The sequence below is a fragment of the Ralstonia pickettii genome, from assembly GCF_001699815.1.
GTDB lineage: Bacteria > Pseudomonadota > Gammaproteobacteria > Burkholderiales > Burkholderiaceae > Ralstonia > Ralstonia thomasii.
This window is the reverse complement of record NZ_MCGB01000070.1, coordinates 1-57,671: the sequence shown is the minus strand read 5'-3', so window position 1 is coordinate 57,671 and position 57,671 is coordinate 1. Positions and strand designations below refer to the sequence as shown.

The following is a 57,671-nucleotide window of genomic DNA, read 5'->3' as shown; positions in this document are numbered from 1 at the left end:
GCTCTTCTTCGGCTGCGGCGCTTCCGCGCCGGGCTTGGGCCATAGGTAATCGACAAAGCCGCCGCCGCTCTTGCCCACGCGAGAGATTTCCTCGAACAGATGATTCCCTGCCGGGTCGGTAAAACCCGACATGTCCTTGCCGTTCATTTCGGCTTTGATCGGATGCATCACCATCACCGAGTTGGTCTGGTTGATGCTGAAGTAGCCATCCTTGCCGTAGCGGATCATCTTGATGCGCGCGAGGGCCTGGGCGCGGGCCTCGTCGGCGGCGAGCTTACCGTCTTGCGCCATCTGTCCGTAGTCTTTGATGATGCTGAATACGGATTCACTGATGTTCTGCAAGTCGCGCTGGCGTTCTTCCAGGCGCAGGGTGCGGGTCTCCCAAGTGCTCCACAATGTGATCAACAACAGACAAAGCCAACTCAGGACAAGTGGCAGCCACAGCTTCTGACGAAGCGTGAGTCGATTCATCTTCCTTCCTCCAAGCGTTTTCTCTTTGTCCGCTAGGCACAGGTACCGATCGCGGCGCTCCCCTGGCGCGATTACACGCGCTCTGCTTGAGCTATCGAACACATATGCGAAAAACTTGAGTAGGACATCTACCCAAGTGCCAAGTCACCGCGGAGGAAAGGGGACACAGAGAAAGACGCCTCAACGCAAGGCGTCGGGATTGATGCTGGGAAGCGCGCCGCCTGTGGACGTCGTAGTGGGCCCAGGCAGTGATGTCGATTCTGTCTGCGGTGCGACAGCTTCTGCGGCGGGATGATCGGCAGGCGACCAGGATTCCCACAAGCCATGGCGACGCAGCGTTTCCGGTGCCTCGGCAACGATCGAAGCGGCTGAGCCGGCAACCCCCGCCGAGGCTGCTTTTGCAGCCACCTCGATATGCGACCCTGCCATGCGCACGGCATTGCCACCGGCGTCGCGCACTGCCACGCCGTGCGCGGCAATCTGGCGATAGCTGCCGTCCTTGTGCCGCATGCGGAATTCCGCCACGTAAGCCGGCGTATTGCCGTCAACATGCGCCTGGATGCGATTGAGCACCATGGGCAGATCATCCGGGTACACCAGACGGAGATACTCGCTCGTGCTTGGGCCGATCTCCTTGAGCGTGTAGCCCAGCATGGCGGCAAAGCGCGCGGAGAACTGCGCAGCGCGGGTGACCAGATCGAACTCCCACAGACCGACATCTGCGCCGTCGAGCAGCAGTTGATGGCGGGCAACAAGTTCGGCCTCGCGGCGGCGGTAGCTCTGCTCCAGGTCGTTGAGCGCCTGCACGGTCTCCTTGCGCAGACGGATTTCGCGTGTGGCAACGGCGGCGGCGGTGTCGCCTGTTGCACGATCCCGATAGCCCAGCAGCAAAGCAGCGAGCGCTGTTGCAGCCGCGCCCATCACGAGCAGCAACCGCAACCCTGCCGGCGCATTGCCGGGCATGTCGGAAAGCGTCGAAAACGAGCCTGCGAGCGACGCCGTGTACACCGCATCCGCCGTCAACGCAACGCCAAACAGCACGCTGACAAACAGACTCACGCCCGGACGGCGTACCGCTACCCCGGTCGCCCCCGACCGCGCCGAGAGCGCAAATTGCAGCGCCGCAGCACACGCCATCGCCGACAGAGCCATGACGATACCGAGCAGCCCGGCGTCTTCCCAGGCGGTGGCGCTGAAGCTGGTCACACCCGCCAGCAGCAACACCGCCACGGGGCCGCTTACGCTCAGCAACACGCCGAGCAACAGGGCGCGCATCAGGCCCGCACGGCCGCCCAGCACACACCACAGCGCCGCCACGGCCAGGCTCCAGCAGAACGACGCGAGCGTCATCACAAGCACCGCGGGACCTTCGTGCAGCGGCCAATGCGCAAGCAGCGGCAGCAGCGGCACTGCCCACAGCCCGACCGCCGAGAACAACGCTGTCATGACCAGCGGCACGCGCGTGCGCGGGGCCGTCGCACTGCGCAAGTCATCAAGCAGACGCAGCAGCAGACTGCCCGCGCCGCAGGCCACGACAAACGGCAGCAACGCAGGCAACAACGCGTGCGCCAGCGTATTGACCAGGTGAGCGATGAACGGCTCATCCACGACGGGGCGTCTCCTTTGGGTTCGAGTAGTTCAATGAATCAGCCACGGGTTTGAAAGCCGTCCGGATTCATGCTTTGCCAACGCCACGAGTCTTCACACATGCGCTCGATGCCGTATTGCGCGCGCCACCCCAGCAGCGAGGCCGCCAGTGCCGGATCGGCATAGCACGCTGCAATATCGCCGGGGCGGCGATCCACGATCTGGTACGGAACCGGCTTGCCGCTGGCGCGCTTGTAGGCCTCCACCACTTCCAGAACCGAATACCCGCGGCCCGTGCCGAGGTTGACCGTAAAGCCGCGGCCATCGCGACGCAGCGTGTCGAGCGCCGCAAGGTGCCCGCGCGCAAGGTCCACCACGTGGATGTAGTCGCGCACGCCGGTGCCGTCAGGCGTTGGCCAGTCACCGCCGTAAATGGAAAGCTTCTCGCGCTTGCCCACCGCCACCTGCGCTACATACGGCATCAGATTGTTGGGGATGCCGCGCGGGTCTTCGCCGATCAGGCCGCTGTGGTGCGCGCCCACCGGATTGAAATAGCGCAGGTAGGCGATTTGCCACGCCGCATTGGAAATCTCCAGATCGCGCAGCACCTGTTCGCCCATCACCTTGGTCTGGCCATACGGGTTGGTGGCCGACAGCGGAAACGATTCGGTGATCGGCACGGTGTGCGGATTGCCATACACCGTTGCCGACGAGCTGAAAACGAGCTGGCGCACATTCGCATGCGCCATGGCCGCGCATAGCGTGACCAGCCCGCCCATGTTGTTGTCGTAGTAGGCCAGCGGCTTCTGCACCGATTCGCCCACCGACTTGAGCGCCGCAAAGTGGATGACAGCTGAGATGCGCGAACTGGCAAACAGGTCATCTAGCAGGCGGCGGTCACGCACGTCGCCCTGCACGAACTTAGGCGTCTTGGCGGTGATCTGCTCGATGCGGGAGAGCACGGTCGAGCTGCTGTTGCAGAGGTTGTCGAGTCCGATCACCTGGTAGCCCGCATCCAGCAATTCAACCCAGGTGTGCGAGGCGATGTAGCCGGTAGCGCCGGTCAGCAGAATCGTTTCTGTCATGGGGTGCGAGGTATCGAGGAAGGAGAGAGCCAGCGTGCCGGTTTGAGCCCGGCATCATCGTTCTACGCTGCGCCGACCTGCTCCGCAGCGCGCAAAACAGCGCGATCATAGCAAAGCCAGCCAACGGCTAGCGGCCAGTTTGAAGCCTCGGTTGTCCAAAAAATGCACTACGGCTGGCCATCTGGATGGGCGGCCGCCTGCCACTCAGCATAGGCTGCGCGCAGACGCCATGCCGAAGTCGCATCGCGCAGGCCCAGTGCGTACCCCACCTCGGCAGGGTTTGCGCCTGCGTCGAACAGCGCGGCGGTGTAGCCATTGCGCAGCGTCTGCGGCGACAGCCGCTCGCTGCGGTGCAACAACGCCGGCAGCGCAGCCAGCCAGGCCTCCACGCGCCGGTACACCGACGCTGCGTGCATGACACGCCCGCCGGCATCGGCAACGAACACGCGCTCGCCCGGCACCTCTGCGTGTGCGCGCACCGCCAGCCAGGCCGCCATCGCGGGGCGTGCAGCTTCAAGCATGGGCGCCTTGTACGACGGGCCGCGCGGGCGCTCGACGACGATCGCCTCAAGCGCCGCATCCACCTGGCGGAGCAGCAACGATTGCACCTGCGCGACCTTCAACCCCGCGCCATGGCAAACCGCAACGAGTGCGCGGTCGCGCGCCAGCTTGAACGCGCTGGCATTGGCGGCGGCCTCGCTGGCCTGCGCGTCCACCTCGAGGGAAGCCTCGATCGCCGCGCGCTCGGCAAAGGAGAGAAACGTGGTCGGATCGTTTTCGCCTTCCGCCAACTTCTGCTGCACCGCCGAGCTTGCAGGGTTGTGCGTGCCCGTGCGTTGTTGCTCGATCTGATGGAAGACGCGTTCGATCAGGCGCGCGTAGCGGTAGCGATGCAGCTTGGTCAGACCCGATTCATCAAGAAAGGCGGCGATGTCGCCCGCGCTCCAGTTGGCCAAGGCGCGTTGATGCGACTCGGCCCAGCGCAGCCATTTGCGCCACATCGCGCGATACACCGTCGCCGACGATTCGCGATAGCCTCGCGCGGCCAGCCAATGTTCGAAGGCTTGCGCGGGCCGCTCGGCCCAGTCTTGCAGGCTGGGCTCAAACAGGTCCGGAACGGGCGTGGCGGGCGGCGTGAATGAGGTCAAAGCGGTAGCGGAAATGCTGAAAAACGGGCGTGGGCGGACCGAGGGTGTGGCAATTCGCGTATCCTGCCGAGCGTAACACGCAGCTCATGTATCCCATTGCGGACCCCATCGTGAAGAAAACCGACCTCGAAAAACTCAAGGGCCTGAAAATCGCCAACAACCTCAAGCGCAACAGCCAGCGCACCGGCAAGCCCGGCCAGGGCACCGGCAAGGCGATTCCCCAGAACAAGCTGCTGAAAGCGCTGCTCGGCAAGCCAGCTGAAGACGACGCGAAAAAGTCGGAAAAATCCTGACGCGCAGTCCACACATCTAGAACCCCGCCCTGTTGTTCCAACGGGCGCTTGGGTGCTACCGTCCGGCGCGTTTCCACATCATCGCAGCGCCTCTCCCTGCGCCGGACATGCCAGCCTCCACGCCCTCCTCGCCGTACCCCCACCTACTGAGCCCGCTCGACCTTGGCTTCACCACGCTCAAGAACCGCGTGCTGATGGGGTCGATGCATACCGGGCTGGAAGATGGCAACCACTTCGACCGGCTCGCCGCCTACTTTGCCGAGCGCGCACGCGGCGATGTCGGGCTGATGGTCACGGGCGGATTCGCGCCCAATATTGCCGGTTGGACCAAGCCCTTTGCCGGGCGCCTGGCCACGCATGGTGCGGCCCGCCGCCACCGCGCGGTCACCAACGCCGTGCATGAAGAAGGCGGCAAGATCGCCCTGCAGATCCTGCACACCGGCCGCTATGGCTATCACCCGTTTGCGGTCGCGCCCACGGCGCTGCGCTCACCCATCAGCCCGTTCACGCCGCGCGAGTTGTCGGTGCGCGGTATCGAGCGGCAGATTCGCGCCTTCGTGCATTGCGCCCAGTTGGCCCGCGAAGCCGGCTACGACGGCGTCGAGATCATGGGTTCCGAGGGCTACTTCATCAACCAGTTCCTCGTCACCCACACCAACAAGCGCACGGACGACTGGGGCGGCAGCTATGCCAACCGCATGCGCCTGCCCGTGGAAATCGTCCAGCGCACGCGCGAGGCGGTCGGCAAGGATTTCATCATCATCTATCGCCTGTCGATGATCGACCTGATTCCCGACGGCAGCTCGTGGGAAGAAGTCGTGCAGCTTGGCAAGGCCGTGGAGCGCGCGGGTGCCACCATCATCAACACGGGCATCGGCTGGCACGAGGCGCGCATCCCGACCATTGCGACGAGCGTGCCGCGTGCGGCGTTTGCGTGGGTCACGAAGAAGATGAAGGGCGAGGTCGGCATTCCGCTGGTGACGTCCAACCGCATCAACACGCCCGAGGTGGCGGAGGCCGTGCTGGCCGACGGGTGCGCCGACATGGTTTCGATGGCCCGGCCGCTGCTGGCCGATGCCGACTTCGTACGCAAGGCCGCCACGAACCGCGCGCAGGACATCAACACCTGCATCGCCTGCAACCAGGCCTGCCTGGACCACGCGTTCAAGGCCAAGATTGCGAGCTGCCTCGTCAACCCGCGCGCGTGCCATGAGACGGAACTCGTCATTCGACCGACGCCCGCCAAGCGTCGCTTTGCAGTGGTGGGCGCCGGGCCTGCGGGGCTATCCGCGGCGATCACACTGGCCGAGCGTGGGCACGCCGTGGACCTGTTCGACGCGGCACCGGAACTCGGCGGCCAGTTGAACATGGCCAAGACGATCCCGGGTAAAGAAGAGTTTCATGAGATGCTGCGTTACTTCACCCGTCGCGTCGCCACGACGGGCGTGACGCTGCGCCTCGGTACACGCGTGGATGCGCAGCAGCTTCTTGCGGCCAAGTACGACGAGATCATCATCGCGACGGGCGTGTCGCCGCGCAATCCGAAGATCCCGGGGCAGGATCATCCGAGCGTGCTGTCGTACATCGATGTGCTGCGCCATCGCAAACCGGTGGGCAAGCGCGTGGCGATTGTCGGAGCGGGTGGCATCGGCTTTGACGTGGCGGAATTCCTCGCGCTGGACGGCCACTCGCCCACGCTCGATCTGCAAACGTGGCGCGCCGAATGGGGCGTGGGAGATCCGACCGAAGTGCGTGGCGGTGTGGATGGCATCCGCCCTGAACCCCAAACACCCGCGCGCGACATCGTCCTGCTGCAGCGGCGTGCCGGCAAACTCGGCGGCGGTCTCGGCAAGACCACGGGCTGGATTCATCGGACCAGCCTGAAGAACCTGGGCGTGCGCATGGTGGGCGGCGTGAACTACGAGCGCATCGGCGACGAAGGCCTGCTCGTGAGCTACGGCGAAAAACGCGAGGCCGCCGAATGGCTGCCGGTCGATTCCGTCGTGCTGTGCGCCGGGCAAGAGCCATTGCGCGAACTCGTTGCGCCGCTGCAGGCGGGCGGAGCAAAGGTGCACGTCATCGGTGGTGCAGACGAGGCGCTCGAACTGGACGCCAAACGCGCGATCGACCAGGGAACGCGTCTGGCTGCATCGCTGTGACGTCTTGGGCACGCGGGATGTGAAGGTTTTGCATCACGTGCCCATTTTTACAATCTCGCCACCCTCTCCCGCCCGTTGCGAATGCCGAAATGACAACGGCTGGCGTGGCCGGCCCGGTTCTTGCGTGAACAGGCGCATCACGCACATTCACAAGAACCGGTTTGTCCAAGAACGTCTCTCCCCAGTCTTCTGCCAACGCGGCGCCCCTGCCCTCGCTCGACCTGGGCCGAACGGCCTTCCTGCTCGACTTTGACGGCACCCTCGTCGATATCGCGCCGCAACCCGAAGCGGTGCATGTTTCTGCGCCGCTGCGCGAAACGCTGGCCGCGCTGCATGCCGCCAGCGGGGGCGCGTTGGCGATCATTAGCGGGCGCACGGTGCATGACGTGGAGTCGCGCCTGTCTCTGCCCGGCCTCGTCATCGCCGGTGTGCACGGCGCCGAACGCCGCTATGCAGACGGCGGCTTCGTCCGCCTGAACGCTGACGCAGATGCACTCGCGCAACTGGAGCGCGAGTTGCGCGCAGAACTCACGCAGTTGTCGACGCAGTTTTCGGGCGTGGTGCTGGAAAGCAAGGGAATTGCGTTTGCCCTGCACTACCGCCACGCGCCTGAAGCCGAGAACGCCGTACTGACGGTAGCGGACCGCCTCGCGCGCCGCTATGCCGACCACGTGCGCCTGCAGGCCGGCAAGATGGTCGCCGAACTCAAGCCGCGCGGCGCCAGCAAGGGCGACGTAGTGCACACGCTGATGACCGAACCGCCCTTCATGGGCCGCACGGCGCTGTTTGCCGGCGACGACCTGACCGATGAAAGCGCCTTCGATGCCGTCAATGCGCTGGAGGGCTGGTCGATCAAGGTGGGGACGGGCCCAAGCCAGGCGCGTTGGCGCGTGCAAGACGCGGCGGCATTGCGGGCCTGGCTGGCAACGCTCACGGCCCCGTCCAAGCGAGGTGCCGCATGAGCCGACTCATTGTGGTTTCCAACCGCGTTGCGCCCGTTGCCGAAGGCCAGGGAACGGCCGGCGGCCTGGCCGTGGGTGTGTTCGATGCGCTGCGCGAAACCGGCGGCATCTGGTTTGGCTGGAGCGGCGAAAGCGCAGCCACTGTTTCACACGAGCCGACCATCGTCACCAAGGGCAATATCACCTATGCCACCGTCGGCCTGAACCGCAAGGACTACGACCAGTACTACCGCGGTTTTGCCAACGCGACGCTGTGGCCAATCTTCCATTACCGCGTGGATCTGTCGCGCTACGAGCGCCAGGAGTACCACGGTTACCGGCGCGTCAATGCGCAGTTTGCGCATCAGCTCAAGGCGCTGGTGCAACCCGACGACATCCTTTGGGTGCACGACTATCACCTGATCCCGTTTGCCGCAGAGTGCCGCGCGCTGGGGCTGACCAACCGCATCGGGTTCTTCCTGCATATTCCGTTTCCGTCGCCGGAAATCCTGACGACGATTCCGCCGCATGAAGACCTCATGCGCGCGCTGTGTGCGTACGACCTGGTCGGTTTCCAGACAGAGACCGACCGCGTGGCCTTCTACGACTACATCGAGCGCGAGGCGCGCGGCTACATCGAGCAGAAAGAGCAGAACGGCCCGGTACACGCCTATGGCCACACGCTGCGCGCGGAGGTCTACCCGATCGGCGTGCATCCGGACGAGATCGCGCAGCAAGCCAAGGCGTCGCTGGCACGGCGCAATCCGTTCATGCGGCATGCGGGCGCGCGCGGCGAGCGCATTGCGCCGCAGGGGCAAGGCCAAGGCCAGCCGCCCACGAAACTCATCATGAGCGTCGATCGGCTCGACTATTCCAAAGGCCTGCCCGAGCGCTTCCGCGCGTTCGAGCAATTGCTGGACGATTTTCCGGACCATCGCCGGCACGTGACCTTCATCCAGATTGCGCCCACGTCGCGCCAGGACGTGCAGAGCTATCAGCAGATCCGGCAGCGGCTGGAGGCTGAATCGGGCCGCATCAACGGCAAGCATTCGGAACTGGACTGGACGCCCATCCGCTACATCAACAAGCAGTACGAACGGCGCGTGCTGATGGCGCTTTTCCGCAGCTCGCAGATCGGTTATGTCACGCCTCTGCGTGACGGCATGAACCTCGTCGCCAAGGAATACGTGGCCGCACAAGACCCGGAAAACCCGGGCGTGCTCGTGCTGTCGCGCTTTGCCGGCGCGGCGCGCGAGTTGGATGCCGCACTGATCGTCAACCCGTATGACACGCGCGGCATGGCCGAGGCACTGAACCGCGCGTTGACGATGCCGCTCGAAGAACGCAAGGCGCGCTATGCCCACATGATGGATCGGCTGCGGTCGGCCAACCTCACCATCTGGCGCGAGCGGTTCGTGACAGACCTGCGCGGCGCGCCGTCGCGATAGTCAGGCGCCCGCGCTGCCGGTGCGCGGCATACGCTCGGCAGCTTCTGCTGTGTCTGTGGATGCGTCGGCCTCGGGCGAAAGCATGTCGGCCAACACGGCATTCATGCGCGCCCAGTGCGAACCGGGCCAATAGACGCGGCGGCAGACATCACAGGTGCTAAAGAGCCGCTGGCGCTCACGCACGCGGGGCGGCACGCTGGCGGAAGCCTCTTCCGGGCGCAGCATCCGCAACGGCACATTGCATTCGAGACAGCGAGAGAACGGCCTGGCCACATCGGCCAGCCGGAGGCGCATGACGATTTCGCGCATCTGCGCTTGCGGCTCACGCGCACGGATGAACGCGCCACGACGGATGCCCCGTCGCTTGAGGAGTTCACGATCACGCGAGAGCACGATCCAGTCTTCTCCGTTCGCGAGAGCTTCGATGGCCGCGTCGGCGTAGTTGTTGTCGTAGGCGGTATCGAAGCCGGCCATGCGCAGCAAGCGCGCCGTTGCGCCCAGGTGGGCGTCGCACAGAAAGTGCAGCGGCGCGGTGGGCAACAGGGGCTCCACCGCTGAAACGGCAATGTAGCCCCGGGCGGGCAACATGGCCTCCAGCGCCATGGGCCGGCCGTCCACCAGGACTTGCCCTACTTCCGTATGCGGCACGCCAAGTGCCTCGATAGCGTGCTTGAGCGTGGCGCCGTCTGCCCACGCGCGTGCAACGGGATGCCCGCGCAACGCCTGCGGAAGAAGCGGCGTCAGATTGGAATCGAACGTGAGGACGACGGTTTGCATGCCTGCCACGATACTCCCAACCCAACATGGGTGCCTTGGCACGGTCGCGCCGCAAGGGTTTTGCCGGGCGCCTGAATAATAAAAATGCGGCGTGACCGCTCAAGCCACGCCGCAAACAGGGAGGAAAAAAATTCAGTCGATGCGCGGTTTATGCGCGCGATGCAGCGCCGCCGTTCGGATAGCTCGCATCTCCGTTCCACGACAGGTAGCCATACGTGTCGGCCTGGCGGTCAGTGCCTTGCGTGTACGGATCAAAGCGACCAGCCTGCGTTGCGGCCGGAGCGTCAAAGTTGGGCTGGATGGACGCCGTTGCGGGCTGCGACAGCAGCGTGGCGGAAGCCGACACGGTGGCCACCATGGCCAGGACAGCGCGGCGGGAGAAGGCGGAGAAGAGGCGGGAGTTCATGATCTGATCCTTGTTCGTTTGCGCTCGTTGTTGCGCTCGGAGGGCAGAATAGATCGTTGCTCCCGTCTAATAAATGCGACTTTGCAGAAATAACTGTTCAGGCGGCGCTAACAATGTGCAGTCGCGGATTTTCCTTGAGCTGCAGGCACGGGTGGTCGGCAAACAGCGTCGCAACCCAGTCCACAAACACCCGCACCTTGGGCGACAGATGCCGGTTGTGCGGATACACCACCGATACGGGCACCGCTTCGGAAATATGATCCGGCAGCACTTCCACCAGCGCGCCCGACATCAGGTGCTCATACACCAGGAAGCGTGAAGTCTGTAGCAGCCCCAGGCCATGCAGGCCACACGCCACCGCCGATTCGGCATCGTTGACGGACACCATGCTGCGCACCTTGTGAATCTGCTTCTGCCCGTCGATTACGAAATCCCAATCCATGCGGCGGCCGTTGCGCGCAGAGAAGTAATTCACCGCCGTGTGGTCCTGCAGGTCTTCCAACGTCTTGGGCGTACCGCAGCGGGCCAGATATTCGGGCGACGCGCAATTGACCATCGACAGCTGGCCGATGCGGCGCGCGACAAGGCTGGAGTCCTGCAACTCGCCACCGCGCACGGCGCAATCCACGCCCTCCTGCACGAGGTCGACGGTGCGATCGCTCATGCCGATCTCCAACTGAAGATCGGGGTACGCCTCGTGAAAATCGCGAATGCGCGGCACAAGCAACCGTTTGCCAATCGACGCAGGCACGTCGATGCGCAAGGTGCCGCGTGCGCCCGACGAGCTTTGCGAGAACGCAGCCTCGGTCTCTTCAAGATCGCCGAGCAAGCGTACGCAGCGCTCGTAATACGCAGCGCCATCGGCGGTGACATTCACACGGCGTGTGGTCCGGTGCAGCAGGCGCACGCCAAGGTGTGCCTCAAGGCTTTGCACCAGGTTCGTCACCGTGGCGCGGGGTAACTGAAGGCTGTCGGCAGCCTTGGTGAAACTGCTGGCTTCCACGACGCGCGTGAAAACCTGCATGGCCTGCAAGCGATCCATCTGCGGCTCCTTAGGGACGGACTCCACGGGGCGGGCGCACTGCCCGAATCAAAACGGCCAATGCGCCGGACTTGTGGAATCAAGGGGTCTGCTCATGTTCGAGAACACGCACGCGTTCTGAGCAAGAGGCGCGATCAGGAAAGCTGCGACTACGGGTTTTCGCAGTGCAACAAGATCGGCCTTGAGCATGGACACTTTGTAGCACAACCGTAAATTCTGATTGTTCGGCTGCAACTAATAGTGATGTCTGATTATAGGCATTTATCCGCGTTCGTCTAATCACCATCATTCAGCCCATCGATATCCGGGTTATCCGCAAAGGTAAGCCCTGCCTGACATCATGGGTTCTTCTCCACCGCGCCTCGTTGTTTCGGATCGCTCGCTGCCCAGCGATGCGGCATCGGCCGCTGTTCGCCCAGCACAACCGTACGCAACGCCCGCTCCCACAAATGTTGCACTGAATAACAAATTGCGCGGCGCAGCATCGACGCTGCCTAAGCAAGCTTCTGCGTGCAAGGAAACGGCCGGCGCGGCGCCGTTGCCGCGCGAGGTCACGGCCGAAGACTATTGGACGCAGGGCTACGCGGGCCGTATCCGCCTGCGTGTGTTCCGCCCAGAAATGCACGCCGACGATGCCGCCGCACCGCTGCGCCGCCCTGGCGTGCTGTACCTGCATGGTGGCGGTTTCGTGCGCGGCTCCATTGATGATGCCGATGCGCCGGGACGCTACCTGGCCGCCACATTGCCCGCCGTGGTGGTCACGGTCGGCTATTCGCTGGCGCCCGCCGCGCCCTTCCCCGCCGCACCGGAAGACGTGTACGCCGCACTGTGCTGCATGGCCGACCATGCCGACGCATGGGGTATCGACCGCCGCCGCATCGCAGTGGCCGGGCACGACGCCGGCGGCAACCTGTCGGCCGCGCTGACGATGATTGCGCGCGACCGTGGCGGCCCAAACCTCCGTGCGCAGGTCCTGATCGCGCCGATGCTCGATCCGACCATGGCTCGCGTGCGCCCCGACCACCTGGCCAACGCAGACAACTCGGCTGAAGTCTGTGCCGATTGCTATCGCCAGTACCTGCCCCGCCCGACCGAGCGCGTGCATCCCTACGCCGCGCCGGTGGAATCGCGCCGCCTGCAGGGCCTGCCCCCCGCCCTGCTGCTCACTGCGCCGCAAGACCTGCTGCGCACCGAAGCAGAACGCTATGCCGCGTGCCTTATTGAAGCTGGCGTGGTCACGCAGGTCGTGCGCGTGAACGAGGCCTGCCATGACTCGATCGCCATGAGCGCCGTGGCGCAAGACGAGATGACGTGCTTCCTGCGCTGGCACCTTGGCATGACGCGCCAGACGGCGGCACCACGCAAACGCCGTCCACGTGCGGATCGGAAGGACCGCACTTCCATTGACCCGACCGGGGAGACGCCTGGCTGAACCCAGACAACAAGAAACGGAGTGCAAGGCCGCCCGCGTATTTCTACGCTGCGGCCAAAGCGCTTTTACCCAGTCTTTTTCTCTTTGCTTACCCAACAAAATCGAGAGAGTCATCATGAGCCTGTCCAAACGCACACTCGCCATTTCGGTTGCCGCCGTGCTCGGCGTTGCAGCTGTGGGCACCTACGGTCTGGTCTCCAGCGCCGGCGCATCGCAACAGCCGGCAGCCGCCCCCGCCGCCACGCCGGTGGATGTGGCGCCGGTGCTGGCCAAGAACGTTTCCGAATGGGATGAATTTTCCGGCCGAATCGAAGCCGTTCAACGCGTAGAAGTCCGCCCACTGGTGAGCGGCACCGTCACCGCCGTCCACTTCAAGGACGGCAGCATCGTCAAGAAGGGCGACGCGCTGTTCACCATCGACCCGCGCCCCTACGCGGCGGAAGTGGCCCGCACGCAAGCCGCACTGACCGCCGCCAAATCGCGCGTGGCCTACACCACGTCGGAGCTGGACCGCGCGCAGAAGCTGGTGGCCGACAACGCCATCGCGCGGCGCGAGTTCGAAGAGAAGGAAAACGCCGCCCGCGAGGCCCAAGCCAACCTGCAAGGCGCCGCCGCCGCGCTGGAAGCCGCCAGGCTGAACCTGGAGTACACGCACATCGTGGCGCCGGTCGCGGGCCGCGTGTCGCGCGCAGAAATCACCGTCGGCAACGTCGTCTCGGCGGGGGGTGCTGCGCCGGTATTGACGACGCTGGTGTCGGTCTCGCCGATGTACGTGGCGTTCGATGCGGATGAACAAAGCTACCTGCGCTACTCCGCCAAGGCCGCCCAGGGCGCCAAGACGCCGGTCTACATCGGGCTGGCCAATGAAGACGGCTACACGCGCGAAGGCGCCATCCAGTCCGTCGACAACCGGCTCGATGTGCGCTCGGGCACGATCCGCGTGCGGGCCACGCTGGACAACGCCGACGGCCGCCTCACGCCGGGCCTCTACGCCCGCGTGCGCATGAGCACCGGCGCACCGCACGACGCCATCCTCATCACCGACAAGGCCATCGGTACGGACCAGGACAAGAAGTTCGTCCTGGTGGTGGATGCGGCCAACAAGACGAGCTATCGGCCGGTGGTGCTGGGCGCCTCCATTGACGGCCTGCGCGTGGTGAAGTCGGGCCTGAAGGCGGGTGAACGGATCGTCGTCAATGGCATCCAGCGCGTGCGCCCCGGCGACGCCGTGGCACCCAACACGGTGACCATGGATAGCCTGGTCACCAAGCGCGTGGTGCTGCCCGGTGCACAACCCGAAGCGCCCGCAGCACCGGCCGAAGCCAAAGCCGACACAACGACTGCACCTGCTGCCAAGGCCGAGGCCAAGGCCGCCAACGCCAAGACCGCCGCTACCGCGCAACGCCTGCCGGCCGACCGCGCTTGATTTGCGACTGAACCTCATCGCTCACAGCCATGAACTTCTCTAAATTTTTCGTGGACCGCCCGATCTTTGCGGGCGTGCTTTCCACGCTGATCCTGCTGATCGGGATCATCTCGATCTGGCGATTGCCGATCTCGGAGTATCCCGAGGTCGTGCCGCCTTCGGTGGTGGTGCGCGCGCAGTTCCCGGGCGCCAACCCGAAGGTGATTGCCGAGACCGTCGCCTCGCCGCTCGAAGAGCAGATCAACGGCGTCGAGAACATGCTCTACATGCAGTCGCAAGCCAACAGCGACGGCAACCTGACCACGACGGTCACCTTCAAGCTGGGCACCGACCCGGACAAGGCACAGCAGCTCGTGCAGAACCGCGTGTCGCAGGCGCTGCCGCGTCTGCCCGACGTGGTGCAGCGCCTGGGCGTGACCACCGTCAAGAGCAGCCCCGACCTGACGATGGTGGTGCACTTGCTGTCGCCCAACGACCGCTACGACATGACGTACCTGCGCAACTACGCCGTGCTGAACGTCAAGGACCGCCTTGCACGGATCAGCGGCGTGGGCCAGGTGCAGCTGTTCGGCTCGGGTGACTACTCGATGCGCGTGTGGCTCGACCCGAACAAGGTGGCCGAGCGCGGCCTGACGGCCAACGAAGTGGTCAAGGCCATCCGCGACCAGAACGTGCAGGTGGCAGCCGGTGTGATCGGCGGTTCGCCGTCGGTGCCGGGTACGGACCTGCAACTGTCCGTCAACGCACAGGGCCGCTTGAAGACCGAGCAGGAGTTCGGCGACATCATCCTCAAGAGTTCGCCCAACGGCGCCGTCACCTACCTGCGTGACGTGGCCCGCATCGAGCTGGCTGCGTCGGAATACGGCCTGCGTTCGCTGCTGGACAACAAGCAGGCGGTGGCCATTCCGATCTTCCAGGCGCCGGGTTCCAACGCGCTGCAGATTTCGGATGACGTGCGCAAGACGATGGCCGAGCTGAAGGAAGACTTTCCCGAAGGCGTCGACTACCGCATCGTCTATGACCCGACGCAGTTCGTCCGCTCGAGCATCGAAGCCGTCACGCACACGCTGCTGGAAGCGGTGGCGCTTGTGGTGCTCGTGGTGATCCTGTTCCTGCAGACGTGGCGTGCGTCGATCATTCCGCTGCTGGCGGTGCCGGTGTCGATCATCGGTACGTTTGGCCTGATGCTGATGTTCGGCTTCTCGATCAACGCGCTGTCATTGTTCGGGCTGGTGCTGGCGATCGGGATCGTGGTGGACGATGCCATCGTGGTGGTGGAAAACGTCGAGCGGAACATCGCCGAAGGGTTATCGCCACGCGAGGCCACGTACAAGGCCATGCGCGAAGTGAGCGGCCCGATCATCGCCATTGCCCTGACGCTGATTGCCGTGTTCGTGCCGCTGGCCTTCATGACGGGCCTGACCGGTCAGTTCTACAAGCAGTTCGCGCTGACGATCTCGATCTCGACCGTCATCTCGGCCTTCAACTCGCTCACGCTGTCGCCCGCGCTGGCCGCCCTGCTGCTCAAGAGCCACGACGCGCCGAAGGATTGGCTGGCGCGTGCAATGGACAAGGGCCTGGGCTGGATCTTCCGTCCGTTCAACCGCGTGTTTGGTGCGGCGTCGGAATCGTATGGCCGCAGCACGTCGCGCGTGATCGGCCGCAAGGCCGTGATGCTGGGCATCTACCTGGCGTTGATCGGAGCGACCGCGCTGCTGTTCAACAAGGTGCCGGGCGGCTTCGTGCCGATGCAGGACAAGCAGTACCTGGTGAGCTTCGCGCAGTTGCCGGACGGTGCCTCGCTGGACCGCACGGAAGACGTCATCCGCCGCATGTCGGACATCGCCCTCAAGCACCCCGGCGTGGAAAGCGCCGTGGCGTTCCCGGGCCTGTCGATCAACGGCTTCACCAACAGCCCGAGCGCGGGCATCGTGTTCGTCACACTCAAGCCGTTTGACGAGCGCAAGACCCCCAACCTGTCGGGCGGTGCCATCGCGGGGCAACTGAACCAGCAGTACGGTGCGATCAAGGACGCGTTCATCGCTGTGTTCCCGCCGCCGCCGGTGCAAGGCCTCGGCACGGTGGGTGGCTTCAAGCTGCAACTGGAAGACCGCGGCTCGGTCGGCTACGAACAGCTCTTTGCCGCCACGCAGGCCTTCATGGCGAAGGCACGCAAGACGCCTGAGCTGGGCCCGTCGTTCTCGAGTTACCAGATCAACGTGCCGCAGTTGAATGCAGACCTTGACCGCGTGAAGGCCAAGCAGCTTGGCGTGCCGGTGACGGATGTGTTCGACACCATGCAGGTGTATTTGGGCTCGCTGTACGTGAACGACTTCAACCGCTTCGGCCGCACGTATCAGGTGAAGGTGCAGGCAGACGCGCCGTTCCGCGCGCATGCAGAAGACATCCTGCAATTGAAGACGCGCAACACCGCGGGCGAGATGGTGCCGCTGTCTTCGCTGCTGCGCGTGTCGCAAGGCTTCGGGCCAGACATGGTCGTGCGCTACAACGGCTACACCGCTGCCGATATCAACGGTGGCCCGGCCCCGGGCTTCTCGTCGGGCCAGGCGCAGGCGGCCGTGGAACGCATCGCGCATGAAACGCTGCCCAAGGGCGTGCGCTTCGAGTGGACGGATCTGACGTATCAGCAGATCCTGGCCGGCAACTCGGCCGTGTGGATCTTCCCGATCTGCGTGCTGCTGGTGTTCCTGGTGCTCGCCGCGCAGTACGAAAGCCTGACGCTGCCGCTGGCCGTGATCCTGATCGTGCCGATGAGCCTGTTTGCCGCCATGCTGGGCGTGTGGGTCTCGCATGGAGACAACAACATCTTCACGCAGATCGGTCTGGTGGTGCTGGTGGGGCTGGCGTGCAAGAACGCCATCCTGATCGTGGAGTTTGCGCGCGAGCTGGAGCTGCAAGGACGCACCATCGTGGAAGCCGCCATCGAGGCTTGCCGCCTGCGTCTGCGCCCGATCCTGATGACGTCGATCGCTTTCATCATGGGCGTGGTCCGTGTTCGCGGGGATGTTGGGTGTGACGCTGTTCGGCCTGTTCCTCACGCCGGTGTTCTACGTGCTGCTGCGCACGCTGGCGGCACGCCGCGGCCAGCGCTCGGAAGACGCCCCCGATCGTGATCTGGACCTGGATGGCACGCTGCCTGTGCCGTCGACCCAGCACTAAGGTCAATACTCATCAAGACATCGCTATGAACGCGTCGACACAACAACAAACAGGTCCGGCCATGCGCGCGGGCCGCTGGACTCCGCTGGCGCTGGCCGCCGCGCTGTTCCTCGCGGCCTGCTCGCTCGCCCCGACCTACGAGAAGCCGGACGTTGGCACGCCCAACGCCTTCAAGGAAGCTGCGCAGCCTGCGCAGGCGACCGATGCACCGCTGGCGGCAAACGAGCAAGGCAAGTGGAAAACCGCCGAGCCCGCCCTGCCCGCCGATGGCGCGTGGTGGAAGATCTTCAACGACCCGACGCTCGACAAGCTCGAAGCGCAGGCCGCTGAAGCCAGCCCCACGCTGGCCGCCGCCGCCGCCCGCGTGACGCAGGCGCGCGCCTTCGTGCAGGCCAACCGTGCATCGCTGTTCCCGGAACTGGACGTGGGCTTCGGCCCGACGCGCCAGCGGGCGTCGGCGGCATCGGCCGGCTTGCCGGTCGGCGCGCCCGTGCAGCCGCAGACGTACTGGCGCGCGCAGTCCACCGTGGCGTATGAGGTCGACCTGTTCGGCCGCGTGCGCAACAACATCGATGCCGCCGGTGCCGACGCCGAGCGCGTCGAGGCGCTGTACCGTGCCGCACGGCTGACCTTGCAGGCCGACGTGGCGCAGACGTATTTCAGCCTGCGCACGCTGGACGCGGAAGAAGCCTTGCTGTCCCGCACGCTGGTCGGCCGTGAAGAGGCGCTCAAGCTCGTGCAGCGCCGCTTCAACACCGGCGACATCGGCGAGCTGGACGTCGCCCGCGCTGATGCCGAACTGGCCACGGCACGCTCCGACCGCATCGGCGTACAGCGCCGTCGCGCGGTGCTCGAGCACGCACTGGCAACGCTGCTGGGCAAGGCACCGGCCGATTTCACGATGGGCGCAGACCCGCTGCAATCGGCCGAAGTGCGCGTACCGGCGGGCCTGCCCTCCGCCCTGCTGGAACGCCGCCCCGACGTGGCCGCTGCCGAACGCTCGATGGCGGCTGCAAACGCACGCATTGGCGTGGCGCGCGCGGCGTTCTTCCCGCAACTGCAGCTCACGGGCGGCTTCGGCTACGAGTCGCACGACATCGGCGACCTGCTCAAGTGGGGCAGCCGCACGTGGATTCTCGGCCCGCTGGTCGGCACCGCGCTGTCGCTGCCGATCTTCGACGGTGGCGCCCGCAGCGCCGGCGTGAAGCAGGCCCGTGCCGCGTATGAAGAGAACGTCGCCAACTACCGCGAAAGCGTGCTCGTCGCCTTCCGCGAGGTGGAAGACAACCTCTCGGAACTGCGTCTGCTGGCCGATCAGGCCAAGGCACAGGACGACGCCGTGCGCGCTTCCACGCGCGCCGCGCAACTCTCGCGCACGCGCTACAACGCGGGGTCGGTCAACTACCTGGACGTGATCGATGCCGAGCGCAACATGCTGTCCGCCGAACGCATCGGCGTGCAGCTGGCCGGCAGCCGCGTGAACTCCACGGTGGGGCTCATCAAGGCGCTGGGCGGTGGCTGGGGGGATCTGCCGCCGGCTGCACCGGCTAACGCAGCCACCGCGGCCCAGCCCGCAACGGTGGCGCAACAGTAACCAGGCATTGCTCCCTCTCTCTCTCTGGAAAGCGAGATCTGCGCGGCTTCGGCCGCGTTTTTTTTTGCTGTGGACTGCCTGCGACCTACGGCCATGCGACTTTCGCGCAGTGCTGCGTAACATGCCAGGATTGACCTGGCGTTATATCCAACCCTATATTTCGGATAACTCACCCAATCTGTCGCCGGCACCCAACGCACCGCGCCGTTCGCGGGCATGACCCGGCCGGCCGATGGCACCTTCCCAACGTATCCGCATGTCCGCTTCCATCTGGACGCCTCTGCTGCTCTCACTCAAGGTGGCGGGCTGGGCGACCGTCCTCAACCTCGTGCTGGGCGTGGGCGCGGCCTACGCGCTCGCACGCACGCGCAGCCGCCTGCGCGAGGTCATCGATTCGGTCTTGACGCTGCCCCTGGTGCTGCCGCCGACGGTGCTCGGCTATTACCTGCTGGTGCTGCTGGGCCGGCGCGGCACGATCGGCGGGTGGCTCGACAGCATGGGCATCCAGCTCGTCTTTACCTGGCAGGGTGCGGTGATCGCCTCCACCGTGGTGGCGTTTCCGCTGGTCATGAAGTCGGCACGCGCCGCCTTTGAAGGCGTCGATCATCAACTGGAAAACGCGGCGCGTGTGCTGGGCCTGCCCGAAGCCGCCGTGTTCTTTCGCGTCACGCTGCCGCTGGCTGCACGCGGCATTGCAGCCGGTGTGCTGCTGGCCTTTGCCCGTGCCCTGGGCGAATTTGGTGCCACCCTCATGATTGCCGGCAACCTGCCCGGCCGCACGCAGACGCTCTCCGTGGCCATCTACGAAGCCGTGCAGGCCGGCGACGACGCCACGGCCAATACGCTGGTGCTGATCACCTCGGTCACCTGCATCGTGGTGCTGGTCGTGGCCAGCCGCCTGCTGCAAGGGCGCGCACCGAGCCTGCAGGAGCAGCTGGCATGAGCGGCGGCATGATCGATCTCGTCGTGCAAAAAACGCTTACGAGCGCGGCGCGCGTGTTCTCGCTCGATATTGCTGTGCGCTCGGACAGCCGGCGCGTGGTGCTGTACGGACCGTCTGGCGCCGGCAAGAGCCTTACGCTGCGCGCCATTGCCGGCCTGATGACACCCCAACGCGGCCGCATCGTGCTGAACGGCCGCACGCTATTCGACCACGCCGACAATATCAACCTGAGCGCGCAGGAACGCCGCGTCGGCTATCTGTTCCAGGACTACGCGCTCTTCAACCACCTGACGGTGGCGCAGAACATCGCGTTCGGGCTCAAGCGCGGGTGGTTCAACCCGCCGCGCCGCGCACATGACCCGCGCGTTCAGCAGTGGATCGACTCGTTCGAGTTGGGCGCCGTTGCCGCCAATTACCCGTCACAGATTTCCGGCGGCCAGCGCCAGCGTGTGGCACTGGCCCGCGCGCTCATCGCCGAGCCGTCCATGCTGCTGCTCGACGAGCCCTTTGCCGCGCTGGACCCGGCGTTGCGCACGCGCATGCGCTCCGAGCTGTCTGCCCTGCAAGCGCGGCTGCAGGTGCCGATGCTGATGATTACGCACGACCCGGCCGATGTGGAGATCTTCGGGGACCACGTATTCGAGCTGCGCGATGGCCGCGTCGTAGCCGATGCCGTGCGGGCGCCCGATGCGCCGCCACTCTCGCCGTATCCGCATCTGACGGCGGTGGTGAACCGCTAGCGTCAGAACACGCCCAACGCGAGCCCCGTTGCCAAGGCCTGCCCGAGGGCACGGCAGCGCTCCAGATCCTCTGCGCCAATCTGCTTTGGCGCCAGGATGGCCTCGGGCGTCTGCGCATGCGTGCAGACGATGATCGGCTCGGCCACGGGCTTGAGCCGCCAGCCGGTGGCAATGCGTTCAATCTGACGCACCGCATTCTGGCCATCGCTGCCCGCGCAGATCAGGCACGCGTATGGACGACCGTTGATGCGGTCGAGCGCAGGGTAATAGCAGCGATCGAAGAAATCCTTGAGCTGGCCGCTGATGGCGGCGAGGTTTTCGGGTGTCGCGAAGAGATAGCCGTCTGCGGCGAGCACATCGTCGGGACCCGCCTGCGCGGCGTGCAGCAAGCGCACAGTCACGCCGCCCTCTTCTGCCGCGCCGGCCTGCGCGGCCTCGGCCATCTGGCGCGTGCCGCCCGTCATCGAGTGGTAGACGATCAGCAGGGTTTTCGGCGTCATGAGGGCGTCAGGCCAATCCCAGGATCACGCTCGACGCCTCGAACACCGCCACGGCTTCCACGCCTTCAGCCAGCGCCAGCGTTTGAACCGCCGTGCGCGAGAGCATGGCCACCAGCACGGTTTCCGCCGCCGACGGGTCGCTTACATCCAGCAGGCGCAGCCGCACTTCGGCCTGCACCGCACCATCGCGGATTTCCGTGACCACGCACGGCAATTGGTTTTCTGCCGAGACGCGCCACTCGCCGGCGCCGCGCATCAGCATCACGGCAGGCGCCTTGATGAGCGCGACGGCCTGCACACCCGGCGCCAGCCCCAGCACGCGCGTGCTCTCCTGGGTGATGGTGGCAGCGACAGCCTGCCCGCCGGGCAGGCGCAGCGTCACCACATCGTTGACGGCGCCCGGCGCGACCGATTCGACCGTGCCGAACAGCGTATTGCGCGCGCTCGTGCGCAACATGAGGCGGCGCAGCAGGTGGACGTCTTCACTGGCGGCCTGCGCGGCCGCATCCAGGCGCTCGACAAAGCGGCGGTGCTCGGCTTCCAGCACGCGAAAGCTCTCGATCAGCCGTTGCGCACGCGGCGTCAGCACACTGCCGCCACCACCCTTGCCGCCCGTGGTGCGCACCACCAACGGCTCGCCGGCCAGGTTGTTCATGGTGTCGATGGCGTCCCAGGCGGCCTTGTAGGAAAGGCCCACGGCTTTGGCGCCTGCCGTGATGGAGCCGGTCTGCCCGATGGCAGCCAACAGTTCGATCCGGCCACGCCCGCCCCAGTTGTCTTCACCGGCGCGCAGCCAGATGGTGCCATCGAGTTCCAGCATGTCGTCCCGTCTTGAATGGAGATTGCAACATGCCGGATGTTAACGCCGATTTGCTGGTTCAAGCCGCCGCCAGGCGCGGCGTACGCACATGCAGCAGCACCGAGCGCGAGAGCAGCAGCCCGCCCAGGAAGCCGAACAGCGCACTGAACAGCGCCGTGAAGCTGCCGGAGTGCGAGACTTCCGGGCGAATCGCCAGCATCACGTTGTAGGCATAGCGGGCGGCGAACAGGCCCACGATCACGACCATCTGCACCCAGCTGCCCGGCACACGCACAGTGCGGGCCGTTTCAGAGACGGCGCCGTTGGGCGGCGACATATACGTCACCAGGAACGCCACGACAACCGCGACCAGCCACATCGTGAGCGCAAGCGGGCTGCCATGGCTTGCCATCGACACGCCGTAAAGCGAATACGCGGCCACCACGAGCGGCAGCACGATCAGGCGGCGGCGCGACACGATGCGGGGCTGCATCTGACGCACCCCAATGGCAATCAGCACCGCAAACACGACGAACACCCAGGCGGGCGTATGCGAGACGATGGAGGCGATCGATTCGACCATGGCGGTCTCCCTGTTGGAATGACGCCAGCGTAGGTGCCGGCCCCCCGCACGCGGGAGCGGATTGCGACGAACGGCAGAAACGCCGGTGTGAACGGTGGGAAAAGCGCGATTCGGGTCGGGCGGTCAGCCCAGCGCGGCGCGCACGCCGGCATCCACAACCGACAGGTGCGCCCGCAGCAAACGGTCGAAACCTTCGGCCGTGACCGGCTTACCGATGTAGTAACCCTGGATTTCCTGGCAGCCCGCCTTGGCGAGGAACTCCACCTGGTCTGCGTCTTCCACGCCCTCGGCTGTGACCGTCATGCCCAGGGCGCGGGCCATGGCGACGATGGCCTCGGTCAGCGCCACCGAATCCGGGTCGTGCGGAATGCCGGTGATGAACGAGCGGTCGATCTTCACGTTGCTGATCGGGAAGCGCTGCAGATACGACAGCGATGAATATCCGGTACCGAAATCGTCGATGGAGATCCGGATGCCCTGCGCGGTGAGCGCATCGAACATGGGGCGGACTTCATCCGCACCACCCATCAGCAGGCTTTCGGTAATTTCGACTTCGAGCGCGGTGGGCGGCAGGCCAGAGTCGGCCAGCGTCTGCTCGATCATCGGCACCACATCGCCGGCCTGGAACTGGCGCGCCGACAGGTTGACCGCCATGCGGAAGTCGTAGCCCAGTGCTTCGTACCAGATCACGGCCTGCTCGCAGGCACGGCGCAGGACCCATGCGCCAATCGGCACGATCAGCCCCGTCTCTTCCGCCACCGGAATGAACTCCACCGGCGAGATCGCTCCGAGCTTGGCGCTGTTCCAGCGCAGCAGCGCCTCGGCGCCAACGATGCGATGGCTGGCCAGGTCGTACTTGGGTTGATAGACGAGCTGCAGCTCGTTGTTCTCGCGCGCGTCACGCAGCGCGTTTTCCAGCATGTAGCGACGTTGCAGGCGGGCGTTCAGTTCAGCCGTGTAGAACTGTGCACGGTTACGGCCGTTCTGCTTGGCCCGGTACATGGCGGCGTCAGCCGAACGTAGCAGGTCGGAACCCGAAATGCCGTCGTGCGGATACAGCGCCACGCCAATCGACACGCCCAGGTAATACCGCCCGTTGACGGTATCGAACGGCTCGCGCATGGCCTGCAGCAAGCGCTCAGCCAGCAAGGCAATCCGCTTTCCCTCGACACGCTGGTCGATGAGGATGACGAACTCGTCGCCGCCCAGACGGGCGATCACGTCGCCGGGGCCGATGCAGTCGGTCAGGCGTGCGGCCGCGCTCTGCAGCAGCGTGTCGCCGCAGGCATGGCCCGCGGTGTCGTTCACGCTCTTGAAGCGGTCAAGGTCGAGGAAGAAGAGCGCCAGTTCGCGGCTCTCGTCGCGCGCGCTCTCAATGGCGCTTTCCAGGTGCGCGATGAAGAAGCTGCGGTTGGTCAGCCCCGTGAGCGCGTCGTGCGCGGCCAGATGGCGCAGGCGCTGCTCGGCGCGCTTGATGTCGGTGATATCGGCAAACGACAGCATCACGCTGCTAGGCGTGGGCTCGGCGTGACGACGGATCGGAATGATGTTCTGCCGCACCCACATCAGTTCGCCCGTCTTGAGCAACAGCCCGTAGACGCGGCCGAAGATGGGCTCGCCAGTGCGCAGCACCTGCCCGGACGGCATCATGGTCGAACCGATTTCCTTGCCGTATTCGTCCACCACGCGTTGAATCGGGTCGAGCCGGTTACGCCCGACAAGCTGCCCCGGGCGGACGCGCAAGATTCGCTCGGCGCTGGCGTTGGCGGCCTGCACCACACCGTCCGGCGATATGATGACGACGCCTTCGTGCAGGTTCGAAATCGCCAGCCGGTAGCGCTCTTCGCTTTCGGCCAGACCACGTTCGACGTTGTCTTTCTGGATGGCAACGCCCGCCAGGTGCGTGACGTCGTCAAGGAAATGCTGTTCTTCTTCCACGGGCATGCACGGCTGTCGATAGAACAGCGCGAGCACACCAAGCTTGTCCCCGCGCGATGAACGGATCGGCAACGCCCAGGCGGAAGCAAAACCCGCCGCCAGTGCTGCCGTGCGCTCCCGCTGCCAGCGCGGGTCGGTCGCAATGCTGTCGATGAACACGGTGTCGCCCAGGTACATGGCACAACCGCATGCGCCCGCCTCGGGACCGACAGGCGAGTTTTCCAGCGTGGCGGCATAGGCCGCAGGCAACGTGGGTGCAGCGGCCACACGCAGGGTCTGCGAGCCTGCATCCAGCAACAACAGCGCCGACATGGCATTCGGGTAGACCTGCTCGACGTACAGGCACAGGTGGCGCAGCACGGTCGACAGTGTCGCGTTGGAGGCAAGTTGCGCAAGCACGGCATTCTCCGAAGCGAGCAGGCGGCGCGCATGCAGCGCCTCGGCGCGCGCCTGAACGGCGTGTCGCTCCAACGCATGGCGCGACACGGCTTCGCGCAGCACGAGCATGACGGCGGGCTGGCCTTCGTGCTCGCACGCGGCGGCTTCGCTGGCAACCAGAACATGCGTGTAGTCGGCACGCACGAGACGGTGCTCGACGGGCTGGGCAGACACGCCGCTGCTCACCATGCCCGCCAGGCGCGGCACCACCTGGGCAACGTCATCGGGATGAATCAGGCCGGCGAGTTGCAGGCCTGCCAATTGCGCTGGATCCTGCGCGCCCAGCAGACGGGCAGCGGCCGGGTTGGCTTGCACCAGGCGCCCATCCACGGTCAGCAATACCGCGTCGGACGACAGCCGCGACAGCGCGTCGAAATCGGTATTACGCCCTTCGGCCATCGCCCCGGCCGTAACCGCCACCGGACGTTGGGCGGCCTCGGGGCTGGGCGCAACGTCTGCAGGAGAGGCTCCGGCCTGAGCCGGAAGGAACTGGGTCATGGGCAATGCGATGGCGTGAGCGATAACGGCAACAGCGACGGCAATGAGAAAGCGAGTCGCGAGACTACACGTGTCTCGACCCTAACCACAACGGCGCGCTGATGGAAAACTGAAGGGTGTCGCCTGCGATACCCCTGACGCGCATGTGGTGGCCACCCTACGTTTGCATTGCCCAAGAAAAAACCCGCGCTCAGTTGACGAGGCGCGGGTTGAAATCTCTGGACCGTGTCGATCTGTTCCAGAGAGGAGAACCGACCCATGGGGCAATCGACGCAGTAACGCGTTGCATCGCCATGTTGTAAATCATAGTGGCCCCCTTGGAAAAACAAAGGGCGGAAAAGACCGGGTATTCCATCCCATTTTCATTTCCGCCGACCCCTTTGTTTTGGCACTGCACGAACCCCGTTGCTGCTTATCCCGCCTGCTTGCATCATCGGCATGTGCGAACTCATGTGCGGCCCGTTTCGCGATACAAAGGACGCCGGAGAATATCCCCCGACTTATTAGTTGGTCGCTACATGGGTGAGAATGTTCCGACCTGCCCGATTATGTCGTTCACGTGAAGTCGCTTTGCGCAGGCAAAATCACGCGAGAGTGACCCATGAGGCAGATTGCCGCGTCAAGTTCGCGCGCGGCGTGCCGTTATTGATCGAAAGAGCGCGTCTGCCCCGTGACCTAGCAGGCGCAATTTGGATGCCCGTGCCTGGACTGTCATGCCGTCTCTGTCCTCCCCCAATCGATCGCTTTCACGGCGCACCACGCGGTTGCTGATTGCCGTGAGCGTGCTGGCCGCACTGGTTGCGTTGCCGCGCGCGCACGCTTCCACGCCGCCTGCGGCTGCGGCAGTGGCCGCCCCAATTCCGGCCGCTAAGACCCAGAAGGCCACTACCGTTGCCTCTACGGCCCCGACCTGCCAAGCGATCATGCAGCGCCTGTCGGGCAGTCTGGCCGCCACGCCCAGCACGGCCGACAAGCCCGGTACCGTGATGATTGACGTCGACAAGGCGGGCGTGATGATGGCCTGCAGCCACTCCGACTCGATTGCCATCCCCGTACCGGGCGGCAAGCCCCGATGACACCCTTCGCCTTCGCGCACCGAGTCATGGCGGGCATGCTGGCAGCGCTGGCGGCGCTGTCCATGCCGGTGGCCGGCGCGGAGCGCTGGATCCCGCTGCCCAATCAGCCGGACAGCTACGCGTCGCTCGACGTCAGCAGCATCCAGCGCATGCCCAGTGGCCCAGTCAGCGCATGGGTGCGTGTGGAAGCGTCGAACCGCGCGGGCATGCGTTCGCTGCAGCGCATGTTCGGCGCCTTTCGCGGCGATATGGCCGATTTCTTGTACACCGTCGATTGCCGCAGCCGGCAGTTTTCGGTCTCGCAAGCCAAGCTGTACCAGGGCGCGCTGACCGTCAGCGAAAGGCAACTCGCCAACGACGCCGGCTGGCAACGCGTGGATGGCATCGGCCTGGCGGGCGAAGTCGCGCGCCAACTCTGCGGCGGATAGCACCCCGACGCGTTGCGTCGCATCGCGGTGCCATCGTTGGTAACATCGACGCGTGCGCCGCGCCCCCACGTCCCCATCGACCCAACCTGCTGATCCTCGCGTAACCGCAGACGCGAGCGTCTTCGGCACGCTTGCACGCGGCTCGCGCGCATCGCTCGAGCGCGTCACCAACCTGGGCGATGGCGTGACCGCCGCCATCTGGCGCAACGAGCACGACGAGGCCCGCTACATCCAGCCCGGGCACCACACGCTGTCGGTCTATCTGCAAGGCGGCTACACGACGCACCGGCAAGATCTGCCGCACCTGTTCGGCGCGCCGGGCCGCGTGTGCATGCTGCCGGCCGAACACCAGTCGAGCTGGGTGATCGAGCAACCGATGCGCTTCGTTCATCTGTATTTCGCGCCCGACGCGCTGGCCGGGCACGCCGTGCGTCTGCTCGACGCGGAGCCTCGCCTGTTCACGCTGCACGACCGCACCTTCATCGAAGACGCGCATCTCGCACAAGCCTGCGCGAACATCGCCCAGCTCGATTGGACCGACCTGGACGACCGCATGCGCGCCAACGCGCTGGCCAACGACACGCTGTCGTATCTGGTCCAGACACAGGGCCGCACGCGGGCGCTCGCCGTGCGTGGCGGGTTGGCGCCGCACGTGTGCCGGCGCATTGCCACGCGCATCGATGCCGAACTGCATCTGCCCCTGTCGCTCGGACAACTGGCGGCAGAAGCAAATCTGTCGGAATTCCATTTCGCGCGGATGTTTCGCGCGTCGTTCGGGGCCGCGCCGCATGAGTGGGTGATGCAGCAACGCATGGCGCGTGCACAAATGCTGCTGCGCACCACCACCCTTGCGCTGGCGACGATTGCCGAGCGCTGCGGCTTTGCCAGCCCGAGCCATTTCAGCCGGCGATTTGCACTCCAGCTTGGCGCGTCGCCATCACGCTACCGGCAGGCCTGGCAACGGGGGTAGGCCGCAAGCTGCCACGTCAATATCCGAACGTCCGTGCACCGCGATCGACCGGTCGTCATATCGGCCGAAATGCTGTGCTGCACTAGCGTTTTCCACGATAGAGGCGCATTGGCCGGCGCAGTAACGTGGAGATGGGTTCCCCATGGAGACCGCCATGTTTACCCATATCCTCCTGCCGACCGACGGCTCCGAGCAGTGCCGCAAGGCCATCGACGGCGCACTCGAGCTGGCGCGAGCCACCGGCTGCCGCCTCACCGCCTATACGTGCATTGAAGAATTTCCCAACATGGCCTATTCGGCAGGCGTGGGGGAGTGTCCGCATGCGTACTACATGGAAACGGTGCAGGGCTACGCCAAAGACTGCATCGAGCGCATTGCAGAGCGGGCGCGAGAAGAAGGCGTGCAGTTCGACAGCGATGTGTCGCAGTTTGCCGAGCCTTACCTGGGCATTCTTGACGCGGCCGAGCGGCACGCGTGCGACGTCATCTTCATGGCATCGCACGGGCATCGCAGCCTGATGGGGCGACTGTTGATCGGCAACGAGACGCGCAAGGTCCTGACCTACGCGCACGTGCCAGTGGTGGTCTACCGCTAGGAATCCGTTCACGGGCCGCTCGCCGCCGACCGAGAGCGGTTCCAACGCTGATCGCGCTTTATTACATCGCAGCCAGTTCCGGCGGCGGAGCACTTTCGTCATATTCAAGTGGGCGTTCGGCAACACGCCGGGCCTCACGATCGGCAACCTGCTTGCGCTGCTCAGGGGTGAGCACCTGCATGACCTTGGCGCCGGCCTGCGCACGCAGTTGCGCTTCGCGGGCCACGGCGCGGCCCAGCGATTCGGTCAGACCGCGTGCCCGCGCTTCGTCGTATTGGCCCGATGCCACCATCTGATGCAGATCGCGGCGGGCATGCTCGATGGCCTTGTGCTGCTCGCGTGCTTCCGGCATCTGCGCATATTCGATGGCGAAGATCTTGTCGCGCTGCGCTTCAGTCAGGGTGAGGCCGCGCAGGAAAGGCGCGCCACCATGATGCGGGCCCATGGCGTGCGGACCGCCTGGGCCGAACGCGGGGCCCGGCCCTCGCCCCACCATGCCGGGGCCGTGCGGCGGCACTGGCTGCATCGGCGAGAGCGGAGCCGCGCCCGGTGCGGCAGTCTGGGCCACCGCGGCACATGAGAAAACAAGCCCGGCAACAACGGCGACCAGGCGGCGGGAAGTCACAGCGATCATGATGAGGCTCCTGATGAGATCGTCGGCCGGACACGCCAGCCTTGTGCTCACTGTAGCCATCGACACTGCACCGAAGGTGTGCAAACAGAGGAGTTTTCTTGAACCTCAGGCGTCGAGCCGGTAACCCACGCCATAGACGGAATGGATCATCTCGGTGCCCGGGCTCACCTGCTCCATCTTGCGGCGCAGATTCTTGATGTGCGTATCGACCGTGCGGTCGGTCACGATGCGGTGGTCGTCGTAGATCTGCTCAAGCAGATTCGAGCGTGAGAGGATGCGCCCCGGTGCGCCCGCAAGCGCGGCCAGCAGGCGAAATTCCACCGGCGTGAGGTCGAGGCGCTGGCCGCGCAGCGTGGCGGCATAGGCAGCAGCATCGATGTGCAACGCGCTCTCCGGCACGCCGCCACCGCGCTGTACGCGCCGCAGGATGGTCTTGATGCGCGCCACCAGTTCGCGCGGGCTGAAGGGCTTGCAGACGTAGTCGTCGGCGCCCAGCTCAAGGCCGAGCAGGCGGTCGATTTCTTCCACGCGCGCCGTCACCATGACGATGGGCACCTCGCTGAAGGCGCGCACCTCCCGGCAGATCTCCAGGCCGTCCTTGCCGGGCAGCATGAGGTCGAGCAGCACGAGTTCGGGTGCCGTCTCGCGAATGCGCTGCGCTGCGTGCGTGCCATCGGCCAGCCACTCGGTCTCGTAGTGGGCGGCGCGCAGATAGTCGGTCATCAATGCAGCCAGCTTGGGTTCGTCTTCAATGATCAGAATCATGGTCGGCTAGCGGATCAAGCACATCAAGAACAGGCAGGCGGATGGCGATCCACAGCCCGCCCAACGGCGAATGTCTGGCTTCAATGGTGCCGCCGTGTGCAGCAACGATGGTCTGGCACAGGCTCAATCCGAGGCCCGCCCCGCCTTGTGCCCGGCTGCGCGAGGCATCCACCCGGAACAGGCGATCGAAGATGCGCGGCAGCATCGTTTCGGGCACGCCCGGCGCGCTGTCCTGCACGTCGATCTGCTGCCAGTCATCTTCCTGATGGACATGCACGCGCAGCGTGCCGCCGGCATCGGTATAGCGCAGGGTGTTTTCCAGCAGGTTCTGCATGACCTGCCGCAGGCGCTGCGCATCGCCTTTGACCATCGTGGCATGCGACGGCGCTGCCGACACATCCAGCTGCAGCGCAATGCCCTTTTCCATCAGGCGTGGCGTGAAGCCTTGCACGGCGCCGCACACGGTATCGGCCAGGTCGAGCGGCTCCATGTGGAAAGCAAGCGCCCCCACATCGGCCAGCGAGAGTTCGTACAAGTCGTCGATGAGCTTGCTGAGCGTCGACACCTCGGCCTGCAATGACGCGAGCGAGGTGGCCGTCAACGGGCGCACGCCGTCTTCCAGTGCTTCCAGTTCGCCGCGCAGCACGGCCAGGGGCGTGCGCAGCTCGTGCGAGATATCGGCCGTGAGCTGACGGCGCATCTTCTGGTTGGCCTCCAGCGACGCGGCAAGGTGGTTGAAATCCGCCGCGAGCCCGCCAAGTTCATCGCGCGAATGCACGTCGACACGAGTGGCGTAGTCGCCGTCGGCCATGCGGCGCGCGGCATCCGTCAGCCGGCGCATCGGGGCCAGCAGACCGCGTGCGAGCAGCACCGCCATGAACGCCGCCAGCAGGACCGACAGCCCCGCGATGATCCACGTGGCGCGCAACTGCTGCACCTGGAATGCCTGGTCGGCGCCTTCGGGCACCCGTACGCGCGGCGGCATGGCCAGCCAGCCGACGGTCTGGCCGTTGTGGTGCAGTTCCTGCCATCGCGCGTTTGGGCCCAGCGGCAGCCCGTCGCCAATGATGACGTTGCGCTGGGCATCAAACAGCCAGATCGGCGAGTGCGGCATCGGCGGCTCGTCGGCCGGGTGCGGCGGCATGCTGCCTGCGGGAGGCGGGCCGGGCGGCGGCGGCATGTCTCTGTCCATGCCACGGTCGGCGCCGGGTGGGAGCGGCTCGAAGCGATGGCCCGGTGGCAGGTCGAAGCGGTCGCCGCCCATGCCGTTGGCGCGGGCCCGGGCGCCTTCGCGGCGCAGCAGGCGGAACCACGCCATGCGATCGTCGCGCAGGAAATCCCAGCCGCCGTGCTGCGTGTAGGCGGCCTCCACGCTTTGCGCGAGCACGGTCATGCGCTCGGATTCGCGCGCGTTCACGTAGTCGAGAAAGTTGGCGTCAAACCGCCAGCGCACCGCCGTGCCCATGGCGAGCGCAACAAAGATGCTCAGCATGAACAACGCAACGAACAGCTTGGGGGTGATACCGAAAGACGGTCGCATGGATCAGTCAGGGACGGTCGGGCGCCGTTGGCGGTCGCGATTCCCGCGCTGCCCGGCTGCAGGCACGGCGTGATCTTACCGGGCGCATTGCCGCAGAAAGCCGCAGCATACCAACCGCCTGTGGGCAAAAAATGAGCGAAATGCGAAGAAAGCGTATGCTGCGGCCACGCTGCACCCACAGATTCGCGTATTCCCCTCACAAGGAACCGCCTTTGCCCAACCGGCCGGCCAACCTCGCGTTTTCAATGCATCGCTGCGCCATGCGCGGTGTGGAAGCCGTCGCCGCAGATTCCGGTCACACCTTCCCGCGCCACACGCATGGCCAGTTTGGCATCGGCATCGTTGATCGCGGGGCGCAGAAATCATTCAGCGGACGCGGCACCGTAGAAGCCGGCGCGGGTGACGTCATCACCGTCAATCCGCTTGAAGTGCACGATGGCACACCCATCGGCGATGCCGGGCGCGCGTGGCGCATGCTTTACCTCGACCCGGGCGTGGTCGCCGACTTGGCGACGGATCTGCACCCCGGCCACGACGGCGACGCTGAGTTTGACCGCCCGGTCATCCGCGACTCCAATCTCGCACCGCGCGTCCGTCTGCTGTTTGCGCAGATGACGATGCCCGCCACCCGAAACGACTCGCTGCTGCGCGAGCAACTGCTGCTGTCCGTACTGGCGGCGGCGCTGCATCCCGCGAACCGGACGACCGGCAAACATGGCGATGCAGCACCCGATGCCATCCGGCTCGCCCGCACCCGCATCGATGATGACCCGGCCGCGGCCATCTCCCTGCTCGACCTCGCGCACGAGACCGGCCTGAGCCGCTTCCAGGTATTGCGCGGCTTTGCCCGCGTCACGGGCCTCACGCCCCACGCCTATCAGGTGCAGCGTCGCGTGGCCCTGGCGCGTCGGCTGATCGCCCAAGGCCAGCCGTTGGCGGAAGTGGCGGCCGCCTGCGGCTTTGCCGATCAAAGCCACATGACGCGGCAGTTCGTGCGCAAGTACGGCGTATCGCCGGGCATGGTGGCGGCGGCACGCTAGCCGCATCTGCCGCCCCTCCCCCCTGCAATTTCGTTCAAGACGCACGCATCGCGTGGGCCCATCCTGCGGCTTCCACACACGCGGGATGCGATATGTCAAAACTGTCCAATCGACTCGAAGGCTGCCTCTACCTTGCGCTGGCCATGGTGCTGGTGGGCAGCACCGTGGCCGCCAGCAAGATCATCGCGGCGGGCTTGCCGCCCTTTACGGCGACAGCGTTGCGCTTTGCGATGGCGCTGCCGATGTTCCTCGTCATCATGCGCATGACCCGCACGCGCTGGCCCGTGCTTGCACGCCGCGATTGGGTACTGCTCTTCCTGCAGGCAGCCGCCGGCAGCGTGGGCTATACGACGCTGCTCATTTCGGGCCTGCGGCACACGTCAGCGGCAGATGCAGGCGTCATCGTCGGCACGCTGCCGGTCATGTCGGCGCTCATCGCGATCGTGCTGCTGGGCGAACGACCCGGCCGCGCGGTGCTGGGGGCGATTGGGCTGGCCACCGCCGGCGTGTTGGCCATCGCCCTGCAGCCGCGCGGCGACGCGACACATCCGCTGCTCGGCAACCTGCTGGTGATGGGCGCCGTGGTGTGCGAGGGGCTCTTCATCCTGCTCAACAAGCGGCTGCGCACGCCGGTGCCGCCGCTTGCGCTGTCGGCATTGATGAGTGCGTTCGGTTTGCTGACGGCGCTGGTGCCCGCGCTGTGGGAAGCGCCTTGGCAGTTGCACGCATCGGTGCAGACAACGCACGCGCTGATGGCGGTGGCCTACTACGCCATCGTGCCGACAGTCGGTGGTTTCATGCTCTGGTATACCGGGGCTGCGCGCGTCAGCGGTGCGGAGGCATCGCTGTTCACCGCGCTGGCACCCGTGGCAGCCGTGCTGTTCGCAGCAACGCTGCTCGGCGAGGCCGTCAGCACGCGTCAGGTAGGCGGCATTGCGTGCGTGCTGGCAGGTGTGCTCAGCCTTGGTTTGGCGCGCGCACCAAGGCCGCTTTCATCGACGACGTCTTAGGCTTCCGCCTCGGGTGCCGTCACATCTTCCATGCGCTCGATGCGCACGCGCACGATGCGGCGGCTGCCGGCTTCGAGGATCTGGAAACGCAGATCGTGGCGCACCAGCGTGTCGCCCACTTCAGGCAGGCGGTCCCATTGGTTGAAAAGATAGCCGCCCAGGCTCGTGGCGCCGCCGCCTTCGTCAAGCAGCCACTCGACGTGCAGCACGTCTTCGAGCTGGCGCAGGTCCGCCTCGCCGGCGACTTCCCAGCAGCCATCGCTGACTTCCACTACGCCAAGGCGTTCGTCTTCATCGGGGAATTCACCCGCAATGGCTTCGAGCACGTCGATGGGCGTCACCACACCTTGCACCACGTCCAGCGGATCGGTCACCACCAGCATGCGCCCGCGCGCACGCTTGAGCTGATCCATCAGGCGCAGGATGCCGATGTTGTCGGACACCTTGAGCGCGGGCTTCACGCTGCGGTCCACGTCGATGGAGCCGCGCGTGTCGAGATCGCCCATCAGGTCTTTGGCGCGCGCCACGCCCAGCAGGTCATCCAGCCCGCCGCGGCACACCGGAAACTGGTTGTGCGGCACCGCCAGCAGCAACTTGCGCGTGACGGCCACGTCGGCATCCAGATCCACCCACGAAATATCGTGGCGCGGCGTCATGATCGAGCGCACCGAGCGCTCGGCCAGGTCGAGCACGCCGCTGACCATGCTGCGCTCTTCCGGACGGAACACGGTCTCGGGCACGGACTGGCCAGCCGCGTGCGAAACCGCTTCGTGCGATTCGGACTCCGCCGGCGCGCCACGGCGGTCGCCCAACAGGCTCAGCACCGCATCGGCGGTGCGCTCGCGCAGCGGGCGGCGGCGCTCGTAGCGCACGGTATTGCGCTGGGCCATCTGGTTGAAGAACTCGATCAGGATCGAGAAACCGATGGCCGCATATAGATAGCCCTTGGGAATATGAAAGCCCAGGCCCTCGGCCACCAGCGAGAAGCCGATCATCAGCAGGAAGCTCAGGCACAGCACCACCACCGTGCGATGCGCGTTGACGAACTCCGTCAGCGGGCGCGAGGCAAACAGCATGGCGCCCATGGCGACCACCACGGCCGCCATCATCACCGGCAGGTCGTTGACCATGCCCACGGCAGTGATGACGGAGTCGATGGAGAACACCGCATCGAGAATCACCACCTGCACAATGACATTCCAGAACTTGCCGTGGCCGCTGCCATGGCTTTCGTCTTGCGGCTGGCCGTCCAGGCGTTCGTGCAGTTCGGACGTGGCCTTGAACAGCAGGAAGAAGCCGCCCAGCAGCAGGATGATCGATCGGCCCGACAGATCGACCGGCCCAAGCGTGAGCAACGGCCTGGTGAGCCCGATCAGCCAAGACATGGCGGCCAGCAGCACCATGCGCATCAGCAAGGCCAGCCCCAGCCCGATCACGCGGGCGCGGTCGCGCAGCGCCGGCGGCAGCTTGTTGACCAGGATGGCGATGAAAACGAGGTTGTCGATGCCGAGAACGATCTCGAGCACCACCAGGGTAAACAGGCCAATCCAGACGGACGGGTCAGCAAGCCAGGTCATAGCGGGAAGTAGAAGACAGCAGAAAGACGATCCGCCGATGATAACCGCAGCGCAAGCACGGCTTTGCGCGAATCCGTCGCAAGGTGTTGCAACAAACGGGCCGCGGGGCTTGGATTGCGAGGCTTAGCGCTGTGCGACGCGGCTGCCGCCTTGGCTGCCGGATTGCGTCGCCCGCACGGGGCGATAGCCGTCGGTGAGCGTCTTGAGAAACGCAACGATGTCGCGCACGTCGGCCTCGGACAGCACAGGCTTGTCGCCCGGCTTGCCGCCAAACGGCGGCTCCATGTTGACGTTGGCGCGGTACTGGGTCGGCAGATCATCGAACTTGTCGACCGTGCCGTCAGCCTTGCGCGGGTACCACTTCTGCGGCTGCGTGTCGCGCTGGGCGTAGAAGCGCACCGCGTCTTCCAGCGAGTGGATGGCGCCGTTGTGGAAGAACGTCTTGCGCAGCGCCACGTTGCGCAGCGACGGCGTGCGGAAGCGGCCGCAATAGTCCGTGCGGTCTTTGAGATCGGTCCGGTCGGGGCCGCACAGGCCCAGGTCGAAGAACTTCGGATCCGCATTGGCGGCCAGCGAGCGATTGCGTGGCACGCCCACGGCGATGTGGCCAAAATCGGTGAAGGCCGGGAACGCCCCGTCCTGCTTGATGGCGCTCACGTGGCACGACGCGCAGTTGCCCTTGGCCGGATCGGCAAACGCCTTCAGCCCGCGCAACTCCTGCGGCGACAGCTTCACCTGCTTGCGCAAGAACGCGTCGTACTTGCTGTCATACGGATAGAACTCGGACGGTGTTTCCTGGAAGACCTCGAGCACCATCAGTGCCGCGCGGAAGGCGGTGTCTTCGTTGTCGAGGATGTCGTTGCCGAATACCTGGCGGAACGTCTGCGCGTGGCGGCCATTGCGCAGCTTGGCCACGACGCTGGCCTGCGTTCCGTTGGCCATCTCGTGCCCCGACAGCAGCGGGATGCGCGCCTGGTCGTGCGTGGACGACACGCGGCCATCCCACGTGTAGCCGCCGGTCGGGCCCTGGTCTTCCGAGTCGTTGCCGTCGCTCTCGTAAAAGTGTTCGGAGAACGGCGGCACCTTCTGCAGATAGCGCAGCGATGGTGCTGCGCGCACGCCCGTCTTGTTCATGCCCGTGCCGCCAAGCTGGACCGACAGATCGTTCGGTGGGCCATAGGCATGTGTCGGGCTATGGCAGCTGGCGCAGGCCTGCTTGCCCGAGGCAGACAGGGCAGGATCGAAGAACAGCGCCTTGCCAAGCGCCGCCATTGCAGGCACCGACGGGCGGCGCGTAGCCATCATCGTGTAGAAGGCTTTCTCGTAGGCAGGGGCCGCTGCGGGCTTTACGCCCGCCGCCGTCGATGGCGCCACCGCTGCTGGTGCCGAAGCCGCCACGGTTGCGGCATGGGCCGCAGGATCGCCCCGCCCGCACCCGCACAACACGACGACCACGCCGGCAAGCGCCGATACGGCGATCACGCGAAACGTTGCAGCGGGCAGCACACGGGACATTTTCGACAGGCGGGATTTTGCAAACCTTGCAACTTAGCACGGCGGCCATGACACTTTGATGTCGTCAAACGTCTGTCACGTCAGCCCTTGGAGATGACCCGTGGTGGCAAATGTCTTCAAACGATCGGTGGTACCCCTGCTCATCCTGACGATGGTCATCACGCTCAACTGGGGCGAAATCAGCTCCACGCCAGCGTTCTCATCATCAACTTGTCACACACGAAGCACAGACTCCGGCTCGCTTTCGTCCCCCACACAACAATCCAGGGAAATCATGAGCCGAGCGCTTCGTCTTTTGCCGCTGACCGCGTTGGTTGCTGCCAGCATGTCTGCCTGTGGTGGCAGTGATTCGAACAGCAGTGCCTCCGCGTCCACCTCTGGCGTGGTGACCGGCAGCTACTTCGAACATGCCAAAGTTTGTATCGACGCCAACAACAACGGCAAGTGCGATTCGGGTGAAGCCAGCACCTATACCGATGCCAACGGCGCGTACTCGCTGTCGGGCACGGGCGCCATCACCGTGGAAATCGGCACGGACGCTTTCCGCAACGACCCGGACAAGGGTACGCATACGGCCATCACGCAGCCGCTGGTGTTCCGCGCACCGGCCGGTGCCAATGCTGTTGTCAGCGCCATCTCGACCGAACTGGCGGTGCTGATGGACAGCAACGGCGGTGACATCAACGCTGCCAAGACGGCACTGGCCGCTCGCCTTGGCGTGACGATCGACAAGCTGCTGGAAGACCACAACAAGGAAACCGACGCTGACACCAAAACTGCGCTGCAGGCTGAGATCGACCAGGCCATCGATCTGATCGCTGACGCCGTTGCCAATGGTGGCGACATCGACAAGCGCCTGCACGACGGGGTGACCAAGCGCATGGCGCTGGCAAACAACGTCAAAACGATCGTGGTCATCTACGCAGAAAACCGCGGTTTCGACAACCTGTACGGCCTGTTCCCGGGCGCCAATGGCATCCCCGGTGTGAACCCGACCTCGACGGGCACTGCCGTTGCGCAGAAAGACTTCGACGGCTCCGTGCTGCCGACGCTGCCGCCCACCTGGGGTGGCGTGACCGCCGCCGGCCAGAGCGTGCAGATCACGCAGGCTTCCACCGCCAACATGCCGAACCAGATGTTCCAGATCGACAGCCCGTCGGGCTTCGGCAGCACGGGCACGGTGGTCGGCCAGAACGTCATCACGCGTGACCTCTGGCACCGCTTCTATCAGAACCAGATGCAGATCAACGGCGGCAAGAACGACAAGTTCGCCGCCTTTGCCGATGCCGGCGGCCTGACCATGGGCTACTACGACGGCAGCAAGATGGCCATGTGGAACATCGCCAAGCAATACACGCTGGCGGACAACTTCTTCATGGGCGCCTTCGGCGGTTCGTTCCTGAACCACCAGTACCTGGTCTGCGCGTGCGCACCGATCTACCCGAACGCAAAGGCGTCGCCGGCGGTCAACAGCATTGCCAACGTCAAGACGAATGCAGACGGCAGCCCGACGCTCATCCCGGCTGCAAGCTCGGTGATGGCCGGTGCGCCGACCTCATACGCAGGCGCTGGCGACGATGGCAATCCCACGAAGGACGGCAGCCTGACGCCGGTCGACAGCAACGGCAACTCGTACGCCGTCAACACGATGCAGCCGCCGTACCAGCCCTCGGGCAACGCCGTAGCCAGCGGCAACGCAGCCTATGCTGATCCGACCAAGGCGTCGACGATGCCGAAGCAGTCGACCACCAACATCGGTGACCTGCTGACCGCCCGTGGCGTGGACTGGGCCTGGTACGCCGGCGCCTGGAACGCGGCCATCGCCGACGCTCCGAACACCACGCGCAGCGTGATCTACAGCGGCGCGATCCAGTTCCAGCCGCACCACCAGCCGTTCAACTACTTCAGCCGCTTCGACCCGGCCACGACCACCGGCGCCGCCGAGCGTGCGGCCCACCTGCGCGACTACGACGCCGCCTTCCTGCAAGACGCAGCCGCAGGCAAGCTGCCCGCCGTCACGTTCTACAAGCCGCAAGGCAACCTGAACCAGCACCCGGGCTACGCCAATGTGGCTGACGGCGACGCGCACATCGTCAACGTGATCGCCCAGCTGCAGAAGAGCCCGCAGTGGAAGAACATGGTGATCGTCGTGACGTATGACGAAAACGGTGGCTTCTACGACCACGCCACGGTGCCGAAGGCCGACCGCTGGGGCCCGGGCACGCGTATCCCGGCGATCATCGTCTCGCCGTTCGCCAAGAAGGGTTTCGTTGACCACACCCAGTACGACACGGCTTCGGTCCTGCGCCTGATCACGCACCGCTTCGACCTGCCGACGCTGCCGGGTATCAAGCAACGTGACGACGCGCTCGTCTCCAACGGCAACAAGCCGATGGGCGACCTGACCAACGCGCTGGATTTCACGCAGGCTCAATAACGCTGCAACGCAGTCATCGTGAAAAAGGCGGCCGGAGCAATCCGGGCCGCCTTTTTCTTCACCCGCTATTTGCCCTTCTTCTTGCCGGCGGGCTTTTCGCTTTCCAGCGTCTCCAGCCGCATCCCGACCTTGAGCGTCACCTGCCAATGCGCGATCTTGCCGTCGACGAGATGGCCACGCGTTTCCAGGACTTCAAACCAATCCAGATGGTTGAGCGTTTCGCTTGCCCGTGCGATGGCATTGCGTACCGCCGCATCGCTGGACTCGGGAGAAGAGCCGACCAGCTCGATCAACTTGTAGGTATGGGAACCCATATTGCCTCCTTATTGGCATGGTTGGAACGTCGGCAGGGGTGCCTGCAAGGCGCGATGTGCATGTGGTTGGTTTGATGCGCGCGGCATGGCACTTACCAGAATGGCACCTGTCCCCCCGCCTTGATAGCCCGGATTTACACGGGCCTAAAATTTTTGGCGGTTAATTGCGTTTACAAATCTGACAAATATCGTCAACGGACCGACGCGTGACGTCAAACCCGCGCGCATGTCGAGCGCCCCGCTGCCGTTGATGTGCCACTTTTCGGGCGGCCACTCGGCATGTCCGCGCCCAACGGGGCTGGTACGGAACCTGCGTTGGAGTGCATATCCGTTTTCCCCAAAGAGGAGGCGCCATGCGCCACCCCGAACAACAAGCACTCGCCTCATACCCGCCGCTGTCGGCCGTGCCGCCCTCACCGGCCACGCAAGAAACCGCACGGCTGATCGCTGAGACCATCCCCTTCAATCTCGAGCGCGGCGGCCGGACCATCGAAGCCACCTATTCAACCCGCAACGGCATCGTGACCGTCAAATACCGGGGCAAGACACTGTCCACGTATTCGCCGCAGAGTGACAACGCCGACTACAAGGCGGTGGCTCGCCAACTGCTCAGCGTCATGCTGACCATCTGAGCGGCGTCGCCCCTTCCATCAATGCCGGGCCTTGGCCGTGCTTTGGGCACGGCGGCCAAATTCGGCTCGCAGAGCATCCTTGGCACGTTCCAGAATCCGGCGACGCCCGCCGCTGAGGTTGTGCGCCGCCCGATTGATATAGAACGTCAGCATTGACATGGCCGACTGGAATGCCGTCCCCTTGCGCCGCCGGCTATGCTCGGCCGATGCCTTGAGCGACGCCGCAATCCGCGCGGGGCTGCGCAACTTGAAGATATCGGGTTCGATGTCCAGCGCGTCGCTGGTCTCCATGACGTGGCGCGACCAACGGTGGTTCTTCGGCTTGGCCGTCGATCTGGGCGGCGCCGGCTTTGACCGGGCGTTGTGCGTGGCCATGATGAAATCTCCTGTAATGATGTGCCAGCAGTTTCGCAAGCCGCGTACCCGCGCGGGCGGCTACAAGGGGGCGACTTCCGCTACGATGACGGACGCTTCACGCCTCCTTTCCGCCTCCTTCATTGATCGCCGGATACCGGCGCACATCCAACGTGTCTGGCGACGCCGGTCTTTCCCCCGCTTCCTCTTCCGCATCTGCGCAAACGCTGTCGCATGCGCCGTTTTCCTATCCCGCGTTCAGGCTGTTCTGGTTCGCCAGGCTGTCCACCACCTTCGCGTATCAGATGTTCGGGGTGGCCGTCGGCTGGCAGATCTACGACCTCACGCGCAGCGCCTATGTGCTGGGGCTGGTCGGGCTGGCGCAGTTTCTGCCGTCGGTGGTGCTGGTGCTGGCCTCCGGCCATATTGCGGACCGCTACGACCGGCGGTACGTCGTGCGCGCCTGCCAGGCCATCGAAGCCCTGGTGGCGCTCGCGCTGGCCGTCATGGCAGCCAATGGGCACGCAGGCGTGCAGCCGATCTTCCTGTGCGTGGTGGTGATTGGCGCGATGCGAGCGTTCGAGACGCCGACGCTGCAAGCGCTGTTGCCGACGCTGGTGCCCCTGCAGGCATTGCCGCGCGCGGTGGCGCTGTCCAGTTCGGCCGGGCAGACCGGCGTGATCCTGGGACCGGCGCTGGGCGGCTTTCTCTACGTGGCAGGCGCGCCGGTGGTGTATGCCACGGCAGCAGGGCTGTTCTTGCTCGCGCACGTGTTGCTGGCGCTGGTACGGATGGAGCGGGCGGCGCCCGTCAGCACGCCGGTCAGCCTCGAATCGCTGTTCGCGGGTATTGCGTTCATCAAGGGGCGGCCGGTGGTGCTGGGCGCCATCTCGCTCGACCTGTTTGCGGTACTGCTGGGCGGCGCGACGGCGCTGCTGCCGATCTACGCGCGCGACATCCTTGGCACAGGCGCATGGGGGCTGGGGCTGCTGCGCTCGGCGCCGGCGGTGGGGGCGCTGGGCATGGCGCTTTTCCTGGCGCACCGTCCGCTGGATCGGCACGTCGGCCGGGTGATGTTTGCCGCCGTGGCGGTGTTCGGGCTGGCGACGCTGGTATTTGGGGTGTCGCACTGGCTGCCGCTGTCGATGCTGGCGCTGGTGCTGCTGGGGGCGTCCGACATGATCAGTGTGGTGATCCGCACTTCGCTGGTGCAGCTCGATACGCCCGATGCCATGCGCGGGCGCGTGAGCGCAGTCAATTCCGTGTTCGTGGGCGCGTCCAACCAGTTGGGCGAATTCGAATCGGGCATGCTGGCGGGGCTGCTTGGGCCGGTGGCCTCGGTGGTGATTGGCGGCCTCGGCACGCTGTTGGTGGTGGCAGCCTGGATGCGGCTGTTCCCGGCCCTGGCGCAACGCGACCGCATGCGCGATCCGCACCCGGCGGATGCCGGACACCCCTCTTCAGGGGGATAAACCCGCCAGACCGCGCCACTGCTGGCCTGAGCAAGAATCGGGCGCTGTCTTGCAAGCATGTCAGCGAAACCCCGATGGCATCGGTGGCGGCCAATTCGTATCCTGAGGCACCTTTGGCTGCTTTATTCTCCGCCCGGTATTGCGCCCGACTGTGACGTCCATCCTGCCCTCATCTTCCCGCCCGTCGGACGCGCGCGCTGCTGACCCTGCCCGGTTGCCGGACCCTGGGCCCTTCAGCAAGAGCGGGTTCAACGATGCCCCGGCCATTCGTCCATCGGCATGGCTGGTGGCGATGGGTGCGGCCGCCGTCGGCACGATTGGGCGGTTGCTGCTCGAATCGGCAATGGGCATCCATTTGCCGTTCTACCTGGCCTTTCCGGTGGTAACAATTGCCGCGTGGTATGGCGGCTTCTGGCCGGGGATGCTGGCCATCGTCTGCTATGCGGGGCTGTTCATCGCATTGGCTGCACTGCAAAGCTGGCCTGCCGCTGTGCCGCTCACGCCGATCCAGATGACGGTGTTTGGGGTGGGCGCACTGCTTATCTGCGCCTTGTGCGAGCAGTTGCGTCGTGCCCGCGCCGGGGCTGAACGGCGCGCGCGGGCCGAAACCCAGCAACGCCTGTCGCAGCAACGCCTGCTGGCCGCGCTGCAGGCTTCGCCCATTTCGCTCTACGACGTCGACAACACGATGCACTTCACGTGGGTGCACAACCCCGTGTTCGGCCTGCAGCCCGAGCAGTTGCTGGGACGGACGGTGCGCGAAGTGTTCGGCCGCCGCGCTGCATCGCGCCTGACCGAAGCCGGCCAGCGCGTCATCGCAACGGGCACGCCTACGCGCGTGGAGTTCGCGTTCCGGCGGCGCCACACGCAGCGCGTGGTCTACGACGTGGTGGTCATGCCGCTGCGCGACGACACCGGCGAGATCATCGGCCTGACGAACGCCGTGATCGACATCAGCGAACGCCGCCAGGCCGAGGCCCGCCGCACGCAGTTGCTCGAAGCCGAATCCCGCGCCCGCGAAGAGGCCGAGCGCGCCAGCCGCCTGAAAGACGACTTCCTGGCGACCGTCAGCCACGAGCTGCGCACGCCGCTCAATGCGGTGCTGGGCTGGGCGCAATTGCTGAACATGCGCGCGTACGACGAAGCGATGTTCAAGCGCGGCATTGAAGCCATCGAGCGCAGCGCCCGCACGCAGGTCCACCTCATCGACGACCTGCTCGACATGTCGGCCATCCTTTCGGGCAAGGTTCCACTGGAGATTGGCCCCGTAGATCTGGCCGACGTGCTGGAACGCGCGCGCGAGACCATCGAGCCGATGGCGCGCCAGAAGAACATCACCATCGAGACCGAATTCCTGCCCGTGCCGATGCTGCAAGGCGATGCCGGGCGCCTGAAGCAGGTGTTCTGGAACCTGCTGGCCAATGCCGTCAAGTTCACGCCCGAGGGCGGCCACATCCGGCTCTCGGTGCATCCGGCGCCCGAAGGCGTGGTCGCCACCGTGCGCGACACCGGCATCGGCATCGAGCCCACCTTCCTGCCGCATATTTTTGATCGGTTCCAGCAGGCGGACCTGTCCAGCACGCGTCGGCACGGCGGGCTCGGGCTGGGGTTGGCGATTGCCAAACAACTCGTCGAACTGCACCACGGCCGCATCACGGCAGCCAGCAGCGGTGCGGACCGTGGCACCACCATGGCCGTGTCGTTGCCGCTGCATGCCGCGCAGCCGGGCGAACAGGCCAACCGCACGCCGGGCCTCGTCGCGGGGACGGGCGTGCCGACACTGGACGGCATCCGCGTGCTGGCAGTGGATGACAACCCCGAGTCGCTCGGCGTGATCGCGCTGATGCTCGAGCGCTACGGGGCCGACGTTGTCACCGTATCCAGCGGGGCGGCCGCACTCGATGCGCTGGAACATGCAGTCGCCAACGCCTACCCGTTCGATGCGCTGGTCAGCGACCTCGCCATGCCGGGCATGGACGGCATGCAGTTAGTGCGGGCCGTGCGCGAACGCGGTTGGACCGACCTGCCCGCCATCGCAGTGACGGCATTTGCCGACCCGATCCGCCTGAAGGCGGCGAAGGAGGCCGGGTACCAATCCGTCATCACCAAGCCGATTTTCCCGGGCGAACTGGGCCACGTGCTGGCCGCCAATGTGCATCGCAAGACCGGGCCTGAAACGCTGGTGTGACACATCGGCAACCATGCCGTGACGGAATGGTTGACTGAACAAAAGTCATTGGCGCAAGTGGCGGCGCATCCGCATACTCATAGGCCTGTGCCGATCGGTGGGCATCTCTCCCCTAGCTGTTGCCAGCACCCGCTCACACGATCGGCTAGCTTGCCCTTCCCATCAGCCGCGCTCGCGGTTGTCTGCTGCATCCATAAGAACGCCTGAACCTAGTTGCCCATCTGGGCTGCGCTGGCATTCCGGGCTCAGAGAGGAGACTGCATCGCCATGCCTATCCGTTCGCTTTCCATTCTGCTGTCTGCCGTTGCACTCGGGTTTTCCGCGCAGGCCGTTGCCAAGGATGCGCACACAGCTGCCGCCCAGACCATCGCCGTGCCCGGCCTGTCAAAGCCCGCCGACATCCTGATCGACCGCTGGGGCGTGCCGCACATCTATGCCAGGAGCGAAGACGACGGCTTTTTCGCGCAAGGCTTCAACGCCGCGCGAGACCGCCTGTTCCAGATCGACCTGTGGCGCCGCCGGGGCCTGGGTCAGCTTTCGGAAGTGTTCGGCCCGGCCTATGTGGAACAGGATCGCGCCACGCGGCTGTTCCTCTATCGCGGTGACATGCAGGTCGAATGGAACCACTACAGCCCCGATGCGCAGCGCATTGCCACGCGCTTCGTGGCCGGCATCAACGCGTATGTCGACTGGCTGGCTAAGCATCCGGAGCAGATGCCGTTCGAGTTCCGCAAGCTCAACTACGCGCCCGCGCATTGGGCACCGGAAGACGTGGTGCGCATCCGCAGCCACGGCCTGACGCGCAATCTGCAATCGGAAGTTGCACGTGCCAACGTGGCCTGCAAGGCCAACCTTTCCGACGACACCGTCCGCTTCCGCCTGCAGCCCGCTTGGCAAACCCAGTTGCCCGAAGGCCTGGACCCATGCCTGCCGAAGGATCTGCTGAGGGTCTTCACGCTTGCCACGCAGGGCGCGCGCCTCACGCCCGAATCCCTCAAGGGCGTAGACGTCGACAGCACGCGCGTGGCAGCCGCTGCCAACCTTGAAGAGACCATGGAGGGCAGCAACAACTGGGTGATCGCGCCGGGCAAATCCACCACCGGCCGCGCCGTGATGGCCAACGACCCGCACCGCGCGTATTCGGCACCCAGCCTGCGCTACATCGCCCATGTCAGCACGCCCACGCTCGACATCATCGGCGCCGGCGAGCCCTCGCTGCCGGCCGTGTCGATCGGGCACAACGGGCACGTGGCGTTTGGCCTGACCATCTTCAACATCGACCAAGAAGACCTGTACGTCTACGAACTGAACCCGGCCAACAACGGCGAGTACCGCTACAACGGCGGCTGGGAGCCCTTCATCGTGCTGCACGAAACCGTGAAGGTGCGCGGCGGTGAATCCCGCCCCGTCGACCTGACCTTCACGCGCCACGGCCCCGTCATCTACATCGATGCCGAGAAGCACCGCGCGTATGCCGTGCGCTCCGCGTGGCTGTCGCCGGGCATGTCACCCTATTTCGGCTCGGTCGGCTACATGCGCGCACGCACGTTCGCGCAGTTCAGGCAGTCCATGATGAACTGGGGTGCGCCTACGGAAAACCAGGTCTACGCAGACACGAAGGGCAACATCGGCTGGGTGCCGGGCGGCCTCGCCCCGATCCGCCCGAACTGGGACGGCCTGCTGCCAGTGCCCGGGGACGGCCGCTATGAATGGGCCGGCTTCTGGCGCGGCGACCAACTGCCCAGCAGCTACAACCCGAAGTCCGGCTATTTCACCTCGTCCAACGAGATGAACCTGCCGGCGGATTACCCGTACCGCGAACGCAAACTCGGCTTTGAGTGGACCAACGGCTCGCGCCACGTACGCATTGACGAAGTGCTGTCCAAGCTGGACAAAGTGTCGATCGAAGATTCGATGCGCCTGCAGAACGACATGGTGTCGATCCCGGCGCGCAGGCTGACGGCCCTGCTGGCGCCGCTGTCGTCCGACGACGCCGACACGCAGGCTGCGCTCAATCTGTTCAAGGGCTGGAACGCGACCATGCTGGCGGATTCTCCGCAAGCCGCGCTGCATGAGGTCTGGTTCACGCATCACCTGGGCCGCGCATTCAAGAACGCCGTGCTTTCCAAGGCCAGCGCCGAAGCAATGGCCGCGCCCGACACCGACGTCATGCTCGACACGCTGGAGCACCCGCAAGGCAGCGATCGCAAGTTCGGCGAAGACCCGCAGCAAGCCGCCGCCAAACGCGATGCCGTGCTGCTCGACAGCCTGAAGAATGCGTGGACCGACATGGTCAAGCGCCAGGGCCCGAACCCGCAAGCGTGGAACTGGGGCCAGCTGCATCACAACCTGAACGCCCATCCGTTCACCGCCATCGTCGACGAGGCAACGCGCGCCAAGCTCAACGTCGGCCCCACCCCCGAAGGCGGCAGCCCCTACACGCCGAATCAATCCACGTATCGCGCGAGCGATTTCCTGCAGACGAACGGCCCCTCGTTCCGCACGGTGGTGGACGTCGGCAAGTGGGACAACTCGCGCGCCGTCAACCTGCCCGGCCAGTCCGGCAACCCCGACAGCCCGCACTACCGCGACCTGGCACCGCTGTGGCTCAAGGGCAAGTACTTCCCGCTGCTGTATTCGCGCAAGGCGGTGGAAGCGGCGACCGAGTCGCGCGTGCATCTGGTGCCGGGGAAGTAAGCACACGATGCGCAAGAAAAAACGCCACCGCAAATACGCGGTGGCGTTTTTCTTTACCCAACAAGAACACAACTGGGCACCAACACAGGCACACGACGGTTTGGCCGTACCCTGCCCTAGATGGCGCCTTGAATTTCTGTTGCAGAGAGGAGAAAGGGCGCAGGCCTGTTTGAGCGAAGCGAGTTGCCTGCGCTCCCTCTCTGCGACATAAATTCAAGGAGGGGGTCGCCATCTCGGGCGCGCCTTTCTTTGCTTACTTTCTTTGGCAAGACAAAGAAAGTGAGTCAGCCCCGGCAGGGGATGAAATAAGGGACATACCAACAGCGCCTAATCAGCCTGAACTTGACCCAACGCCGCCCGCACCACCTCCGCCCGCGGAATCGGCGCCACAGCGCTATACCCCGTTGTAGAAATCGCAGCCGCCACATTGGCATACCGCGCCGCCTCTACCGGCGAATCTCCGGCAACAATCCGCGCCACAAACGCACCACCAAAACAATCCCCCGCGCCGGTCGCATCGACAGCATTGACCGTATGACGCGGCACCAGCGTACGGGACTCCGGTGTGGCCACATAGCAACCTTCCGCGCCCATCTTGAGCGCCACCAGCTTCACGCCCCAGCCGAGCAGCGTATCGACAATGCCGTCATGGTCATGGCAGTCGAGCAACACCGTCACGTCATCCCAACTCGGCAGGCACAGATCGCACGTTCGCATCGCTTCCTGCATCACGGCGCGGGCACGCGCCAGCGGCCACAGGCGCAAGCGCAGGTTGGTGTCGAACGAGACGAGCACACCCGCCGCCCGCGCATGGGCCATCGCCGCCAAACCGGCGTCGCATGCGGTATCGCTGATCGCCAGGCTGATCCCCGACAGGTGAAACGCCTTGGCCGCCGCTATCGCCTGCAACGGCAACTGCGCCGTCTGGAAGCGGCTCGCTGCGGAGCCCGCGCGCAGGTAGTCAAAGTGGTGACCACGCGCATCGTGCGAAACGAAGTACAGGCCCGTTGGCGCCTGCGTGTCGGTGTGCACGTAGGTGTGGTCCACGCCTTCGTCCTGCCACAGCCCGCGCAGCGCCTGGCCGAAGCGGTCGGCGCCCACCGCGCTGATGTAGCCCGTGCGTGCGCCCTGCCGTGCCGCGGCAATGCAGAAGTTCGACGTATCGCCGCCGAAGCCGAAATTCCACGACGTGCTGCCGGAATCCGCCTGGTTGAATTCGATCAACGCTTCGCCGTAGGCGAGGATGTCTGCCATGGGCGGCCCCGCTCAGAAGTAGGTCTGCACAACGTCGACCACGTTGTAGGCGTCGTCAACGACAGAAATCTGGCGCCACTTGTCGAAGGTGAGGCACGGGTGCGAGATGTCGAAGGCGATCATGTCGCCGACCTTGATGTCGTCGCCGGGGGCGATCTTCAGGTAGGCATGCTGATCCATCATGCCGGTGACTTCCCAGTGCGCCGGCGTGGCTGACGGCGTCTTGTCACCTGGGCGGAAATGCAGCACTGGCAGTGGCAGACCCGCGTCGAATGCGGCGTCACGCTTGCCCATTGCGATGATGGCGCGCTCAGCCTCCGGCACGGATTGCACATAGGCCCAAAGCTGGAGCGCAGGCAGCAGGCTCGAACGCATCTTGTGCGCAATCGGGTTGTTGGCGTCGATACGGGTCTGCGCCGCGCGGTAGATGCCCACGTCGTGCGTCAGGTAGCAGCCCGGGCGCAGCACCACATCCAACGGCTGGCCGATATTGGCCTTGGCGAACTCTTCGGCCACGACGTCGTACCAAGCCGAACCGGCACCGGTCAGCACGGCCGGCGTGCGTTGCAGGCGCCCGCCCTTTGCCAGATCACCCATCACCTTCACGGCGCGCTGCAGGAAGGTGCGGATATCCGCTTCTTCCTTGATCACGCCTTCATAGACTTCGACGCCCGCGAGTTTGACGGCGCCATTGGCACGCGTGAGCGCATCGAGCACCGATTGCAGTTGCGCATCGTCGCGCACGCCCGTGCGGCCGCCCTGCACGCCCAGTTCGATCAACACCTGGATCGGGCGCCCCGTCTTACCGAAGAAGGCAGCAAGCTGATCGACCTGATCCGCCGCATCCACCAGGCAGAAGAATTCGAACGTCGGATCGGCCAGCAACTCGGCGAGGATCGCCATGTTGCGCTTGCCCACCAGCTGGTTGGCCATCAGCACGCGACGCACGCCGTGGGCGTACGCAATGCGCGTCTGGTGCGCCGTTGCCAGTGTGATGCCCCACGCACCGCCGGCCAACTGACGTTGGAACAGGCGCGGCGCCATCGTCGTCTTGCCATGCGGCGCGAGTTTGGCGCCGTATTCGCTCACGAAGCGCTGCATCCACGCCAGGTTGTGCTCCACGCGGGATTGCGAGAGCACCGCTGCGGGCAGGTTCAGGTCTTCGTTCAATACATTCCAGCGCTGGGCAGCGATCTGCTCCGGCGCGCATGCGGCTTCCAACGCACCCAAGCCCTTGTCGAGCGGGTTGACGACAGCGTTGGCGTCTCCTTGGTACTTTGTATCACTCATGGGAATCGACTCGTGTTCCTTTGGGGGTAAACATCGGGTTGACACAATGATAGTGGCGAAACTATTCTCCGGGCCAGCCTGTTACAAAGTACCAAAACACTCTCAAAGCCGCTATCCGGACGACTACCGGGGGCCAGAATGCGAGACCCTAAGCCCGACCCCATGCGTGAACCGATGGACATCGTGACCCGACTCTCCCAGCGTGCCGCTGAACTGCGCCCCGCCGAGCAGAAGGTCGCGCAGACCGTCCTGAGCGACATCGCGGAGGCCGCCGCCGGCAGCATCCAGACGCTTGCCGAACGCGCCGGCGTGAGTGAGGCTAGCGTCACCCGTTTTGCCAAGGCGATGGGCTGCCGTGACGTGCGCGAACTCAAGCTCAAGCTAGCGCAGGCAGCCGCAGTCGGCCAGCGCTTTCTGGATGGCGGCGCGGACCGCCCGCCGTCCAGCGCAGACGGCATCCTGGCCGACATCAGCAACGTGCTGGAAGCCAACCGCGCCCTGGTGCAGCCGGAGGCATTCCGCGCCGCGGCCGTCGCACTGGTGGCGGCGCGCATGATTGCCGTGTTCGGCATGGGCGGTGGCTCGACCACCATGGCCGACGAAATGCGCTACCGGCTGGCCCGCCTGGGACGGCCGGTCACCACCTATCATGATTCGATGCTGCAGCGGATGGTCGCGGCCACGCTCAGCCCGGACGATGTGGTGGTCGTGTTTTCCGTGACCGGCCACGTGCCGGAGGTCATCGACAGCGTGACCATCGCGCGCGAGTACGGCGCCAGGATCGTCGCCATCACGGCCATCGGCTCGCCGCTGGCGGCGCTGGCCGATGTCTTGCTGCCGATCCAGGCCATGGAAACCGATTTCATCTTCAAGCCGTCGTCATCGCGCTACGCCATGATGATGATGATCGACTTGCTGGCCACCGAAGTCGCACTGCAGCAAGCCGATCGCAGCAAGGAACTGTTACGGCGCATCAAGTACGTGCTCGATGCGCATCGCGGCGGCGGCAATCGTCAGCCGCTCGGAGATTGACATGCAGCAGTACGACACCGTCATCCGTCAGGTCCGCATTGTGGACGGCAGCGGCCACGACCCCGAGGCCACGCTGTTCGACGTCGCCATCACCGACGGCCGCATCGCCGCCATCGCCACATCGGACTCCACCGCCTGGCTGGGCGATGAGGAAATCGCTGGCGAAGGCCGCGTCCTCGCCCCCGGCTTCATCGACGTGCACACGCACGACGACACCAACGTGATCCGCACGCCCGACATGCTGTGCAAGGTGTCACAGGGCATTACGACGGTCATCGTCGGAAACTGCGGTATCAGCGCGTCGCCGGCCACGCTCAAGGGCGAGCCGCCCGATCCGATGAACCTGCTGGGGCCTACCAGCGCGTTTGCGTACCCGACCTTCGCATCGTACGTGGACGCCGTCGAGCGCGCGCAACCCGCTGTGAACGTTGCCGCGCTGGTCGGGCACACGGCACTGCGCAATAACCATCTGGACCGCCTCGACCGCCCCGCCACCGCTGGCGAGGTTGAAGGCATGCGCGCACAGTTGCGCGAGGCGCTCGACCACGGCGCGCTCGGCCTGTCGACAGGCCTGGCCTACGCCAACGCCTTTGCGTCGACCACCGAAGAAGTGATGGGCCTGGCGGAGCCGCTGGCCGAAGCTGGCGCGATCTACACGACGCATCTGCGCACCGAATTTGCGGCGATTCTCGATGCGATGGACGAGGCGTACCGCGTCGGCAAACATGCGCGCGTGCCGGTGGTGATCTCACACCTGAAATGCGCAGGCGCTGCCAATTGGGGCCGCGCGGGCGAGGTGCTGGAATCCATCGAAGGTGCACAGTGCTATCAGCCGGTGGGTTGCGACTGCTATCCGTACACCGCAAGCTCGTCCACGCTGGACCTCAAGCAGGTGACGGACGAATTCGACATCTTCATCACATGGTCGGAGCCCGAACCCAGCATGGCCGGGCAGACGCTCAAGGAGATTGCGGCCGCGTGGGGCACCGACCTGGTGGACGCCGCGCGCCGCCTGCAGCCGGCCGGCGCCGTGTACCACAACATGTCCGCGCAGGATCTGGACCGCATCATCACCCACCCCGCCACCGTCATCGGCTCCGATGGCCTGCCGAACGATCCGAAGCCGCATCCGCGCCTGTGGGGCGCCTTCCCGCGCGTGCTCGGCTACTACAGCCGGGAGCGCAAGCTGCTCTCGCTCGCAGCCGCCATCCGCAAGATGACAGGCCAGTCCGCCGAGCGTTTCGGCCTGACCGAACGCGGCCTGGTGCGTGAAGGCTACTGGGCCGATCTCGTGCTGTTCGACCCCGAAACGGTGCGCGATGTCGCCACCTTTACCGACCCGCAGCAACCGGCGGCGGGCATTGCGGCGGTGTGGGTCAACGGCCATCTGTCATATCAGGACGGCGCGGTGCAGCCGCATCGGGCGGGCCGCTTCCTCAAGCGTGGGCCCCGTGCGCACGCAGCTGTGACCGCGGAAACTCACTGAATCCAAGTTTTGTTTGCAAGTTTGAAAGAAGGAACGTAGCGATGACGATTACCCGAATTGGCGTTGAAGGCGGCACCGGCACCGGTGGCCAGCACCTCCCCTTTGCCCGCGCAGCCGGCGCAGACGGCTGGCTGTTCGTTTCGGGCCAGACGCCCATGGTGAACGGCGAGGTGGTCGGCAACGGCATCGTCGAGCAATCGCACCAGACCATCAAGAACGTGCTCGCCATCCTGGCCGAAGCGGGCTACGGGCCCGAGCACGTCGTGCGCTGTGGCGTGTGGCTGGATGACCCGCGCGACTTCCAGTCGTTCAACAAGGTGTTCAAGGAGTACTTCGGTGCCAACCCGCCCGCGCGCGCCTGCGTGGTGTCGAGCATGGTCATCGACTGCAAGGTTGAAGTCGATTGCGTGGCGTACAAGAAGCCGTAATCCGCATTTTCGTAAAGGCGCCCTGCACGACGGGGCGCCCAGACAACAAGAGCCGTGAATATCCCTGAGGAGGAAACCCGATGGTCCCGATGCAAGGCAACTCGCTATTGCTGACCGCCGCGCTAGCGGTGGTCGCACTGATTTACCTGATTGCTGTCCAGAAACTGAACCCGTTCGTCACGCTGATCGTCGTCTCGCTTGTGCTGGGCGTGGTAGTTGGCATGCCGATGGGCAACATCGTCAAGGCGTTCGAAACCGGGGTGGGCAACACGCTCGGCCACATCGCCCTTGTGGTGGGCCTCGGGACGATGCTCGGCAAGATGATGGCGGAATCAGGGGGTGCCGAGCGCATCGCCAAAACGCTCATCAGTGCCTTTGGCGAGAAGAACGCGCACTGGGCCATGATGGTCGTGGCGTTCATCATCGGCTTGCCGGTCTTCTTTGAAGTCGGCTTTGTGCTGCTGATCCCGATTGCGTTCAACGTGGCCAAGCGCACGGGTACGCCGATCCTGCTGGTGGGCCTGCCAATGGTGGCCGGTCTGTCGGTGGTGCATGGCCTGATCCCCCCGCACCCGGCCGCGCTGCTGGCCGTGACGGCTTACCAGGCCGACATCGGCAAGACGATCATGTATGCGCTGATCGTCGGCCTGCCGACTGCCATCCTGGCCGGTCCGCTGTGGGCGATGCTGGTCTCGCGCTACGTCAAGCCGGACGAAAACAACCCGCTGGCCGCCCAATTTGTTGAAGCCGACCAGAAGCGCGAGCTGCCGGGCTTTGGCGTGACGCTGTTCACGATCCTGCTGCCGGTGGTGCTGATGCTGATCGGCAGCTGGGCCGACCTGATCGTCGCGCCCAAGACGCTGGCAAACGACATCCTGAAGCTGGCCGGCAACTCCGTGATGGCCCTGCTGATTGCCGCCATCGTGAGCTTCTACACGTTCGGCAAGGCACGCGGCTTCAACCGCGAGACCATCCTCAAGTTCACCAACGAGTGTCTGGCACCGATCGCCACGATCACGCTGGTGGTGGGTGCGGGCGGCGGCTTCGGCCAGATCCTGCGTGATTCGGGCGTGTCGAAGGCCATCGTGGCCGTCGCCACCGATGCACATCTGTCGCCGCTGCTGCTGGGCTGGGTGGTGGCCGTGCTGATCCGTATCGCTACGGGTTCGGCCACGGTGGCCATGACGACCGCCTGCGGTATCGTCGCCCCGATCGCCGCCGCCTCGGGCGCCGCCGTCAAGCCGGAGCTGATGGTGCTGGCCACCGGCGCGGGGTCGCTGATCCTGTCGCACGTGAACGACGGTGGCTTCTGGCTGGTGAAGGAGTACTTCAACCTGACCGTGCCGCAGACCTTCAAGACGTGGACGGTGCTGGAAACCATCATCTCGATCGTCGCGCTGCTGCTCACGCTGGCGCTGGCGACCGTCGTTTAAGCTTGTTCCGTTGATGTTGATCTAGGAGAACGTTGTGGGTATCGATTCCGTCGTCAAGGCCGGCCCGGTCATCCCGGTGCTGCAGTTCCAATCTGTCGATGAAGGCGTCAAGGTGTGCCGCGCGCTGTACGAGGGCGGTATCCGCACGTTCGAGATCACGATGCGCACGCCGGTAGCGCTGGACGTGATCCGGGCCGTGGTGAAGGACCTGGGCAGCGACGCCATCGTCGGTGCCGGCACGCTCACGCGGCCGGAGCATTTCCAGCAGGCGAAGGATGCCGGTGCGGTGTTTGCGGTATCGCCGGGCATTACGCCCATGCTGGCCGCGGCACAGGGGAAGACTGAACTGGACTGGCTGCCCGGCATCGCCACGCCGTCCGAGCTGATCCTGGCGCTGGAGTTCGGCCTGACGACGCTCAAGTTCTTCCCGGCCGAAGCGGCTGGCGGCATCCCGATGCTCAAGTCGATCTACGGGCCGTTCGGCGATGTGCGTTTCTGCCCGACCGGCGGCATCACGCCGCAAAGCGCGCCCGACTACCTCGCGCTGCCCAACGTGGTGTGTGTGGGCGGCTCATGGATGGTGCCCAAGGACAAGGTCGCTGCCGGCGACTGGGCAGGCATCACGGCGCTCGCCAAGGAAGCAGCCGCGCTCAAGCGGTAATCAGCGTCACCTCTCTCGCGCGGCCGGCTGGTCGTCAGACAAAGCTGACCGCGCGCTCCATCTGCTCCCGATATTGAACGATATCTTCAATGGTCAGCACCGGCAGGTTGTGCTGATCGGCGAAGCGCACCGCGTCGTCACGGCGCGCCATGGTGCCGTCGGGCAGCATCAATTCGCATAGCACTGCGGCCGGCGGCAAGCCTGCCAGACGTGCCAGGTCGACCGAGCCTTCGGTGTGACCGCGGCGCGTGAGCACGCCACCCTCCTTTGCCACCAGCGGGAATACGTGCCCCGGGCTGACAACCGATTGCGTATCGGCATCCGGCGCGATGGCCGCGCGGATTGTCGTGATACGGTCCGCCGCCGATACGCCGGTGCTCACGCCGGTGCGGGCTTCGATCGACACCGTGAACGCCGTGCCGTACTGGCTGCGGTTGTCTTCCACCATCGGACGCAAGCCGAGCGACGCGCTCTTCTCCGCCGTCAGGCACAGGCAGACGATGCCGCTGCATTCCCGAATCAGCATGGCCATGCTGGCCTGCGTGAGCTTGTCGGCGGCGACGATGAGGTCAACCTCGTTTTCGCGATCGGCATCGTCGAGCACGACAACGGGCACGCCAAGCCGAACTGCATCGAGCGCGGCGGCCATGCGCGCAGGCATGTCGGCCGGATCGAAGCGGGCTTCGATGGCATCAAAGGCCACATTCGCGGCAAGCAATGCGGGCGGGTGAACTGCAGGGGATTGCTGAGTGGACAACATGGAAACGCTCCTCGCAAGATTGGCGACAAGACGTTCCAGGGCAAGCAGACAAACACGCGCGAGCCATGCAGCGGCGCAGCCCGGCACAAAGCCAGGCGTGCTCCTGTAGCACGAGCGTGTTGTTCCGCACATCTTCTTCCATCCGGACTCTGACCGTCGGCCCCGGCATTTCACCGGATCTGCTGACCCCTGCATGCAGGCGCATGCAAGGCGCTCGCGGGCTCACGGACACACGGTCCGCATACCGCCGGTGGGGAATTTCACCCCGCCCTGAAGACGTACTGAACCGGCAGGATCGCCGGCAAGCGCAATGCTACCGCAACAAGTTGCAACGATTCGACCCTACTGACGGGTCGGGCAAAGCGCCATCCCGCGCTCTGTCACCGAGCCAGCATGGCATGCAGCAGCACATCGGCGCCGCGCATCTTCGGCTTCGTTGTGGCTCAGACCATTGACGCACGGGATGAAGATCGTCGCCGTCGGGCAATGCTTGGCAATGTGGATGGCGTAATCGTTGTCGAGCTGGGCTTTGTTCATACGCGCTACAGGTCAGGGGCAAGACATTTGGCCAGGCTAACCATCCGCTAACCCTGCATCGACTAGAATCCAAGCCTTTCCGACCGTGCTCGCTATCGCCGCCCCCGCATGGAATCCCGCCTAGTCTCTGCCCGCCGCTCGCCATGGATGGCGCTGATCGTTGTCGCTCTCATCGGCGTGTTTCTCGCGCTGTGGACGGACGACCTGTTCCAGCGCTCCACCCTGTTCCGACCCGATGAAGGCCGCTATGCGGAGATCCCGCGCGAGATGGTGGTCTCCGGCGACTGGGTGACGCCGCGCCTGAACGATCTCAAATATTTCGAGAAGCCGCCCCTGCAGTATTGGACGACGGCTGCCACGTTCCAGGCATTCGGCGTCAGCGCCTGGGGAGCGCGCCTGTGGCCGGTGCTGTTCGGCCTGGGCGGCATCCTGATGACGGCCTGGACGCTGGCGGCCTATCGCGGTGGGCGGGCGGCGGCAACCGGCGCAGCGATTCTCGCCTCGTCGCTGCTGTATCTGCTATTCGGGCAGGTCATCACGCTCGACATGGGCGTGGGCTTCTTCCTGACCGTCGGTGCGTGCGGTTTTGCGCTCGCGCAGCGGCCCGGTGCATCCCGTGGTGGGCGGCTCGCGTGGATGCTGGTGGTCTGGCTGGCGCTGGCGGGCGCGACGCTCACCAAAGGATTGATCGGGCTGGTCGTCCCCGGGCTGATCGGCGTGGCCTATCTGCTGATGACGCGCGACTGGGCGCTGATCCGCCGCATGCATTGGCTCCCGGGCCTTGCGCTGTACCTGATCGCCACGGTGCCGTGGTTCGTGATCGTGCAGCAGCGCAACCCGGAGTTCTTCAACTTCTTCTTCATCCACGAGCATTTCCAGCGCTTCCTGACTAACGAGCACCATCGCAGCGGCAAGTGGTGGTACTTCATCGCGGTGGGCGCGGCGGGGCTGCTGCCGTGGACGCCGCTGCTGTTTGCAGCCATCGGACGTCGGGTGGGTCGCGCGGCCGATCTGTTTGTCGGCACGCGGCAGTTTGACCTGATGCGCTGGTCGATTGCGTGGGCGGGGATGATCTTCCTGTTCTTCTCGGCATCGAACTCGAAGCTGCCGGGCTATATCGTGCCGGCCTTCCCCGCGCTGGCGATCGTGCTGGCACTGGCGCTGGAGAAGATGCCGACCCGCGCGGTCGCATGGTCGCTGGGCGTCAATCTGCTGATCGCCATCGGGCTATGGTTTGCCGTGCCGATGATCGGCGCCAAGGCCGGCGCCAAGATGCCCGCCGAACAGGTTGCGCTGGCCATGCCGGCGCTGCGCGAGGTGATGGCCATGCTGGCTGCCGGCACGCTGGCCGCTCTCGTGGCGCTGCGCTGGCAGCGGCGCACAGTGGCCGTGATCGTGCTGTCGGTCTCCGCCCTGTTCTGCTGGGACCGCATTCTCAACGCCAGCGAGATCTTCCGCGACGCGCTGTCTGCCCGCGACGTCATCGAAAAGACGCTGAATGCGACGGGCCCGATTCCCGCCGAGACACCGTTCTACTCAGTCGAGTGGCTGGACCAGACCGCCATCTACTACCTCGGTCGGCCGATGACGCTGGTCTCGGGCTTTGACGAGCTGGAAATGGGCGCCGGCCTGGAGCCAAACAAGGTGGTTGCCACCACGGACGCATGGATCAAGCGCTGGACCGACGGGCCACCCGCCTACGCATTCATGCGCCGCACGACGTGGCAGAAGCTGCAGGAAGCGGGCGTGCCGATGCGGCTGGTGGCTGAATCTGCCGACAAGGTGGTGGTGGCGCGGCGGTAAGCCTCTCCAAACCAATCGCATCCCCCAAACAAGAAGGGCAGCAACATCTGCGGCCCTTTTCATTACCTGCGGCGACTGCCGGCACTCACCACGTACAACTGCCGCGCAGGAACGCCCATTCCTCGCATTCGTCGCCGCCGGGGCTGACGCAGGTTCCCACTTCAGCGCCGTTGGCGCGCGTGGAAAACTCAAGCTGACCGCCGCGCTGCAGGCAATACGTGGATGCCGGATTCGCCATGCCGGGCGTTGCGCGTGGCGGTTCGGTGTCGCCGGCAGGCGGAGGCGCGTAGGCCGGCGGCTGGGCGGGCGCCGGCT

General features: G+C 65.3%; 48 protein-coding genes, 2 pseudogenes and 1 riboswitch (1 of these 51 running past the window's edge). Of the genes and pseudogenes, 27 read left to right on the top strand and 23 right to left on the bottom strand.

All coding sequences use genetic code 11. The annotated features are described in order from the left end of the window. The 4 genes from BEK68_RS14150 to BEK68_RS14135 all read right to left on the bottom strand — a co-directional run. Nucleotides 1-471 carry the 5' end (the start) of a methyl-accepting chemotaxis protein gene (locus BEK68_RS14150; RefSeq protein ID WP_004627396.1) on the bottom strand. The gene continues 1,071 nt to the left of window position 1, outside the view, so only the first 471 of its 1,542 coding nucleotides appear in the window; the start codon lies at nt 469-471; the stop codon falls past the left edge of the window. Between the two features lie 180 nt (nt 472-651). Further along, a complete protein-coding gene (locus BEK68_RS14145; protein WP_012430285.1) occupies nt 652-2,079 on the bottom strand; it encodes a PAS domain-containing protein in 1,428 nt (475 codons plus the stop codon). Between the two features lie 38 nt (nt 2,080-2,117). Next, nucleotides 2,118-3,143 (bottom strand): UDP-glucose 4-epimerase GalE, encoded by a 1,026-nt coding sequence (galE, locus tag BEK68_RS14140; RefSeq protein ID WP_004627399.1) that lies wholly within the window; start codon nt 3,141-3,143, stop codon nt 2,118-2,120. Between the two features lie 167 nt (nt 3,144-3,310). Then, nucleotides 3,311-4,291 (bottom strand): tyrosine-type recombinase/integrase, encoded by a 981-nt coding sequence (locus BEK68_RS14135; protein WP_004627401.1) that lies wholly within the window; start codon nt 4,289-4,291, stop codon nt 3,311-3,313. A gap of 86 nt (nt 4,292-4,377) precedes the next feature. Between BEK68_RS14135 and BEK68_RS14130 the strand changes: the two genes are divergently transcribed. The 4 genes from BEK68_RS14130 to otsA all read left to right on the top strand — a co-directional run bounded on the left by BEK68_RS14130 (nt 4,378) and on the right by otsA (nt 9,132). After that, nucleotides 4,378-4,584 (top strand): hypothetical protein, encoded by a 207-nt coding sequence (locus BEK68_RS14130; protein WP_012430284.1) that lies wholly within the window; start codon nt 4,378-4,380, stop codon nt 4,582-4,584. Between the two features lie 107 nt (nt 4,585-4,691). Further along, a complete protein-coding gene (locus tag BEK68_RS14125) occupies nt 4,692-6,743 on the top strand; it encodes an NADPH-dependent 2,4-dienoyl-CoA reductase (protein ID WP_004627405.1) in 2,052 nt (683 codons plus the stop codon). A 161-nt stretch (nt 6,744-6,904) separates the two neighbouring features. Then, nucleotides 6,905-7,705, top strand: a complete 801-nt coding sequence (otsB, locus tag BEK68_RS14120; RefSeq protein ID WP_012430283.1) for a trehalose-phosphatase — start codon at nt 6,905-6,907, stop codon at nt 7,703-7,705. Further along, complete coding sequence (otsA, locus tag BEK68_RS14115) at nt 7,702-9,132, top strand: alpha,alpha-trehalose-phosphate synthase (UDP-forming) (RefSeq protein WP_012430282.1); 1,431 nt, start codon at nt 7,702-7,704, stop codon at nt 9,130-9,132. The genes otsB and otsA overlap by 4 nt, the downstream gene beginning before the upstream one ends. On the opposite strand, the gene BEK68_RS14110 is transcribed toward otsA, so the two are convergent. From BEK68_RS14110 to BEK68_RS14100, 3 genes are all read right to left on the bottom strand, one after another. After that, nucleotides 9,133-9,909: a Mut7-C RNAse domain-containing protein gene (locus tag BEK68_RS14110; protein WP_012430281.1), complete on the bottom strand. Its 777-nt coding sequence runs from the start codon at nt 9,907-9,909 to the stop codon at nt 9,133-9,135. A 148-nt stretch (nt 9,910-10,057) separates the two neighbouring features. Next, nucleotides 10,058-10,315 (bottom strand): hypothetical protein, encoded by a 258-nt coding sequence (locus tag BEK68_RS14105; protein ID WP_012430280.1) that lies wholly within the window; start codon nt 10,313-10,315, stop codon nt 10,058-10,060. A 97-nt stretch (nt 10,316-10,412) separates the two neighbouring features. Next, a complete protein-coding gene (locus BEK68_RS14100; RefSeq protein ID WP_004627418.1) occupies nt 10,413-11,357 on the bottom strand; it encodes a LysR family transcriptional regulator in 945 nt (314 codons plus the stop codon). Between the two features lie 340 nt (nt 11,358-11,697). Here BEK68_RS14100 and BEK68_RS14095 point away from each other — a divergent pair, with 340 nt between their 5' ends. The 6 genes and pseudogenes from BEK68_RS14095 to BEK68_RS14070 all read left to right on the top strand — a co-directional run bounded on the left by BEK68_RS14095 (nt 11,698) and on the right by BEK68_RS14070 (nt 20,672). Continuing rightward, nucleotides 11,698-12,789 (top strand): alpha/beta hydrolase, encoded by a 1,092-nt coding sequence (locus BEK68_RS14095; RefSeq protein ID WP_012430279.1) that lies wholly within the window; start codon nt 11,698-11,700, stop codon nt 12,787-12,789. Nucleotides 12,790-12,904: 115 nt separating this feature from the next. Continuing rightward, nucleotides 12,905-14,215 carry an efflux RND transporter periplasmic adaptor subunit gene (locus tag BEK68_RS14090; RefSeq protein WP_012430278.1) on the top strand — a complete coding sequence of 437 codons (1,311 nt, stop codon included), beginning with the start codon at nt 12,905-12,907 and terminating at the stop codon, nt 14,213-14,215. Between the two features lie 29 nt (nt 14,216-14,244). Beyond that, nucleotides 14,245-17,395: pseudogene (locus BEK68_RS14085) on the top strand (efflux RND transporter permease subunit). A 25-nt stretch (nt 17,396-17,420) separates the two neighbouring features. After that, entirely contained in the window at nt 17,421-18,989 is a 1,569-nt protein-coding gene (locus BEK68_RS14080; protein WP_280818261.1) for an efflux transporter outer membrane subunit, read from the top strand. A 256-nt stretch (nt 18,990-19,245) separates the two neighbouring features. After that, nucleotides 19,246-19,932, top strand: coding sequence for a molybdate ABC transporter permease subunit (gene modB, locus BEK68_RS14075; RefSeq protein WP_004627431.1), 687 nt, complete (start codon nt 19,246-19,248; stop codon nt 19,930-19,932). After that, the gene (locus tag BEK68_RS14070; RefSeq protein ID WP_012430275.1) at nt 19,929-20,672 is read left to right on the top strand and encodes a sulfate/molybdate ABC transporter ATP-binding protein; all 744 of its coding nucleotides are present in this window, start codon (nt 19,929-19,931) and stop codon (nt 20,670-20,672) included. The genes modB and BEK68_RS14070 overlap by 4 nt, the downstream gene beginning before the upstream one ends. 2 nt (nt 20,673-20,674) lie before the next feature. Here the strand turns inward: BEK68_RS14070 and BEK68_RS14065 are convergent, their stop codons facing one another. The 4 genes from BEK68_RS14065 to BEK68_RS14050 all read right to left on the bottom strand — a co-directional run bounded on the left by BEK68_RS14065 (nt 20,675) and on the right by BEK68_RS14050 (nt 25,428). After that, a complete protein-coding gene (locus BEK68_RS14065; RefSeq protein ID WP_012430274.1) occupies nt 20,675-21,172 on the bottom strand; it encodes a flavodoxin family protein in 498 nt (165 codons plus the stop codon). Nucleotides 21,173-21,179: 7 nt separating this feature from the next. After that, nucleotides 21,180-21,992 carry a TOBE domain-containing protein gene (locus BEK68_RS14060; RefSeq protein ID WP_012430273.1) on the bottom strand — a complete coding sequence of 271 codons (813 nt, stop codon included), beginning with the start codon at nt 21,990-21,992 and terminating at the stop codon, nt 21,180-21,182. Between the two features lie 58 nt (nt 21,993-22,050). After that, nucleotides 22,051-22,554, bottom strand: a complete 504-nt coding sequence (locus tag BEK68_RS14055) for a DUF6622 family protein (RefSeq protein WP_012430272.1) — start codon at nt 22,552-22,554, stop codon at nt 22,051-22,053. Nucleotides 22,555-22,677: 123 nt separating this feature from the next. Next, entirely contained in the window at nt 22,678-25,428 is a 2,751-nt protein-coding gene (locus tag BEK68_RS14050; RefSeq protein WP_012430271.1) for a sensor domain-containing protein, read from the bottom strand. A gap of 713 nt (nt 25,429-26,141) precedes the next feature. Here BEK68_RS14050 and BEK68_RS14045 point away from each other — a divergent pair. The 4 genes from BEK68_RS14045 (at nt 26,142) to BEK68_RS14030 (ending at nt 28,497) form a co-directional block, all read left to right on the top strand. Then, nucleotides 26,142-26,504 (top strand): hypothetical protein, encoded by a 363-nt coding sequence (locus tag BEK68_RS14045; protein ID WP_012430270.1) that lies wholly within the window; start codon nt 26,142-26,144, stop codon nt 26,502-26,504. Beyond that, entirely contained in the window at nt 26,501-26,932 is a 432-nt protein-coding gene (locus BEK68_RS14040) for a hypothetical protein (RefSeq protein ID WP_012430269.1), read from the top strand. The genes BEK68_RS14045 and BEK68_RS14040 overlap by 4 nt, the downstream gene beginning before the upstream one ends. A gap of 52 nt (nt 26,933-26,984) precedes the next feature. Beyond that, nucleotides 26,985-27,902, top strand: a complete 918-nt coding sequence (locus BEK68_RS14035) for a helix-turn-helix transcriptional regulator (RefSeq protein WP_004627447.1) — start codon at nt 26,985-26,987, stop codon at nt 27,900-27,902. A gap of 154 nt (nt 27,903-28,056) precedes the next feature. Beyond that, nucleotides 28,057-28,497, top strand: a complete 441-nt coding sequence (locus BEK68_RS14030; protein WP_012430268.1) for a universal stress protein — start codon at nt 28,057-28,059, stop codon at nt 28,495-28,497. Nucleotides 28,498-28,558: 61 nt separating this feature from the next. Here BEK68_RS14030 and BEK68_RS14025 read toward each other — a convergent pair whose 3' ends face one another. The 3 genes from BEK68_RS14025 to BEK68_RS14015 all read right to left on the bottom strand — a co-directional run bounded on the left by BEK68_RS14025 (nt 28,559) and on the right by BEK68_RS14015 (nt 31,436). Continuing rightward, the gene (locus BEK68_RS14025) at nt 28,559-29,131 is read right to left on the bottom strand and encodes a Spy/CpxP family protein refolding chaperone (protein ID WP_012430267.1); all 573 of its coding nucleotides are present in this window, start codon (nt 29,129-29,131) and stop codon (nt 28,559-28,561) included. A gap of 105 nt (nt 29,132-29,236) precedes the next feature. Next, a complete protein-coding gene (locus BEK68_RS14020; protein WP_004627453.1) occupies nt 29,237-29,896 on the bottom strand; it encodes a response regulator in 660 nt (219 codons plus the stop codon). Continuing rightward, nucleotides 29,880-31,436: an ATP-binding protein gene (locus BEK68_RS14015; RefSeq protein WP_012430266.1), complete on the bottom strand. Its 1,557-nt coding sequence runs from the start codon at nt 31,434-31,436 to the stop codon at nt 29,880-29,882. The genes BEK68_RS14020 and BEK68_RS14015 overlap by 17 nt, the downstream gene beginning before the upstream one ends. A 260-nt stretch (nt 31,437-31,696) precedes the next feature. Between BEK68_RS14015 and BEK68_RS14010 the strand changes: the two genes are divergently transcribed. Together BEK68_RS14010 and BEK68_RS14005 are read left to right on the top strand one after the other, a co-directional pair. Beyond that, on the top strand, nt 31,697-32,476 hold the full coding sequence (locus BEK68_RS14010; RefSeq protein WP_015855709.1) for an AraC family transcriptional regulator: 780 nt from the start codon (nt 31,697-31,699) through the stop codon (nt 32,474-32,476). A 92-nt stretch (nt 32,477-32,568) separates the two neighbouring features. Then, entirely contained in the window at nt 32,569-33,486 is a 918-nt protein-coding gene (locus tag BEK68_RS14005) for a DMT family transporter (protein WP_012430264.1), read from the top strand. On the opposite strand, the gene BEK68_RS14000 is transcribed toward BEK68_RS14005, so the two are convergent. Both BEK68_RS14000 and BEK68_RS13995 read right to left on the bottom strand, forming a co-directional pair. Beyond that, a complete protein-coding gene (locus tag BEK68_RS14000; protein WP_004627460.1) occupies nt 33,483-35,063 on the bottom strand; it encodes a TerC family protein in 1,581 nt (526 codons plus the stop codon). The genes BEK68_RS14005 and BEK68_RS14000 overlap by 4 nt on opposite strands. 123 nt (nt 35,064-35,186) lie before the next feature. Beyond that, entirely contained in the window at nt 35,187-36,578 is a 1,392-nt protein-coding gene (locus BEK68_RS13995) for a cytochrome-c peroxidase (RefSeq protein ID WP_012430263.1), read from the bottom strand. A 274-nt stretch (nt 36,579-36,852) separates the two neighbouring features. Here BEK68_RS13995 and acpA point away from each other — a divergent pair, with 274 nt between their 5' ends. Continuing rightward, nucleotides 36,853-39,015, top strand: a complete 2,163-nt coding sequence (acpA, locus tag BEK68_RS13990; RefSeq protein WP_012430262.1) for an acid phosphatase — start codon at nt 36,853-36,855, stop codon at nt 39,013-39,015. Nucleotides 39,016-39,080: 65 nt separating this feature from the next. Here acpA and BEK68_RS13985 read toward each other — a convergent pair whose 3' ends face one another. After that, entirely contained in the window at nt 39,081-39,329 is a 249-nt protein-coding gene (locus BEK68_RS13985) for a dodecin (RefSeq protein WP_004627468.1), read from the bottom strand. A 353-nt stretch (nt 39,330-39,682) separates the two neighbouring features. On the opposite strand from BEK68_RS13985, the gene BEK68_RS13980 reads away from it, so the two are divergent. Continuing rightward, entirely contained in the window at nt 39,683-39,961 is a 279-nt protein-coding gene (locus BEK68_RS13980; RefSeq protein ID WP_004627470.1) for a hypothetical protein, read from the top strand. 18 nt (nt 39,962-39,979) lie between these two features. On the opposite strand, the gene BEK68_RS13975 is transcribed toward BEK68_RS13980, so the two are convergent. After that, nucleotides 39,980-40,336, bottom strand: a complete 357-nt coding sequence (locus BEK68_RS13975) for a DUF3175 domain-containing protein (RefSeq protein WP_012430261.1) — start codon at nt 40,334-40,336, stop codon at nt 39,980-39,982. A gap of 152 nt (nt 40,337-40,488) precedes the next feature. Here BEK68_RS13975 and BEK68_RS13970 point away from each other — a divergent pair, with 152 nt between their 5' ends. The 3 genes from BEK68_RS13970 (at nt 40,489) to BEK68_RS13960 (ending at nt 46,672) form a co-directional block, all read left to right on the top strand. Next, complete coding sequence (locus BEK68_RS13970; RefSeq protein ID WP_012430260.1) at nt 40,489-41,787, top strand: MFS transporter; 1,299 nt, start codon at nt 40,489-40,491, stop codon at nt 41,785-41,787. A gap of 139 nt (nt 41,788-41,926) precedes the next feature. Further along, complete coding sequence (locus tag BEK68_RS13965) at nt 41,927-43,975, top strand: ATP-binding protein (RefSeq protein WP_024542573.1); 2,049 nt, start codon at nt 41,927-41,929, stop codon at nt 43,973-43,975. Between the two features lie 267 nt (nt 43,976-44,242). Beyond that, complete coding sequence (locus BEK68_RS13960; RefSeq protein ID WP_012430258.1) at nt 44,243-46,672, top strand: penicillin acylase family protein; 2,430 nt, start codon at nt 44,243-44,245, stop codon at nt 46,670-46,672. 327 nt (nt 46,673-46,999) lie between these two features. Here the strand turns inward: BEK68_RS13960 and BEK68_RS13955 are convergent, their stop codons facing one another. Together BEK68_RS13955 and BEK68_RS13950 are read right to left on the bottom strand one after the other, a co-directional pair. Further along, nucleotides 47,000-47,926, bottom strand: a complete 927-nt coding sequence (locus BEK68_RS13955; protein ID WP_012430257.1) for a sugar kinase — start codon at nt 47,924-47,926, stop codon at nt 47,000-47,002. 12 nt (nt 47,927-47,938) lie between these two features. After that, nucleotides 47,939-49,216 (bottom strand): amino acid deaminase, encoded by a 1,278-nt coding sequence (locus BEK68_RS13950; RefSeq protein ID WP_012430256.1) that lies wholly within the window; start codon nt 49,214-49,216, stop codon nt 47,939-47,941. A 162-nt stretch (nt 49,217-49,378) separates the two neighbouring features. Between BEK68_RS13950 and BEK68_RS13945 the strand changes: the two genes are divergently transcribed. The 5 genes from BEK68_RS13945 to BEK68_RS13925 all read left to right on the top strand — a co-directional run bounded on the left by BEK68_RS13945 (nt 49,379) and on the right by BEK68_RS13925 (nt 54,256). Beyond that, the gene (locus BEK68_RS13945) at nt 49,379-50,248 is read left to right on the top strand and encodes a MurR/RpiR family transcriptional regulator (protein ID WP_024542574.1); all 870 of its coding nucleotides are present in this window, start codon (nt 49,379-49,381) and stop codon (nt 50,246-50,248) included. A 1-nt stretch (nt 50,249) separates the two neighbouring features. After that, a complete protein-coding gene (locus BEK68_RS13940) occupies nt 50,250-51,734 on the top strand; it encodes a D-aminoacylase (RefSeq protein ID WP_012430255.1) in 1,485 nt (494 codons plus the stop codon). A 41-nt stretch (nt 51,735-51,775) separates the two neighbouring features. Then, entirely contained in the window at nt 51,776-52,162 is a 387-nt protein-coding gene (locus BEK68_RS13935; RefSeq protein WP_009240594.1) for a RidA family protein, read from the top strand. Between the two features lie 80 nt (nt 52,163-52,242). Continuing rightward, nucleotides 52,243-53,595: a gluconate:H+ symporter gene (locus BEK68_RS13930; RefSeq protein WP_009240593.1), complete on the top strand. Its 1,353-nt coding sequence runs from the start codon at nt 52,243-52,245 to the stop codon at nt 53,593-53,595. 34 nt (nt 53,596-53,629) lie between these two features. Next, entirely contained in the window at nt 53,630-54,256 is a 627-nt protein-coding gene (locus BEK68_RS13925) for a bifunctional 4-hydroxy-2-oxoglutarate aldolase/2-dehydro-3-deoxy-phosphogluconate aldolase (protein WP_004627491.1), read from the top strand. Nucleotides 54,257-54,290: 34 nt separating this feature from the next. Here BEK68_RS13925 and ribB read toward each other — a convergent pair whose 3' ends face one another. Together ribB and BEK68_RS25510 are read right to left on the bottom strand one after the other, a co-directional pair. After that, entirely contained in the window at nt 54,291-55,016 is a 726-nt protein-coding gene (gene ribB, locus BEK68_RS13920) for a 3,4-dihydroxy-2-butanone-4-phosphate synthase (RefSeq protein ID WP_012430254.1), read from the bottom strand. Nucleotides 55,017-55,142: 126 nt separating this feature from the next. After that, nucleotides 55,143-55,298: riboswitch (FMN riboswitch) on the bottom strand. A 98-nt stretch (nt 55,299-55,396) separates the two neighbouring features. Continuing rightward, a pseudogene (locus BEK68_RS25510) lies at nt 55,397-55,523 on the bottom strand (Zn-dependent hydrolase); the annotation flags it as partial. 177 nt (nt 55,524-55,700) lie between these two features. Between BEK68_RS25510 and BEK68_RS13910 the strand changes: the two are divergent. Further along, a complete protein-coding gene (locus BEK68_RS13910; protein ID WP_015855708.1) occupies nt 55,701-57,356 on the top strand; it encodes an ArnT family glycosyltransferase in 1,656 nt (551 codons plus the stop codon). 85 nt (nt 57,357-57,441) lie between these two features. Here the strand turns inward: BEK68_RS13910 and BEK68_RS13905 are convergent. Further along, nucleotides 57,442-57,671, bottom strand: a 230-nt coding sequence (locus BEK68_RS13905) for a putative hemolysin (protein ID WP_139111353.1), incomplete at its 5' end; no start/stop codon positions are given.

Excerpts from the sequence above, each read along its gene's own strand:
- galE (WP_004627399.1), bottom strand. The coding sequence starts at position 3,143 with ATGACAGAAACGATTCTGCTGACCGGCGCTACCGGCTACATCGCCTCG.
- BEK68_RS14130 (WP_012430284.1), top strand. The coding sequence starts at position 4,378 with ATGTATCCCATTGCGGACCCCATCGTGAAGAAAACCGACCTCGAAAAA.
- BEK68_RS14125 (WP_004627405.1), top strand. The coding sequence starts at position 4,692 with ATGCCAGCCTCCACGCCCTCCTCGCCGTACCCCCACCTACTGAGCCCG.
- otsA (WP_012430282.1), top strand. The coding sequence starts at position 7,702 with ATGAGCCGACTCATTGTGGTTTCCAACCGCGTTGCGCCCGTTGCCGAA.
- BEK68_RS14110 (WP_012430281.1), bottom strand. The coding sequence starts at position 9,909 with ATGCAAACCGTCGTCCTCACGTTCGATTCCAATCTGACGCCGCTTCTT.
- BEK68_RS14105 (WP_012430280.1), bottom strand. The coding sequence starts at position 10,315 with ATGAACTCCCGCCTCTTCTCCGCCTTCTCCCGCCGCGCTGTCCTGGCC.
- BEK68_RS14100 (WP_004627418.1), bottom strand. The coding sequence starts at position 11,357 with ATGGATCGCTTGCAGGCCATGCAGGTTTTCACGCGCGTCGTGGAAGCC.
- BEK68_RS14095 (WP_012430279.1), top strand. The coding sequence starts at position 11,698 with ATGGGTTCTTCTCCACCGCGCCTCGTTGTTTCGGATCGCTCGCTGCCC.
- BEK68_RS14090 (WP_012430278.1), top strand. The coding sequence starts at position 12,905 with ATGAGCCTGTCCAAACGCACACTCGCCATTTCGGTTGCCGCCGTGCTC.
- BEK68_RS14080 (WP_280818261.1), top strand. The coding sequence starts at position 17,421 with ATGAACGCGTCGACACAACAACAAACAGGTCCGGCCATGCGCGCGGGC.
- modB (WP_004627431.1), top strand. The coding sequence starts at position 19,246 with ATGTCCGCTTCCATCTGGACGCCTCTGCTGCTCTCACTCAAGGTGGCG.
- BEK68_RS14070 (WP_012430275.1), top strand. The coding sequence starts at position 19,929 with ATGAGCGGCGGCATGATCGATCTCGTCGTGCAAAAAACGCTTACGAGC.
- BEK68_RS14065 (WP_012430274.1), bottom strand. The coding sequence starts at position 21,172 with ATGACGCCGAAAACCCTGCTGATCGTCTACCACTCGATGACGGGCGGC.
- BEK68_RS14060 (WP_012430273.1), bottom strand. The coding sequence starts at position 21,992 with ATGCTGGAACTCGATGGCACCATCTGGCTGCGCGCCGGTGAAGACAAC.
- BEK68_RS14055 (WP_012430272.1), bottom strand. The coding sequence starts at position 22,554 with ATGGTCGAATCGATCGCCTCCATCGTCTCGCATACGCCCGCCTGGGTG.
- BEK68_RS14050 (WP_012430271.1), bottom strand. The coding sequence starts at position 25,428 with ATGACCCAGTTCCTTCCGGCTCAGGCCGGAGCCTCTCCTGCAGACGTT.
- BEK68_RS14045 (WP_012430270.1), top strand. The coding sequence starts at position 26,142 with ATGCCGTCTCTGTCCTCCCCCAATCGATCGCTTTCACGGCGCACCACG.
- BEK68_RS14040 (WP_012430269.1), top strand. The coding sequence starts at position 26,501 with ATGACACCCTTCGCCTTCGCGCACCGAGTCATGGCGGGCATGCTGGCA.
- BEK68_RS14030 (WP_012430268.1), top strand. The coding sequence starts at position 28,057 with ATGTTTACCCATATCCTCCTGCCGACCGACGGCTCCGAGCAGTGCCGC.
- BEK68_RS14025 (WP_012430267.1), bottom strand. The coding sequence starts at position 29,131 with ATGATCGCTGTGACTTCCCGCCGCCTGGTCGCCGTTGTTGCCGGGCTT.
- BEK68_RS14020 (WP_004627453.1), bottom strand. The coding sequence starts at position 29,896 with ATGATTCTGATCATTGAAGACGAACCCAAGCTGGCTGCATTGATGACC.
- BEK68_RS14015 (WP_012430266.1), bottom strand. The coding sequence starts at position 31,436 with ATGCGACCGTCTTTCGGTATCACCCCCAAGCTGTTCGTTGCGTTGTTC.
- BEK68_RS14010 (WP_015855709.1), top strand. The coding sequence starts at position 31,697 with ATGCGCGGTGTGGAAGCCGTCGCCGCAGATTCCGGTCACACCTTCCCG.
- BEK68_RS14005 (WP_012430264.1), top strand. The coding sequence starts at position 32,569 with ATGTCAAAACTGTCCAATCGACTCGAAGGCTGCCTCTACCTTGCGCTG.
- BEK68_RS14000 (WP_004627460.1), bottom strand. The coding sequence starts at position 35,063 with ATGACCTGGCTTGCTGACCCGTCCGTCTGGATTGGCCTGTTTACCCTG.
- BEK68_RS13995 (WP_012430263.1), bottom strand. The coding sequence starts at position 36,578 with ATGTCCCGTGTGCTGCCCGCTGCAACGTTTCGCGTGATCGCCGTATCG.
- acpA (WP_012430262.1), top strand. The coding sequence starts at position 36,853 with ATGAGCCGAGCGCTTCGTCTTTTGCCGCTGACCGCGTTGGTTGCTGCC.
- BEK68_RS13985 (WP_004627468.1), bottom strand. The coding sequence starts at position 39,329 with ATGGGTTCCCATACCTACAAGTTGATCGAGCTGGTCGGCTCTTCTCCC.
- BEK68_RS13980 (WP_004627470.1), top strand. The coding sequence starts at position 39,683 with ATGCGCCACCCCGAACAACAAGCACTCGCCTCATACCCGCCGCTGTCG.
- BEK68_RS13975 (WP_012430261.1), bottom strand. The coding sequence starts at position 40,336 with ATGGCCACGCACAACGCCCGGTCAAAGCCGGCGCCGCCCAGATCGACG.
- BEK68_RS13960 (WP_012430258.1), top strand. The coding sequence starts at position 44,243 with ATGCCTATCCGTTCGCTTTCCATTCTGCTGTCTGCCGTTGCACTCGGG.
- BEK68_RS13955 (WP_012430257.1), bottom strand. The coding sequence starts at position 47,926 with ATGGCAGACATCCTCGCCTACGGCGAAGCGTTGATCGAATTCAACCAG.
- BEK68_RS13950 (WP_012430256.1), bottom strand. The coding sequence starts at position 49,216 with ATGAGTGATACAAAGTACCAAGGAGACGCCAACGCTGTCGTCAACCCG.
- BEK68_RS13945 (WP_024542574.1), top strand. The coding sequence starts at position 49,379 with ATGCGTGAACCGATGGACATCGTGACCCGACTCTCCCAGCGTGCCGCT.
- BEK68_RS13940 (WP_012430255.1), top strand. The coding sequence starts at position 50,250 with ATGCAGCAGTACGACACCGTCATCCGTCAGGTCCGCATTGTGGACGGC.
- BEK68_RS13935 (WP_009240594.1), top strand. The coding sequence starts at position 51,776 with ATGACGATTACCCGAATTGGCGTTGAAGGCGGCACCGGCACCGGTGGC.
- BEK68_RS13930 (WP_009240593.1), top strand. The coding sequence starts at position 52,243 with ATGGTCCCGATGCAAGGCAACTCGCTATTGCTGACCGCCGCGCTAGCG.
- ribB (WP_012430254.1), bottom strand. The coding sequence starts at position 55,016 with ATGTTGTCCACTCAGCAATCCCCTGCAGTTCACCCGCCCGCATTGCTT.
- BEK68_RS13910 (WP_015855708.1), top strand. The coding sequence starts at position 55,701 with ATGGCGCTGATCGTTGTCGCTCTCATCGGCGTGTTTCTCGCGCTGTGG.